Here is a 55,327-nt window from a genome sequence, read left to right on the forward strand (position 1 = left end):
TCTCTTCTTCTCCTCTTCAACCCTCGCCGGGGTTTCCCCCCCCTTATCGGGGGGGGGGGGGGGGGGGGTCTCCCCCCCCCCCCCACCCCGGCGGTTCTTGTTGCGCCACGTGGGACGCCGGAGGGCCCGCAGCAGGCGTGCTGCGGGCCCTCCGGCGTCTTGTCCTGCCGGTTTACGCCTCGTCCCGGCGCAGGCCGGGCTTGAGCTCCTTGAAGCGGCCGAGGAGGCCGTTCACGAAGGCCGGCGACTCGTCCGTCGAGAACTCCTTCGCGAGCTGCACCATCTCGTCGAGGACGACCGCGTCCGGGGTCTCGTCCTCCCAGATCAGCTCGTACGCGCCGAGACGCAGCAGGTTGCGGTCGACGACCGGCATCCGGTCGAGCGTCCAGCCCACCGCGTACTGGGCGATCAGGTCGTCGATGCGGCGGGCGCGCTCGGCGTACCCCTCGACGAGCTGCATCGTGTACTCGCTCACGGGGGGCTGCCGGGTGTCGCTCCGGGAGAGCCGGACCCAGTCGGCGAGGACCGTGATGACATCGGTGCCGCGCTGGTCACCCTCGAAGAGGATCTGGAAGGCGCGCTTGCGGGCCGTGTTGCGGGCGGCCACGGTTAGCTGTTCACCCGGCCGAGGTAGTCGCTCGTGCGGGTGTCGACCTTGATCTTCTCGCCGGTGGTGATGAACAGCGGGACCTGGATCTGGTGGCCGGTCTCCAGGACGGCGGGCTTGGTGCCACCGGTGGAGCGGTCGCCCTGGACGCCCGGCTCGGTCTCCTGGATGACCAGCTCGACGGCGGCCGGCAGCTCCACGAAGAGCACCTCGCCCTCGTGCTGGGCGACGACCGCGGTGAAGCCCTCGATCAGGAAGTTCGCGGCGTCGCCGACGGCCTTCGGGTCGATGTGGAGCTGGTCGTACGTCTCCATGTCCATGAAGACGAAGTACTCGCCGTCCTTGTACGAGTACTGCATGTCGCGCTTGTCGACGGTGGCCGTCTCGACCTTGACACCGGCGTTGAAGGTCTTGTCGACCACCTTGCCGGAGAGGACGTTCTTGAGCTTGGTGCGCACGAAGGCCGGGCCCTTGCCGGGCTTGACGTGCTGGAACTCGACGACGGACCAAAGCTGGCCCCCGTCGAGCTTGAGCACCATGCCGTTCTTGAGGTCGTTCGTGGAAGCCACGGTTGCGGAATCTCCTGGACTGACGTACGACCCCGGCGCCCGCACCTGCCTACAGGGCGAGCAGTTCCTTGGTCGTGATGGTGAGTAGCTCGGGTCCGCCGTCCGCCTCGGGGCGGACGACGAGCGTGTCATCGATCCGGACTCCGCCCCGGCCCGGAAGGTGGACCCCCGGCTCGACGGTGACCGGCACGCAAGCGTCAAGTTTACCCATGGCCGCGGGGGCGAGCTGCGGGTCCTCGTCGATTTCGAGCCCGACCCCGTGCCCGGTGGCCGGCTGGAGGGCCCCGCCGTGCCCGGCGGAGTCCAGCACCTGACGCGCGGCACGGTCCACGTCACGGCAGGCCGCGCCCGGCGCGAGGGCCTCACGGCCGGCCCGCTGGGCGGCGAAGACCAGGTCGTACAGCTCGACCTGCCAGTCGGCCGGCGAGGTGCCGATGACGAAGGTCCGGCCGATCTCGCACCGGTAGCCCCGGTAGGCGGCACCCAGGCAGACGGAGAGGAAGTCGCCCTCCTCCACCCGCCGGTCGGTGGGACGGTGGCCCGCGCGGCCGGAGTTGGGGCCGGTGGCGACCGAGGTCGGGAAGGCCGGGCCCTCGGCGCCGTGGTCGACCAGCCGGCGCTCCAGCTCCAGCGCGAGATGCCGCTCGGTGCGGCCGACCAGGATCGACTCCAGCAGCTCACCGAGGGCCTGGTCGGCGATCTCGGCACCTATGCGCAGACAGGAGATCTCCTCCTCGTCCTTGATCAGCCTGAGCTGCTCCACGGCCGTGCCGAGCCCGGCGAGCCGCAGCCCGGGCGCGGCGGCGTCCAGGGCGCGGTACCGGGCCACGGTGAGGTGGTGCTCCTCCACGGCGAGGGCCTCGGCGCCCCGGCTCCCGGCCAGGTCGGCCGCGGTCACCGCCGGGTCCCGGCCGGGCGTGGACAGGATGTGCAGGACCAGGGACTCGTCGGGGCGCCCGTCCGCCGGCCGGTCCTCCGGCGGAACGGGGCACACCAGGCGGTCCTGGTCCGGGCCGAGCAGCAGGACGGCACCCTGGGGGGCCGCGCCCGCCAGGTAGCGCACGTTGGCGGGGCGGGAGATGAGCGCTGCCGCGGTACCGGCCGCGTTGCAGCGTTCCCTCAGCCGGGATCGACGGGTCGCGTACACCTCTGACATGAGACGAGCGTAGAAGTTGCGCCCGGTTTGTGCCGGTCGGCGAGGGCCGAGTGGGGTGCGGCCGGTGTCCCTACCAGTTCGGCGGGCTCGCGATCGCCCGCGCCAGCACCTCGTCCAGCACCCGTGCGGTGCCGGGCACGTCCAACTGGGAGTTGTCGATGATGGGCAGCCCGGAGCCGTACCAGCCGGCCATGCGGCCGTGGATGCGGGCCACCTCCTCGTCGGTGAGGCGGCGGTTGCCCGAGCGCTCGGCGTTGCGCTCCAGGACGACGTCCAGACCCGGCAGCAGCACCACCGGGAGCAGGCCGGGACCGACATGGCGCTTCCAGCCGCCGAGCCCCACGACCGGGCGGTCCGGGAAGACGGCGTCGTCGAGGATGCAGGAGATCCCGTTGGCCAGGAAGTTGCGGGCGGAGAAGCCGCAGGTGCGGCGGGCCAGGCGGTACTGGGCCTCGGAGTGGTCGTTCCATCCGGTCTGCGGGTCGGCGAAGCCGGAGCGGACCCACTCGCGGACGTCGTCCAGGCTGATGTGGGCGGTGGGCACCCGGCGGTGGTCGGCCCAGTACCTGGCCACGCTCGTCTTGCCGGCGCCCGCCGGACCGATCAGCAGCACCGCGAGCGTGGTGGACGAGGAGTCGGGCGCGGTCATGGGGGGCGGCGCGGCGGGAACGCCCACGGGACCGCCGGGCGGCAGCCTCACGTGCCCGGAGGCGTCGGGCGCGGGCGGCGCGGCCACCGGAGGCTGGGCAGCGGGGCGCTGCGGGGCCGGGGCCTGCGCGGGCGGGGCCGGAGGCGTCGGGGGCGCGGGGGGCACGGCACCCGAGAAGCCCGGTGGTGGCACGCCCGGACCCTGTGGCGCTCCCGCGGCCCAGGTGGTGTGCGGCCCGTGCCCCGGCTGGTGGGGCGGCGGCAGCGGAGATCCCACTGCGTGCTGCATCCGTTGCCACTCCATCTCGTACACGCGCTCGGCGCCGGAAGGTGGGGTACGGAGCCCGCACCCCACCGAACGGTACCGCCCCCGGCCGTCATTCGGTGAAACGGCCGGGGGCGGTGCGAAGTGCCCGCCCCTGAGTGGGAATCGGGGCACACCGGGCGGTACGCGACCTACTGGCCGACCTCGCCGTAGGCGGCGAGCAGCACGGCCGGGTCGGGGCCCTCCAGCACGGTCGGCCGGGCGAGGCCGTCCAGCACGATGAAGCGGAGCAGGTCGCCGCGCGACTTCTTGTCCACCTTCATCGCCTCCACCAGCTTGGGCCACTGGTCGTAGCGGTAGTGCAGCGGCAGACCGACGGACTCCAGGACGGCGCGGTGCCGGTCGGCGGTCGCGTCGTCCAGCCGGCCCGCCAGGCGGCCGAGTTCGGCGGCGAAGTGCATGCCGACGGCGACGGCCGCGCCGTGCCGCCACTTGTACCGCTCGTTCTTCTCGATGGCGTGGCCGAGCGTGTGGCCGTAGTTGAGGATCTCCCGGCGGCCGGTCTCCTTGAGGTCGGAGGAGACCACGTCGGCCTTGACCCGGATCGACCGCTCGATCAGCTCGGCGGTGTGCGGTCCGGCCGGGGTGCGGGCGGCCTCCGGGTCGGACTCGATCAGGTCGAGGATCACCGGGTCGGCGATGAAGCCGGCCTTGATGACCTCCGCGAGCCCGGAGACGTAGTCGTGCACCGGGAGGGAGTCCAGCGCGGCCAGGTCGCACAGGACGCCGGCCGGGGGGTGGAAGGCCCCGACGAGGTTCTTGCCCTCGGCGGTGTTGATGCCGGTCTTCCCGCCGACCGCCGCGTCCACCATGGCCAGCACGGTGGTGGGGACGGCGATCCAGCGCACGCCGCGCAGCCAGGTCGCCGCGACGAACCCGGCGAGGTCGGTGGTGGCGCCGCCGCCGACGCCCACGACCACGTCGGTGCGGGTGAAGCCGGACTGGCCGAGCGCCTTCCAGCAGTAGGCGGCGACCTCCGCGGTCTTCGCCTCCTCGGCGTTGGGCACCTGGATGGCGACCGCCTCGTACCCCTGGCCCGCCAGATCGGCGCGGAGCGCGTCGCCGGTCTCGGCGAGCGCCTCGGGGTGGATGACGGCGACCCGCTTGGCCTTCTGGCCGATCAGTCCGGCCAGCTCGCCCAGCAACTGGCGGCCCACCAGGACCTCGTAGGGGTCGGTACCCGCCGTCCCGGCGATCTGGATGCGGGTGACTGCCTCGCTCATGCTTCCTTCAACTCCAGTGCGTCCAGGACGGCTCGGGCGACGTCCTCGGGACCGCGTCCGTCCGTCGGCACGACGGCGGTGGCGACCTCTTCGTACAGATGGCGGCGGGCCTCCATCAGCGCGCGCCACTGCTGGCGCGGGTTGACGGCGAGCAGCGGCCGGGCCGCGTTCAGCCCGGTGCGGCGCACGGCCTCCTCGACGTCCATCGAGAGGTAGACCACCCGCTGCCCGCTCAGCAGCGCACGGGTGTCCGCGTCGAGGACGGCGCCGCCGCCCAGCGCGAGGACGCCCGTGTGCCCGGCGACCGCCTCGGCCACCGCGCGCTTCTCCAGCGCGCGGAAGGCGTCCTCGCCGTCGTCCACGAAGATCTCGGCGACGGTGCGGCCCTCGGCGGCCACGATGTCGTCGTCGGTGTCGCGGAACGCGGCGCCCAGCCGGTCGGCGAGCAGCCGTCCGACGGTGGACTTGCCCACGCCCATCGGCCCGACCAGCACGACCATGGGCACGGCGCTCATCCGAACGCCAGGTTGTCGAGGTAGGAGCGGACGTTGCGGCGGGTCTCGGCCACGCTGTCGCCGCCGAACTTCTCCGCGACCGCGTCCGCGAGGACCAGGGCCACCATCGCCTCGGCCACGATGCCGGCGGCCGGAACCGCGCACACGTCGGAGCGCTGGTGGTGGGCCTGCGCGGCCTCGCCGGTGGCGACGTCGACCGTGGCCAGCGCGCGCGGCACGGTGGCGATCGGCTTCATCGCCGCCCGCACCCGCAGCAGCTCACCGGTGGTCAGACCGCCCTCGGTGCCACCGGAGCGGCCGGTGGCGCGCCTGATGCCCTCGGGGGTGGTGAGGATCTCGTCGTGCGCCTTGGAGCCGGGCACGCGGGCCAGGTCGAAGCCGTCGCCGACCTCGACGCCCTTGATCGCCTGGATGCCCATGAGGGCGGCCGCGAGCCGGGCGTCCAGCCGGCGGTCCCAGTGCACGTGCGAGCCGAGGCCGACCGGGACTCCGTACGCCAGCACCTCGACCACGCCGCCGAGGGTGTCGCCGTCCTTGTGGGCCTGGTCGATCTCCGCGACCATCGCCTTGGAGGCGTCCGCGTCCAGGCAGCGCACCGGGTCCTCGTCCAGCCGTTCGACGTCGGCCGGGGTCGGGTACACCCCGTAGGGCGCCTTCGCGGCGGCCAGCTCCACGACGTGGCTGACGATCTCGATCCCGGCGGTCTCCTTCAGGTACGACCGCGCCACCGCGCCCAGCGCGACCCGGGCCGCCGTCTCCCGCGCGGAGGCCCGCTCCAGGATCGGCCGGGCCTCGTCGAAGCCGTACTTCTGCATGCCCGCGAGGTCCGCGTGGCCGGGGCGCGGGCGGGTCAGCGGGGCGTTGCGCGCGAGGCCGGCCAGCACCTCCTCGTCCACCGGGTCGGCCGCCATGACCTGCTCCCACTTCGGCCACTCGGTGTTGCCCACCATGACCGCGACCGGGGAGCCGAGGGTGAGCCCGTGCCGCACACCGCCGAGGAACGTGACCTCGTCGCGCTCGAACTTCATCCGTGCGCCGCGCCCGTAGCCGAGCCGCCGCCGCGCGAGATGATCCGCCACCATCTCCGTGGTGATCGGCACGCCGGCGGGAAGTCCCTCCAGCGTCGCGACGAGTGCGGGACCGTGGGACTCCCCCGCGGTCAGCCAACGCAGCCTGCTCAACGGTGCTCCTCAGTTTTCGCGCCCGGTACTGCCCCGCTTACGCGTGTCCGCGCGTACGGCGGCGGCCCGACCGGGTGCGCGATCCCGGCCCGCCACCTCCGATCCTCCCACGCCGGGCCCGTTATCCGGGCCTCGGTCCGGATTTCGGGACCCCGGTGCGAAGCGGGAAGCGGCGGGTCAGCGGGCGGCGAGGCCCCGTTCGCCCGCCCGGCGCATGGCCTCCAGCGGGGCCGGGGTGCGGCCGGTCATCCGCTCCACCTGGAGCACGGCCTGGTGGACCAGCAGGTCCAGGCCGCCGACGACGGCTCCGCCGAACATGGACCAGCGGGCCGCCAGCTCGGTGGGCCAGGGGTCGTAGAGCACGTCGAAGAGGGTGGCGGGGCGCTCGGGTACGGCGGTGGCCAGGGCGTCGGCGGTGCCGGCGGGGGTGGTGGCGATCACCAGGGGGGCGTGCAGGGCCTCGGCCGCGTCCGCCCAGTCGGCGGTGCGGACCTCGACGTCGAGCCGCTCGCCCCACTCCCGCATCTCCGCGGCGCGGGCGGCGCTGCGGACGTACACCACGACCTCGCCGGGGCAGATCCGGGCGAGCGCGGCGAGCGCGGAGGATGCGGTGGCGCCGGCTCCGAGGACGGCGGCGGACTCCACCTCCTCGATCCCGTGCTCGCGCAGTGCGGCCACCATGCCGGGGATGTCGGTGTTGTCCCCGACCTTGCGGCCGTCCTCCGTGAACACCACGGTGTTGACCGCGTCCACGGAGGCCGCCGTCTCGCTGACCTCGTCCAGCAGCGGCATCACGGCCCGCTTGAGCGGCATGGTCAGCGACAGCCCGGCCCACTCCGGCCCCAGCCCCGCGAGGAACCCCGCCAGCCCCGCCTCGTCCACCTCGAACCGGTCGTAGGACCAGTCGCCGAGTCCGAGTTCGGCGTACGCGGCGCGGTGCAGCACCGGCGAGAGCGAATGCCCGATGGGCTTGCCGAGCACGGCGGCCCGGCGGGTGCCGACGGCTCCCGGAGTCATCAGTTGCCCGCCTGCTTCCGGGCCTCCTGGTACTTCTCCACGTTGCGGTTGTGCTCCTCGTTGGTGACGGCGAACACCGTCTCGTTCTCGTTGATCGAGACGAAGTAGTACCAAGGACCGGGAGTGGGCTTCAGCGCGGACTCGATCGCCTCGCTGCCGGGGTTGCTGATGGGGCCCGGCGGAAGTCCCTTGATGCCATAGGTGTTGTACGGATCGGCGATCTTCCGCAGACCGGCGACCGAACCGACGTCCAGGGTGCTCTGGCCCTTCAGGTAGTTGACCGTGGAGTCGAACTCCAGCCGGCCCGCCGTCTCGACGTTGTCCGGCTTGAGGCGGTTGTACACGACGCGGGCGACCTTGCCGAAGTCGTGCTTGTACTTGCCCTCGACCTGCACGAGGCTCGCCACCGTGAGCACCTGGAGCGGGCTGTTCAGCCCCAGTTCCTGCGCCTTGCCCGCGAGGTCGTACTGCTTGTACTGCTCGTTGGAGCGCTCGACCATGCTCTTCAGGACGTCCTTGGGCTTCATGCCCTTGGCCACCGCGTAGCTGGACGGGTAGAGGAAGCCCTCCAGGGGGTCCTTGACGTCCTTGTTGCTGTTCGCCCAGGAGGGCAGCCCGAGGTCCTTCCAGTCCTTCTTGGCGACCTTCGCCGTGGTGCCCTTGGCGAGCTTCAGGCGGGTGTCGATCGCCTCGTACACCCAGATGTTGCGCTTCCCCTCGGGAATGACGAGGTTGTCACGGCTCTTCGGGCTCAGCATCAGCTCCACCGCGCTGGCGGCGGACATGTGCTTCTGGAGGGTGTAGACGCCGTCCTGGAGGGACTTGCCGTTGGGGTTGGCGAGCTGTGCCGAGACGAAGGCGTCGACGCTCTCGACGACGCCGGCCTCCTTCAGCTTGCGGCCGATGGCGGCACCGACCGCACCCTTGGGGATCTCGACCGTCACCGTCTCGCCGTTGCCGCTGCCCGCGTAGTCCGGGGCGGGGGCGAAACGATTTTTGTAGAACTGGTAGCCGAAGTAGGCGACGCCGCCGAGGCCGCCGCCGAAGACGAGGACGACGACCATCAGGGCGCAGCCGGTGCGGCCCTTCTTGCTCTTGACGGGCTTGCGGCCCTTGCCGCGCCGCTCGGCGGGCTCCGCCGGGGTGTCGTCGTCCCCGGGGGGCGTGGGGTGCTCGTCCTCGCCCCGGGGATCCCAGCCGGGCTCGTGGTCCGGCTCCGGGTCCCGGTGACCGGGCGGCTGGGGCGGCGGGTAGGCGTCCTCGGTGCCGTAGAGGTCGGGCTGCTCGGCGCCGTAGGCAACGGGGTGCTGCCCGTAGGGGTCGCCCGGGTCCGCGGCGTAGGGGACATGGCCGTGCGTGCCCGTGGCGTCCCAGCCGCCCTGGTGCTGCTGGGGATGCGGGTACTGCCCGGTGTGCTGGGGATCGAAGTGGTGCTGGCCGTGACCGTCGTACTGCGGGTACTGCTGACCGCCGTAGTGCGGCTGCTGGTCCTGGGACCAGCCGTCGTACTGCGGGTGCTGCGGCTGGCCGCCGTAGGGGTACTGCTGTCCCGCGTGGGCCGTGTGCGCTCCCCACCCGGCGTCCCCGTACAGCGGGTCATCCGGATGCCACGGTTCGGTGCCTGGGCCCCGGCCATACTCAGTCATCGATCCCCTAGAGCCGCGAGGCCGAGGGTCGCCCGGCTCCAGGACCGGCTTCCGTTCCGCCTCTTGCTGTGCGGTGGCTGTTCGAACACCGCCGCATCGCGCGGAACGTTACCGCACCGCGATCAGATGACCACTTCGACGCCCTCACCGGGTGGCGCACCTGACACCCGTTCGGATTCCAGTGCCTGCTGGAGGATGATCACCGCGGCCGCCTGGTCGATCACGGAGCGTCCCTTCTTGGACTTCACGCCCGAGGCGCGCAGTCCCTGACTGGCCGTCACCGTGGTCATCCGCTCGTCCACCAGCCTGACCGGCACCGGCGCGATGCCCCGTGCCAGCTCCTCGGTGAACGCGCGCACCTTGACCGCCGCCGGGCCCTCGCCGCCCTTGAGGGAGCGAGGGAGCCCGACGACGACCTCGATCGGCTCGTACTCCTCGACCAGTTGCCGCAGCCTGCGGTGCGCGGCCGGGATGTCCCGGCCGGGAACCGTCTCCACCGGTGTGGCGAGGATCCCGTCGGGGTCGCACGAGGCGACCCCGATCCGGGCGTCCCCGACGTCGATGGCGAGCCGGCGTCCTCTGCGCATGACGGCCCGGCCTACTTCGCGGTGTCGGCGACGAGGCGCTCGACGGCGTCGACGGCCTCGCCGACGGCGGCGGGGTTCTGGCCGCCGCCCTGGGCGACGTCCGGCTTGCCGCCACCGCCGCCGCCGAGCGTCTTGGCGGCGGTACGGACCAGGTCACCGGCCTTGAGCCCGCGTTCGCGGGCCGCGTCGTTGGTGGCGATCACGGTGAGCGGCTTGCCGTTGTTCACCGTGAACAGGGCGACCACGGCGGCCCGGCCGCCCTGGATGCGCCCGCGCACGTCCAGCACCAGCTTGCGCAGGTCGTCCGGGGTGGTGCCGTCGGGGACCTGCCCGGCGACCAGGGCGACACCGCGCACGTCCTTGGCGGACCCGGCGAGACCGGCGGCGGCCTGGAGGACCTTCTCGGCACGGAACTTCTCGATCTCCTTCTCGGCGTCCTTCAGCTTGCCGAGCATCGCCGAGACCTTCTCCGGCAGCTCCTCCGGGCGTCCCTTGATCAGCTCGCTGAGCTGGTTGACGACCGTGTGCTCGCGGGCGAGGAAGTTGTAGGCGTCCATGCCGACCAGCGCCTCGATCCGGCGTACACCGGAGCCGATGGAGGACTCGCCGAGCAGCTTCACCAGGCCGAGCTGGGCGGTGTTGTGCACGTGCGTGCCGCCGCACAGCTCCTTGGAGAAGTCGCCGATGGTGACCACGCGGACCCGCTCGCCGTACTTCTCGCCGAACTCGGCGATGGCGCCCTGCTTCTTGGCCTCGTCGATGCCCATGACCTCGGCGTGCACGTCCAGGTCGCGGGAGAGCACCTCGTTGATCTTCTGCTCGACGTCGGTCATCACGGCCGTCGGGACGGCGGCCGGCGAGCCGAAGTCGAAGCGGAAGCGGCCGGGCTGGTTCTCCGAACCGGCCTGGGCGGCCGTCGGGCCGAGGGCGTCGCGCAGCGCCTGGTGGGTCAGGTGGGTGGCCGAGTGGGCGCGGGCGATGGCCTTGCGGCGGCGGGCGTCGATGGACGCCTGGGCCTTGGCGCCGACCGTGACCTCGCCGACCTGGACGACGCCCTTGTGGACGTAGACGCCGGGCACGGGCTTCTGGGTGTCGCGGACCTCGATGACGGCGCCGGTGTCGACCCTGATGCGGCCGGTGTCACCGATCTGGCCGCCGCCCTCGGCGTAGAACGGGGTGCGGTCGAGCACGATCTCGACCTCGTCGCCCTCGGTGGCGGCCGGCGAGGAGACGCCGTCGACGAGGATGCCGACGATCGTGGTCTCGCTCTCGGTGTCGCTGTAGCCGATGAAGTCGGTGGCGCCGGAGGCGTCCGCGATCTCCCGGTAGGCGCCGAGGTCGGCGTGGCCGGTCTTCTTGGCGCGGGCGTCGGCCTTGGCGCGCTCCCGCTGCTCCGTCATCAGGCGGCGGAAGCCGGTCTCGTCCACGGAGAGGCCCTGCTCGGCGGCCATCTCCAGGGTGAGGTCGATCGGGAAGCCCCAGGTGTCGTGGAGCAGGAACGCCTTGTCGCCGGAGAGCACGCTGCCACCGGACTGCTTGGTCTCGCTGACGGCGGTGTCGAGGATGTTGGTGCCGGCCTTGAGCGTCTTGAGGAAGGCGTTCTCCTCGGCGACGGCGACCTTCTCGATGCGCTCGCGGTCGGTGATCAGCTCGGGGTACTGCTGGCCCATCATGCCGATCACGACGTCGATCAGCGGCTTGACCACCGGGCCCTCGGCTCCCAGCAGGCGCATGTTGCGGATGGCGCGGCGCATGATGCGGCGCAGCACGTAGCCGCGGCCCTCGTTGCCGGGGGTGACGCCGTCGCCGACGAGCATGACGGCGGTGCGCATGTGGTCCGTGACCACGCGCAGCGAGACGTCCGACGCGTGGGCGTCGCCGTAGGCCACACCGGTCAGCTCGGTGGCCTTCTCGATGACGGCCATCGAGGTGTCGATCTCGTACATGTTCTGCACGCCCTGCAGAATCATGGCGAGTCGCTCCAGGCCGAGGCCCGTGTCGATGTTCTGGCTCGGCAGGTCCCCGAGGATCTCGAAGTCGTCCTTACCGATGCCCTCGCCCCGCTCGTACTGCATGAAGACGAGGTTCCAGATCTCGACGTACCGCTCGTCGTTGACGGCGGGGCCGCCCTCGACGCCGAACTCGGGGCCGCGGTCGTAGTTGATCTCGGAGCAGGGGCCGCAGGGGCCGGGGACGCCCATGGACCAGTAGTTGTCCTTCATGCCAAGGCGCTGGATGCGCTCCTTGGGCACGCCGACGACCTCGTGCCAGATGCGCTCGGCCTCGTCGTCGTCCTTGTAGACGGTGATCCAAAGACGCTCGGGGTCGAGGCCGTAACCGCCCTTGTCCTGGGGGCTGGTGAGCAGCTCCCAGGCGAACTGGACGGCGCCTTCCTTGAAGTAGTCGCCGAAGGAGAAGTTGCCGCACATCTGGAAGAACGTGCCGTGGCGGGTGGTCTTGCCGACCTCTTCGATGTCGGGCGTGCGCACGCACTTCTGCACGCTGGTGGCGCGCTGGAAGGGCGGCTTGACCTCACCCAGGAAGTAGGGCTTGAAGGGCACCATGCCGGCCGGGACGAGGAGCAGAGTCGGGTCGTCCGCGATGAGCGACGCCGAAGGGACGACGGTGTGCCCGCGCTCCTCGAAGAAGCTCAGCCAGCGGCGGCGAATCTCGGCCGACTCCATCAGTGGTCCTCATTCCGGTTGTACGAGTACGTCGTGTTCTCGATGTACTTCAGTGTGCTGCTGTCGTTCTCGATGGCGGTGATCCGCCGGGGTTCCGGCAGGGCGGGGCTCTCGTGGATGCCGAGTGCCTCCTCCAGCTCCGCCTCGCGCTGGACCATGTTGTCGCGGACGTCGAGCGCGAAGCCGACCGCCGCGTCCTTGAGCCGGTGCCCGGTCTCCAGCGCCTTGTTGGCCGCGGTGACGGCGAGGCTCTCGGGGGTGAGCTGCCTCAGCTTGCGGTTGACCTTGGTGGTGGCCCACACACCGGCGGCGACGCCGGTGCCGAACCAGAACGTACGGCGGAACATCGCGGTCCTCAGTCCTTCTTTCGCTTGCCCCGCCGTGCGGCCGGGACCGTCCGGCCCACGATCACCGTACGGCGCGGCGTCTTCGCGGGCTTGGCCTCGTCGCGGCCGCCGAGGGCACGGCGGACGCCGTAGCCGAAGGCGGCGACCTTGACCAGGGGGCCGCCGAAGGTGGAGGCGACGGTGGAGGAGAGCGCGGAGGCGTTCGACGTCACCTCCTGCACGTCGGAGGCGATGGCGTCGACCCGCTCGATCTGGGTCTGCGCCGAGCGCACCGCCGTCGAGGCGTCCGCCAGCAGCGGGACGGCCTGGTCGGTCACGTCCGCCACGAGCTTGGTGGTCGCCTTGAGCGTCTGGGCCAGCCTCGCCAGCGCTACGGCGAGGAAGGAGACCAGGATCGCCCAGAAGACGGCCACCAGGATCCCGGCAACCTCTCCACCGGACACTGTGCGCACCAGCTCCCTGAAACGTGCTTGAGCATCGAAAAAGTCGTGGACCGAGCCTATCGCGCCACCGGCGGGGCTCCGTACCGGATTACCGGGCGCCGGCGGGGGTGCCGGGAACGCGCGAGCCCGCCGTCCCGTCCGCCGGAGGGCGGGGGGACGACGGGCCGTGGTGCTGCGCCGGGGCTGGGATCAGCGGGCGTAGTACTCGACGACGAGCTGCTCGTCGCAGATCACCGGGATCTCCTTGCGGTTCGGCTCGCGGTCCAGGCGGAACGCCAGGGCCTTGAGGTTCACCTGGAGGTAACGCGGGGTCTCACCGTCGGCGGCGAAGCCACCCTCACGCGCGACCTGGAAGAGCGTCTTGTCCTTGGAGCGGTCGCGGACCTGCACGACGTCGTCCGGGCGGACACGGAAGGACGGCTTGTCGACCTTCTGGCCGTTGACCTGGATGTGGCCGTGGACGACCATCTGGCGGGCCTGGTAGATCGTGCGGGCGATGCCCGAACGCAGGACCAGCGCGTCGAGGCGGCGCTCGAGCTCGATGATCAGGGCCTCACCGGTCTTGCCCTGGACCTTGGAGGCACGCTCGTAGGCGCGGACGAGCTGGCGCTCGGACACGTCGTACTGCGCGCGCAGACGCTGCTTCTCGAGCAGACGGACCTTGTAGTCCGAGTTCTGCTTGCGGCCGCGGCCGTGCTCGCCCGGCGGGTAGGGGCGGGCCTCGAAGTACTTGACGGCCTTCGGGGTCAGCGCGATGCCGAGGGCACGCGACTTCTTGACCTTGGGGCGGGACTGGTTCGCCATGGAACCGACACCTCGTGTTTCTTATGCGAATACGGCTTCACCAGGGTTAGGGGAGGTCGCATCCGCAGCCGGGGAGACCCTGCCTGTCCTTGCGGACGGGCCGGGCAGCCGTTCCCCGAACTGGGCACATACGTGCAGCACGCGAGTGGCCCACCGACCGGTTCCGGCCGCTGCCGGAGGGTGGTGGGCTGCCCGCGACACCTTCGACGGTGCGCGACGCTCCTGGAGAGCCCCGCCCGGGGGCCTGGCTCTCCGGCTGGGTGTCCCGCTCTGGTGAGCCGTTCCCCCTTTTCGGGGGCCCGGACACGGGACTCAGCACTTCGGGGCAGTCTACAGGGCGCTCAGGACCGCTTACGACCCAGGTGCTTCCTGGTCCATTCCACCGCGTCCGCGTACCGCGCCTCGGCGCCGTGCCGGCTCGGGGTGTAGTACTCGCGGTCCTTGAGAGTGTCCGGGGCGTACTGCTGGGCGGCGATGCCGTCGGGCTGGTCGTGCGGGTAGACGTAGCCCGTGGCGTGGCCCAGTTTTCTGGCGCCCTGGTAGTGGCCGTCCCGCAGGTGGGCGGGGACCGGGCCCGCGTGGCCCTTGCGCACGTCGGCCATGGCCTCGCCGATCGCGGTGGTCGCGGAGTTGGACTTGGGGGCCAGCGCGAGCGCGATGGTGGCGTGGCTGAGGGTGAGCGCGGCCTCGGGGAAGCCGATCATGGCGACGGCCTGCGCGGCCGCGACGGCTATGGGCAGCGCGCCCGGATCGGCGACGCCGATGTCCTCGCTGGCGGAGATCATCAGGCGCCGGGCGATGAAGCGGGGGTCCTCGCCGGCCTCGATCATCCGGGCCAGGTAGTGCAGGGCGGCGTCCACGTCGGAGCCCCGGATGGACTTGATCAGGGCGCTGGCCACGTCGTAGTGCTGGTCGCCGTCGCGGTCGTACTTCACCGCCGCGCGGTCGACGGTCTCCTCCAGCGTGGTCAGGGTGAGCTCGCCGTCGCCCTTGTCGAGGGAGGCGCCCGCTGCGGCCTCCAGCACGGTGAGGGCGCGGCGGGCGTCGCCGCCGGCCACCCGCACGATGTGCTCCTCGGACTCCTCGGGGAGGGTCAGCGCCCCGCCGAGGCCCCGCTCGTCGGCGAGGGCGCGGCGCACGAGGTCGCGTACGTCGTCGTCGGTGAGCGGTTCGAGGGTCAGGAGCAGGGAGCGGGAGAGCAGCGGGGAGTTGACCGAGAAGTGCGGGTTCTCGGTGGTGGCCGCGATCAGGGTGACCCAGCGGTTCTCCACGGCCGGGAGCAGGGAGTCCTGCTGGGCCTTGCTGAAGCGGTGGATCTCGTCGAGGAAGAGGACGGTCTCCTTGCCGAAGCCACCGGTGGCGCGGCGGGCGCCGTCGATGACCGCGCGGACCTCCTTGACGCCTGCGCTGATGGCGCTCAGCTCCACGAAACGCTGGTCGGTGGCGCGGGAGACGACATGGGCGAGGGTGGTCTTGCCGGTGCCGGGCGGGCCCCAGAGGATCACCGACGAGGGTCCGGCGGGACCTTTGCCGCCCTCTCCGACCAGTCTGCGCAGCGGCGAGCCGGGCTTGAGCAGATGGCGCTGGCCCACCACCTCGTCCAGGGTGCGCGGGCGCATGCGTGCCGCCAGGGGACTGCTCGCGGGCTCCTTCTCCTGGCGTTCTTCGGCTGCGGCGGTGAACAGGTCGGCTTCCACACCGGAAACCCTAAATCACGCCGCCGACAACGCCGCGGGACGCCGGCGCGGACCGTCAGCTCGTCCAGAAGCTCCACCAGCGGGTCAGGATCAGCATGCCGATGCTCCCGATGTGCAGCACGGGCAGGACCCAGGTGAACTCGCCGAAGAAGGAGCGCAGCGGGCGCGGGGCGGGGAGGAAACCCTGGCGCACGTTGAAGGAGGTGACGTACCAGAACATGATGATCGTGGCGACCCAGGCCAGCGAGCACCACAGGCACAGGGCGTTGATCCGGTACAGGGACTGGAACTGGAGCCAGGTGCAGAAGCCGACGCCGAACAGCGTGCCGGCGTTGAAGGTCAGCCAGTACCAGCGGGGGAAGCGGGCGCGGACGAGGAGGCTCACCCCGACGCAGATCACGATGCCGTAGGCGACCAGGCCCAGCATGGGGTTGGGGAAGCCGAAGGCGGCGGCCTGCTTGCTCTCCATGACGCTGCCGCAGGAGACCACGGGGTTGAGGCTGCAGCCGGGGACGAAGGTCTTGCCCTCGACCTTGGCCTGAAGCAGCTTGAACTTGTCGAGCGTGATGACCCAGGCGGCGAGGAGTCCGGCCGCGCCGGTGATCACCAGCATCAGGGCGAGGGCCCGGCTGCCGCCCTCGACGCGGGCCGTGCCACGAGCACGCTCGGGCCCGGACTGGGTGGAGACGTCGTTGACTGTCGTCTTGCTCATCACGCCGATTCCGTCACTCGCTAGATCGGGCCTGCTTCGGGCATCGGTCATTGTGCCGCACAGCCGCCCTCGCGCACCGTTCGCTGTGCATAAGTTCGAGGCGGGCCGGGCACGGTCCCTCCATTTTCGGCCGGTTCGGGCCGGACGGCAGCACAGGCGATCGAACGGTGACGGGCCGGACGGTTGTCCGTCCGGCCCGTCGTCCTGCTTCGGACGGTCAGAGCCGGGACTCCAGCTCCGCGACGACCTCGTTCAGGCCGACCGCGGTCTGCTCGCCGGACTCCATGTCCTTGACCTGGACCAGGCCCTCGGCGAGGTCGCGTTCGCCGAGCACCAGCGCGTAGCGGGCGCCGGAGCGGTTGGCGGCCTTCATCGCGGCCTTCAGCCCCTTGCCGCCGTAGGAGAAGTCGGCCGCGACGCCGACCTTGCGCAACTCGGTGACCTTGGCGAAGAGCACCCGCCGGGCCTCCTCGCCGAGCGGGACGGCGAAGACGCTGGTGGTGGACGGCAGGTCCAGCTCCACGCCCTCCGCCTCCAGGGCGAGGACGGTGCGGTCCACGCCGAGTGCCCAGCCGACCGAGGGCAGCGCGGGGCCGCCGATCATCTCGGACAGGCCGTCGTAGCGGCCGCCGCCGCCGACGGCGGACTGGGAGCCGAGACCGTCGTGGACGAACTCGAAGGTGGTGCGGGTGTAGTAGTCCAGGCCGCGGACCAGCTTGGGGTCGTCCTCGAAGGCGACGCCGGCCGCGGTGATCAGCTCGCGGACCTCCTCGTGGTACGCCTTGCAGGCGTCGCACAGGTGGTCGCGCAGCAGGGGGGCGCCGGTGAGCTGCTTCTGCACCGACTCGCGCTTGTCGTCCAGGACGCGCAGCGGGTTGATCTCGGCGCGGCGCAGGGTGTCCTCGTCGAGGTCGAGTCCGCGCAGGAAGTCCTGGAGCGCGGCCCGGTACACCGGACGGCACTCGGAGTCGCCCAGGCTGTTGAGCAGGATGCGGAACTGGCGCAGGCCCAGCGAGCGGTACGCCTGGTCGGCCAGGATGATCAGCTCGGCGTCCAGCGCGGGGTCCTCGGCACCGATCGCCTCGGCGCCGACCTGGGAGAAGTGGCGGTAACGGCCCTTCTGCGGGCGCTCGTAGCGGTAGTAGGAGCCGGAGTACCAGAGTTTGACCGGGAGGTTGCCCGTCTTGTGCAGGTTGGCCTCCAGGGCGGCGCGGAGCACGGAGGCGGTGCCTTCGGGGCGCAGGGCGAGCCGGTCGCCGCCCTTGGTCTCGAAGGCGTACATCTCCTTGGTGACGATGTCGGTGGACTCGCCGACACCGCGCGCGAACAGCTCGACGTTCTCGAAGCCCGGCGTCTCGATGTAGCCGTACCCGGAGTTGCGCAGGGGGGCGGCGATGGCCTCGCGCACGGCGAGGTACCGGGCGGACTGCGGCGGGATCAGGTCGTACGTGCCCTTGGGGGCCTTGAAGGTGCTCACGGAAGCTCTCTCGTCACATTCCTCGTCGGGGAGCCGGGTCGGTTCCCTGGCCGGCGGCCACCTGCCGCAGATACGGGTTGGTGGCGCGTTCCTGGCCGATGGTGGTCTGGGGGCCGTGGCCGGACAGGACCACGGTGGAGTCGTCGAGGGGCAGGCACACGCGTGCCAGCGACCCGAGCATCTCCTCCATCGATCCGCCGGGCAGATCGGTGCGTCCCACGGAGCCGGCGAACAGCAGATCCCCGGAGAAGAAGACCGACGGGACGTCGGCGCTCTCGGGCATCCGGAAGGTCACCGACCCCTTGGTATGGCCCGGCGCGTGGGCGACGGAGAACTCCATCCCGGCGAGGTCCAGCTTCGCCCCGTCGGTCAGCTCCCGGACGTCGTCCGGCTCCCCCACGGTCAGTTCGCCCATGAGCGGCATCCCGATGGACCGGCCGAGCGCCTTCTCGGGATCGCTCAGCATGTAGCGGTCGTCGGGGTGGATCCACGCGGGCACGTCGTGCGCGCCGCACACGGGGACGACGGAGGCGACGTGGTCGATGTGGCCGTGGGTGAGGACGACGGCGGTCGGCTTGAGGCGATGCTTCCTCAGCGCTTCCTCGACGCCGGGGGCGGCCTGATGGCCGGGGTCGATGATCACGCACTCCTCACCGGCGGCGGGGGCGACGAGATAACAGTTCGTCCCCCAGGCCCCGGCGGGGAACCCGGCAATGAGCACGATCGTCCTTCGTTGTGTCGGTACGGGAGGGCTCGCGCGCGGGCGGCCCGTGGTGGCAAGAAGCCCCTTGAGCCTACCGGCGCTGCCGTTTCCTCAGCGAACCCATATACGGTACGGGGCTACACGCGCCTGTCGGATCACAGGACGCACACGTACCGGTCGGCACACGACTCGCATGAGGGAGAAACCCGGTGGTCAGCCAGGAGCAGCGACGGCGTCAGCTCGCACGGGAGAAGTTCTTGCGGCAGCAGCAGCGGCGCACGGACTCGCGACGCAAGGCGCGCATGCGCAACTCGGTGATCGCGTCGGTGCTCGGCGTGATCGTGATCGGCAGTGTGGCCCTGTACACGACGGGCGTGATGAAGGACGACGGCGACAAGAAGGTGGACGCCGCCGGGTCCTCGCCGAGCGCGGCCACGAGCCCCGGCAAGGCGCCGGACCCCTGCGAGAAGCCGGCCGAGGGCTCGGTGAAGAAGCAGTCGTGGAAGAAGGAGCCGGCGATGTCGATCGACACGTCGGCCGACTACTCGATGAAGCTGGCCACCACGTGCGGCGACATCGGCATCGCGCTGAAGGCGTCGGCAGCCCCGCACACGGTGAACTCCTTCTCCTATCTCGCGGACAAGGGCTTCTTCGACCACACCAAGTGCCACCGGCTGACCACGAACGGGATCTACGTCCTGCAGTGCGGTGACCCGACGGGCACCGGCACCGGCGGGCCGGGCTACACGATCCCGGACGAGAATCTGAAGGACAAGAGCCTCAAGAAGAACACCTACCCGGCGGGCACGGTGGCGATGGCCAACACCGGTCAGCCGCACACCGGCGGCAGCCAGTTCTTCCTGGTCTACAAGGACAGCCCGCTGCCGCCGTCGTACACCCCCTTCGGCACGATCGACAAGGCCGGGCTCAAGGTGCTGGACAAGATCGCCAAGGCGGGCGAGAACACCGGCCAGGGCGACGGCGCCCCGAACGCGACGGTCGTGATCGACAAGGCGGCGGTCACGAAGTCCTGACCCCGCCGGGGTGTTCCGGTCCGCTCTCGCGGGCCGGTCGCCTGCGGAATTGGGTGCCGCCGGATGCGGACAGGCCCCCTGCCGGTCGCCTATGTTGGCGATGACGAAACTGTGGACGATGCCAGGAGGCCGGGAGGCCTTTCGCAGGCATCATGTGGAGGAGGCGCTGTGAGCAGCGACCCGTGGGGCCGCGTCGACGAGACGGGGACCGTGTACGTGCGTACGGCCGACGGTGAGCAGGTCGTGGGATCGTGGGCGGCCGGCTCCCCCGAGGAGGCGCTTGCCTACTTCGAGCGCAAGTACGAGGGCCTGGTCGTCGAGATCGGCCTCCTCGAAAAGCGCGTGCAGACCACCGATCTGTCCGCGAAGGACGCCCAGACCGCGATCGGCCACATCCGTGAGCAGGTGGACGCGCACCACGCGGTGGGCGACCTGGAGGCGCTGCGGACCCGGCTGGACAAGCTCGCCGAGAGGGTCGAGTCGCGCCGCGAGGAGCGCAAGGCACAGCGGGCCAAGCAGTCCGACGAGGCCCGCAAGGCCAAGGAGGACCTGGTCGCGGAGGCCGAGCAGCTCGCGGCGTCCGACCAGTGGCGGGTGGCCGGTGAGCGGCTGCGCGCCCTGGTGGACACGTGGAAGGGCCTGCCCCGGCTCGACCGCAAGTCGGACGACGAACTGTGGCACCGCTTCTCGCACGCCCGGTCGGCGTTCTCCAAGCGCCGCAAGGCGCACTTCGCGCAGCTCGACTCGCAGCGCGAGGATGCCCGGCGCGTGAAGGAGCGGCTGGTCGCGGAGGCGGAGGCGCTGTCGGGTTCGACGGACTGGGGTGCCACGGCGGCCCGCTACCGCGAGCTGATGGCGGACTGGAAGGCCGCGGGCCGCGCTCAGCGCGAGCACGAGGACGACCTGTGGAACCGCTTCCGGGGCGCGCAGGACGTGTTCTTCGCCGCGCGCAGTTCGGTGTTCGCCGAGCGGGACGCGGAGCAGGGCGAGAACCTGAAGCTGAAGGAGGCGCTGGCCGAGGAGGCCGAACAGATCCTGCCGGTGCGGGATCTCAAGGCCGCGCGTGCCGCGTTCCGTTCGGTCAACGAGCGGTGGGAGGCCATCGGTCATGTGCCGCGCGACGCGCGGGGCAAGGTCGAGGGCCGGATGCACGCCGTGGAGCGGGCGATCCAGGAGGCCGAGGAGGCCGAGTGGCGTCGGACCAACCCGGAGGCGCGTGCGCGTGCCGAGGGTCTGACCGGTCAGCTCCAGGCCGCCGTGGACAAGCTCCGCGGCCAGGCCGAGCAGGCGCGCGCCCAGGGCAACACCTCCCGCGCCGAGAAGCTGGAGCGTGAGCTGGAGGGCCGTCAGGCGCTTCTCGACCAGGCCCTGAAGGGCCTCGAGGAGTTCGGGGGCTGACACTTCCCCCGCCGCGTACGCCGAGGGGCTCCGTACACACCGTACGGAGCCCCTCGGCGTACGTGTCGTCAGCCGCGGTTGCGGGCCGAGGTGACGCGGTAGACGTCGTAGACGCCCTCCACGCCCCGGACCGCCTTCAGGACGTGGCCCAGGTGCTTGGGGTCGCCCATCTCGAAGGTGAAGCGGGAGGTGGCGACGCGGTCGCGGGAGGTCTGCACGGCCGCGGACAGGATGTTGACGTGCTGGTCGGACAGGACGCGGGTGACGTCCGAGAGCAGCCGGGAGCGGTCGAGCGCCTCGACCTGGATGGCGACCAGGAAGACCGAGGACTGGGTGGGCGCCCACTCGACGTCGAGGATGCGCTCGGGCTCGCGGGAGAGCGAGTCCACGTTGACGCAGTCGCTGCGGTGCACCGAGACCCCGCTGCCGCGCGTGACGAACCCGATGATCGGGTCGCCCGGGACCGGGGTGCAGCAGCGGGCCAGCTTCACCCACACGTCGTCGACGCCCTTGACGATGACGCCGGGGTCGGCGCTGGAGCGGCGCTTGCGGCTGCGCCGGGTCGGCGGGACCGGCTCCTCGATCTCCTCGGTGGCCGCCTCCTCGCCTCCGAGCGCCTGGACGAGCTTCTGCACGATGTTCTGCGCCGAGACATGGCCCTCCCCGATCGCCGCGTACAGCGCGGAGATGTCGGAGTACCGCATCTCGTGGGCCAGCGTGACCAGGGAGTCGCCGGTCAGGATGCGCTGGATCGGCAGGTTCTGCTTGCGCATCGCGCGGACGATCGCGTCCTTGCCCTGCTCGATCGCCTCGTCCCGGCGCTCCTTGGAGAACCAGGCGCGGATCTTGTTGCGGGCGCGGGGCGACTTGACGAAGCCCAGCCAGTCGCGGGAGGGCCCGGCGCCGGGCGCCTTGGAGGTGAAGACCTCCACCAGGTCGCCGTTGTCCAGGGTGGACTCCAGCGGCACGAGGCGTCCGTTGACCCGTGCCCCTATGGTCCGGTGGCCGACCTCGGTGTGCACCGCGTAGGCGAAGTCGACCGGGGTGGCCCCGGCCGGGAGCGCTATCACGTCCCCCTTGGGCGTGAACACGAAGACCTCGTTGCGGGACAGGTCGAAGCGCAGGGACTCCAGGAACTCGCCGGGGTCCTCGGTCTCCTTCTGCCAGTCCAGCAACTGGCGCAGCCACGCCATGTCGTTGAGATGGTCGTCCTTGCCCTTGCCGGACGACTTCGGCGCGTCGGTGCGCACCTTGGAGGCGCCGGCCACGGCCTCCTGCTTGTACTTCCAGTGCGCGGCGATGCCGTACTCGGCGCGCCGGTGCATGTCGAAGGTGCGGATCTGCAGCTCGACCGGCTTGCCGTTGGGTCCGATGACCGTCGTGTGCAGCGACTGGTACATGTTGAACTTGGGCATCGCGATGTAGTCCTTGAACCGGCCGGGGACCGGGTTCCATCGCGCGTGGATCGTGCCGAGCGCCGCGTAGCAGTCCCGGACGGTCTCCACCAGGACGCGGATGCCGACCAGGTCGTAGATCTCCGCGAAGTCCCGGCCGCGGACGATCATCTTCTGGTAGACGCTGTAGTAGTGCTTGGGCCGGCCGGTGACGGTCGCCTTGATACGGGCCGCGCGCAGGTCGGCCTGCACCTCGTCGGTGACTATGGCCAGGTACTCGTCGCGCTTGGGGGCGCGTTCGGCCACCAGCCGCACGATCTCGTCGTACATCTTGGGGTAGAGGATGGCGAAGGCCAGGTCCTCCAGCTCCCACTTGATGGTGTTCATGCCGAGGCGGTGGGCGAGCGGCGCGTAGATCTCCAGGGTCTCGCGCGCCTTCTTCTCCTGCTTCTCGCGCTTGAGGTAGCGCATGGTGCGCATGTTGTGCAGGCGGTCGGCGAGCTTGATGACCAGGACACGGGGGTCCTTGGCCATGGCGACGACCATCTTGCGCACGGTCTCGGCCTGCGCCGCCTCGCCGAACTTCACCTTGTCCAGCTTGGTGACGCCGTCCACCAGCAGCGCGACCACGTCGCCGAAGTCCCGGCGCAGGTCGTCCAGGCCGTACTCGGTGTCCTCGACGGTGTCGTGCAGCAGCCCGGCCATCAGGGTCGCCGGGTCCATGCCCAGCTCGGCCAGGATGGTGGTGACGGCCAGCGGGTGCGTGATGTACGGATCGCCGCTCTTGCGCTTCTGGCCCCGGTGCCAGCGCTCGGCCACCTGGTAGGCGCGCTCGATCTGGCGGAGCGTCGCGTTCTCGATCTTGGGATCGTTGCTGCGCACTATCCGCAGCAGCGGCTCCAGCACCGGGTTGTACGGGTTCGCGCGCTGCACGCCGAGGCGAGCAAGGCGGGCGCGGACGCGGTTGGAGGAGCCGGAGCGGGACGCGGTCTGACCGGCCGCGGGGCGCACGGGGGCGGGCTTGGGGCGCGCGGTGTCGGCGGTCTTCTCCACCGGCGCCGACTGGGCGTGCTCGACCGAGCCGCGCCGGTCGTTCGTCGCGTCGGACGCGTTCGGCGCGGGCTTCACCGCGGGCGCCGAGGCGGACTCCGGCTTGGCGGCGGTCAGTGGCTGGGCCTCGTCTGGCAAGAGGACTCCTAGTGCGCGATCCGGGTCCCCCGGTCAGGCTCCGGAAACCCCATGGTAGCGATCCCGCGGCCCGCCATCGCCTTCAGGCCGCGGGGAGAACGGTCCACCAGGGGAACGCGTGGGACGGGTGAGGGATTCCACGGTCGGGTCCCGGCGGGCGCGGAACGCGGAGCGGCCGCGAGCGCGGGCCGGGAAAGTCCCGGTGCGCTCGCGGCCGCTCGTGGTCCGCCCGGCTCGGTCAGACCTGGAGCAGCGCCTCCAGGGGCGCTCCGCCCAGGGCGGGCTCCAAGCGGGCGCGGCCCTGGAGGAAGCCCAACTCCATGAGGACGGCGACGCCGGAGACGCGTGCGCCGGCGCGCTCGATCAGCTTGATCGCGGCCTCGGCGGTGCCGCCGGTGGCGAGCACGTCGTCCACGATGAACACGCGGTCACCCTCGGACAGGTCCTCGGCGTGCACCTCGATCTCGGCGGAGCCGTACTCCAGGTCGTACGCCTGGCGCAGCGTCGCTCCGGGGAGCTTGCCGGCCTTGCGGACGGGGATGAAGCCGAGACCCGCGCGGACGGCGACCGGCGCGCCCAGGATGAAGCCCCGCGCCTCCAGACCGACGATCTTGGTGGCCCCGGTGGCCGTGGTGAGTTCGGCCAGCGTGTCGGTGAGGGCCGTGAACGCGGCGGGGTCGGCCAGGAGCGGGGTGATGTCCTTGAACATCACCCCCGGCTCCGGGTAGTCGGCCACGTCGCGGATACGGCTGAGCAGCAGCTCCTGGATGGAGGTCATCGGCGCTTTCCAGAGGGTCGGCCGCGGCCCCGGTTACGGGTCGCGGACTGGTCGCGCGGGCCCACCACAGCGGGCGCCGCGCCGTCGGACGGTTCTCCGGTGGCGGACCGGGAGTCCCCCTGGGCCTCCGCGGCTGCGGCCTGGGCACGCTTGGCCAGGACCCGCTTCCTGAGGGCCTGCATCGCCGGCTCGCGCTCCTTGAGGTCGGCGACGAGCGGCGTGGCGATGAAGATCGAGGAGTACGCGCCGGCCGCGAGGCCGACGAACAGCGACAGGGAGATGTCGTTGAGGGTGCCCGCTCCGAGGAAACCGCCGCCGATGAACAGCAGGCCCGCCACCGGGAGGAGGGCGACCACCGTGGTGTTGATGGAGCGCACCAGGGTGCTGTTGATCGAGTGGTTGGCGATGTCGCTGTAGGTGAACCGGGTCTGCTTGGTGATGTCCTTGGTCTGCTCCTTGAGGCTGTCGAAGACGACGACCGTGTCGTAGAGCGAGTAACCGAGGATGGTCAGCAGACCGATGACCGTGCCGGGCGTGACCTCGAAGCCGACGAGGGCGTAGATGCCGACGGTGATGGTGATGTCGTGGACCAGCGCGACGAGGGCCGCGATGGCCATGCGCCACTCGAAGGCGATCGCCAGGTAGATCACCACGAGCACCATGAAGATCGCCAGGCCCTGCCACGCCTTGTTGGCGATCTGCTCGCCCCAGCTCGGGCCGACGAGGTCGGCGTTGAGCCGCTCGGGGTCGAGCTGCAGGTCCTTCGCAAGGGTCTGCTTGACCTGGTCGGACTTGGCGGTGTCGAGGCCGGCGATCTGGACGCGCAGGCTGCCGTTGCCGAGCTTCTGCACCACGGCCTCGTGGCCGGAGGCGTCGCGGGCGTACTCCTCGACCTGGGCGACCGAGGCGCTCATCTTGGTCGGGGTGGTGAAGACGGCGCCGCCCTGGAAGTCGATGCCCATGTTCAGCCCGCGCACCGCCAGGCCCAGGATGGCCGTGATGGTGATCAGGATGGAGACGCCGTACCAGATCTTGCGCTTGCCGATGAAGTCGTAGCTGACTTCGCCGCGGTGCAGCCGCGCGCCGAGGTTACCGAGTTTCGACATCGCTCACGCCCCCTTGGGGTCGACGGGGCCCGTGGCCGGACCGGAGGGACGGCGGGTACGGCGCAGCGGGGGCTTGGCGCCCAGGCTCCGCGGGTCGAGGCCGGACCACTTGTGGCCGTCGGCGAAGAACCTGCGGCGGGCCAGCAGCGTCATCAGCGGCTTGGTGAAGAAGAAGACCACCACGACGTCGAGGACGGTGGTCAGGCCGAGCGTGAACGCGAAGCCCTGGACCTTGCCGACGGTGACGATGAACAGCACGGCGGCGGCGAGGAACGACACGAAGTCGGAGACCAGGATGGTGCGCCGGGCACGCGGCCAGGCTCGCTCCACGGCGGGGCGCAGCGTGCGGCCCTCGCGGATCTCGTCCCGGATGCGCTCGAAGTACACGATGAACGAGTCCGCCGTGATGCCGATCGCGACGATGGCGCCGCAGACCGCGGGCAGGTTCAGCGCGAAGCCGATGGCCGGGCCGAGCAGCGACATGATCACGTAGGTGAGGATCGCGGAGACCAGCAGGGAGGCCATGGCCACCAGCGACAGACCGCGGTAGTAGGCCACCAGGTAGATCACGACCAGCACGAGGCCGATGGCGCCCGCGAGGAGGCCGGCCTTGAGCTGCTCGCCGCCGAGGGCCGCGGTGACCGTCGTGACGGTCTCCTCCTGGAAGGACAGCGGGAGCGCGCCGTAGGACAGCATGTTGGCGAGGCTCTGGGCCTCCTCCTGCGTGAACCGGCCGGAGATCTCGGCCTGGCCGCCGGTGATGGCCTGCTGCACGTAGGGGCTGGAGACCACGTCGCCGTCGAGGACGATGCCGAACTCGTTCTGCGGCTGCTGGTTCTTGGCCAGCTCACCGGTGATGTCGGCGAACTTCTTGGCGCCGGAGCCGGTGAAGTTCATCTGCACCTGCCACCCGGACGCGCCCTGGGTGTCGAAGACCGCCTTCGCGTTCTTCACCTCGGTGCCGTCGACGGCGGCAGGGCCGAGGACGTACTTGTACCAGACCTTGTTGATCTCACCGCAGGCCACGGTGGGCTCACCGGGCTTGCCTGCCTGGCCGACCTTGGCCCGCTCGGCGGGCTTGGTGCAGTCCAGGGCCGCGTACTGGGCCTGGAGCTTCGTGGCGTCCGCGTTGGCGCTGGGCTTCGGCGAGGGGCTCGCCGGGGCGCCGGAGGACTTGGCGCTCGCGGAACCTGTGGGCGACGGGGTGGCGTCGGCCTTCAGGGCGTCACTGACGGCACGGCCCTGCGAGGTGGCCGTGGCGTTCGGCGAGGGGGCGTTGGAGGGCGAGCTCGCCTTCTGGTCGCCGGAGGGGCTGGCGGCCGGGCTCGGGGAGCCGCTGGCGCCGGAGGAGGTGCTCGGCGACGGCTTGGGGGTCGCGCCGCCGCTGGGCTCGCTGGCCAGGACCGGGCGGAAGTACAGCTTGGCGGTGGTGCCGACCTGCTGCTGGGCCTCCTTGGAGTTGGTGCCCTTGGGGATGTTGACGATGATGTGATCGTCGCCCTGGGTTTGCACCTCGGCCTCGGAGACACCAAGGCCGTTGACACGGCGGTTCATGATGTCGACCGCGGTGTCCATGTTGGCCTTGTTGATCGCCGACCCCTGGTCGGCCTTCGCCTTGAGCGTGATGCTCGTACCGCCGGCAAGGTCGATGCCGAGACGCGGAGTGGTGTGCCCGGAGAGGAACATTCCCCCGGTCATCGCCACGATGGCGATCAGGATGAGGACCAGCGAGCGCCCTGGCTTGCTCTGGGTGCTCGCGCCCCGGCCCTTCTTAGGTGCTGCCACCTTCTCGTACTCCCTCTCGGGCCGCCCGGTGCGCCGTGGGCGCCGGTGGCCATGACATGGTGTCGGGATTCCGTGCGGGAAACCGAGCCGTCCGGGGCGGACCGCGCGCCCGGTGCGGGGCGCCGGGACACCCCGGGGACGTCGCTACTTCGCGTCGGTGTCGCCGTCGGTCTTCTTCGGCGCCTCGGCCGGCTCGGCGGCTTCCGCCTTGTTCACGACGGTGTCGTCCTTGGCGGCGGGCTCGACGGTCCCGGCCTTGTCGGCGAGCGTCCTGTCCTCGGCCACGGCGGTCTCCTCGGCGGCGTCCTTCTTGCCGAAGTCGACGGCCTTGTGCTCGGCGTCGGCCGCGGTGAGGGAGGAGGCGTCGTCCGGGACGACCTCGGTGTCCGACTTCAGGTCGTGCTCGATGCCGTGGACGATGCGGTTGTACTCGTCGTCGGAGAGGACGGCGCCGATCGCGTTCTTCGCGAAGATCAGCTCGACGCCAGGCCCGGCGTCGAGGAGGACGGTGTCCTCCGTGACCTCCTTGACCGTCGCGTACATTCCCCCGATCGTGCGCACGCCCGAACCGGGCTGCATCTCGTTCCGCATGTTGGCGGCCTGCTGCTGCTTCTTCTTGGCCGAGCGCGTCATCACGAACATGAGCCCGATGAGCACGATGAAGGGGAGAAGGGTATAGACATTCACGAGACGGGGTTTCCTTCGCGTGACCGCGCGGTGAGCGGCCTGTTGGAGGGGGCTGGTCGCCGTCGCCCGCAAGGGCGGCATCGGCGGAGTCTAAGCGAGTCCGCGTGCATGGAACAACGCTCAGCATGGCACCTGGGTTCCTCCTGGTGCCAATACGCCGCTCTCATGTCCCGAACAGGTCCTGTTGCCCGTTCCCCGTGGCGGGTCGCTGCGGCGGGGTGAGACCCAGGTGCGCCCAGGCGGCCGGGGTGGCCACGCGCCCGCGCGGGGTGCGGGCGAGCAGGCCCTCGCGCACCAGGAACGGCTCGGCGACCTCCTCCACCGTCTCCCGTTCCTCCCCCACCGCGACGGCCAGGGTGGACAGGCCCACCGGGCCGCCGCCGAACAGTTTCAGCAGCGCCTCCAGCACGCCCCGGTCGAGCCGGTCGAGGCCGCGCTCGTCCACCTCGTAGACGGCGAGGGCGGCGGCGGCGATGTCCTCGGTGATCAGGCCGTCCGCCTTGACCTGGGCGTAGTCCCGCACCCGGCGCAGCAGCCGGTTGGCGATCCGGGGCGTGCCGCGCGAGCGGCCGGCGATCTCGGCGGCGCCGGACGGGTCGATCTCCACGTCCAGCAGGGCGGCCGAGCGGTGCACGACCCGCTGGAGTTCGCGCGGCTCGTAGAACTCCATGTGCGCGGTGAAGCCGAAGCGGTCGCGCAGCGGGGGTGGCAGCAGGCCCGCGCGGGTGGTGGCGCCGACCAGGGTGAACGGGGGCAGCTCCAGCGGGATGGCGGTGGCGCCGGGGCCCTTGCCGACGATGACGTCGACCCGGAAGTCCTCCATCGCCATGTACAGCATCTCCTCGGCGGGCCGGGACATGCGGTGGATCTCGTCCAGGAAGAGGACCTCGCCCTCCTGGAGGGAGGAGAGGATCGCGGCGAGGTCGCCGGCGTGCTGGATGGCGGGGCCGGAGGTGATGCGGATCGGGGCGCCCATCTCGGCGGCGATGATCATCGACAGGGTGGTCTTGCCGAGGCCGGGGGCGCCGGAGAGCAGCACGTGGTCGGCGGTGGCGCCGCGCGCGCGGGCGGCGCGCAGTACGAGGTCGAGCTGCTCGCGCACCTTCTCCTGGCCGATGAACTCGCCGAGGTCCTTGGGGCGCAGGGCGGCTTCGACGGCCTGGTCCTCCCGGTCGGCGGCGGTGTCCACCAGCCGTTCCGCGGCGGCCCCGTCCGTCGTGTCGTCCCAGTTCACTTCAGGTGCTCCTAGCGGGATGCGCGCGCGTCAGCGGGCGCGGTTCAGGGTCTGGAGGGCGGCCTTGAGCAACTGGCCGACCTGGGGAGTACCGCCCGCCGCCTCGGCCTGGGGGGTCACGGCGGTGACGGCCTCGTCGGCCTCGCGGGTGGCATAGCCCAGGCCGATGAGGGCCGCGTGCAGCTGGTCGCGCCAGCCCTGGCCGGCGGGCGCGCCGACCGCAGGGGCGCCGGTGGGGGCGCCGAGGCGGTCCTTCAGCTCCAGCAGCAGTTTCTGCGCACCCTTCTTGCCGATGCCGGGCACGGCGGTGAGGGCCTTCTCGTCGGCGGTGGCGACGGCGCGGCGCAGCGCGTCGGGGCGGTGGGTGGCGAGCATGGCCTGGGCGAGGCGGGGGCCGACGCCGCTGGCGGTCTGGAGCAGTTCGAAGACCTGGCGCTCGTCGTCGTCGGCGAAGCCGTACAGGGTGAGCGAGTCCTCGCGGACGACGAGGGAGGTGTGCAGCCGGGCGTCCTGGCCGACGCGGAGCTTCGCGAGGGTGTCGGGGGTGCACTGGACGGCCATGCCGACCCCGCCGACCTCGACGACCGCCGAGTCGGGGGCGAGGGCGGCGACGGTGCCGCTGACGAAGGCGATCATGCCGTTCGGCCTTTCGTTGCGTGGGCGGTGCGCCGGGCCGTGTGCTGGTCGACCGCCTGCTGGAGCCGGTTCTGGGCGGGGGCGCGCCAGATGTGGCAGATGGCGAGCGCGAGGGCGTCGGCGGCGTCGGCGGGCCTGGGCGGCGCGCTGAGCCGGAGCAGCCGGGTGACCATGGCGCCGACCTGGGCCTTGTCGGCGCGGCCGGTGCCGGTGACGGCGGCCTTGACCTCGCTGGGGGTGTGCAGGGCGACCGGGATGCCGCGCCGGGCCGCGCACAGCATGGCGACGGCGCTGGCCTGGGCGGTGCCCATCACGGTGCTGACGTTGTGCTGGCTGAAGACCCGCTCCACGGCGACGAACTCGGGCCGGTGCTCCTCCAGCCACTGTTCGAGGCCCTGCTCGACGGCGAGCAGCCGGCGGCTCAGGTCGGCGTCGGGGGGCGTACGGACGACACCGACGCCGACCATGGTGAGCGGCCGCCCCGCGACCCCGTCGACCACGCCCACACCGCACCGCGTCAGTCCGGGGTCCACCCCGAGTACCCGCACGCCGCCCCCAACCCTTCGATCACCTGTTTGTGCAGGCTATCGGGTGACACCGACAACGCCCCGCAACCGGGCCCCGGCAACGCGACGGGCCGACGGGAAGTCCCGTCGGCCCGAGCGCACCGCGAAGCCCGCGGCGAAGTTACGCGTCGACCTTCTCCATGACGTCGTCGCTCACGTCGAAGTTGGCGAAGACGTTCTGGACGTCGTCGCTGTCCTCGAGGGCGTCGATCAGCTTGAAGATCTTCCGGGCGCCGTCCTCGTCCAGCTCGACCTGCATGGTCGGGACGAAGTTGGAGTCGGCGGAGTCGTAGTCGATGCCGGCCTCCTGGAGGGCGGTGCGGACCGCTACCAGGTCGGTGGCCTCGCTGAGCACCTCGAAGGACTCACCGAGGTCGTTGACCTCCTCGGCACCGGCGTCCAGGACGGCGCCGAGCACGTCGTCCTCGGTCAGCTCGCCCTTGGGGACGATGATGACGCCCTTGCGGTTGAACAGGTACGACACCGAGCCGGGGTCGGCCATGTTGCCGCCGTTGCGGGTCATGGCGACACGGACGTCGGAGGCGGCACGGTTGCGGTTGTCGGTGAGGCACTCGATGAGCACGGCGACACCGTTGGGGCCGTACCCCTCGTACATGATCGTCTCGTAGTCGGCGCCGCCGGCCTCCAGGCCGCCGCCGCGCTTGACCGCGGAGTCGATGTTCTTGTTCGGGACCGACTGCTTCTTGGCCTTCTGGATGGCGTCGTAGAGCGTCGGGTTGCCCTCGATGTCGACGCCGCCCATGCGGGCCGCGACCTCGATGTTCTTGATGAGCTTCGCGAAGAGCTTGCCGCGCTTGGCGTCGATCACGGCCTTCTTGTGCTTCGTCGTAGCCCATTTAGAGTGGCCGGACATCTGCCTGTCTCCTTCGCGTAACCCGATCCGATACGGACTCCCCCGGCGCTGGGAGAGCCTGAGGGGGTACCGCCGCAGATCCTACAAGGACTCCGGTGTCCGGTTCGCGCGGACCATGTCGACGAAGAGCCCGTGCACGCGGTGGTCGCCGGTCAGTTCCGGGTGGAACGAGGTGGCGAGCACGTTGCCCTGGCGTACGGCGACGATGTGGCCGTCGTGCTCGGCGAGCACCTCGGCGGCGGCGCCCACGGACTCCACCCAGGGGGCGCGGATGAAGACGCCCTCCACGGGGGCGCCCTCGACGCCCTTGACGTCGACCGCCGCCTCGAAGGACTCGTTCTGCCGGCCGAAGGCGTTGCGGCGGACGATCATGTCGATGCCGCCGATGGTCTCCTGGCCCGAGCGCGGGTCGAGGATCTTGTCGGCGAGCAGGATCAGCCCGGCGCAGGTGCCGTAGACGGGCAGGCCCTCGCGTACGCGGGCGCGCAGGGGCTCCATCAGGCCGAAGAGGACGGCCAGCTTGGAGATCGTGGTGGACTCGCCGCCGGGCAGGACGAGGGCGTCCACCTCGGCGAGTTCCTCGGGGCGCCTGACCGGCCTGGCCACGGCGTCCGCCGCGGCCAGGGCGATGAGGTGCTCCCGTACGTCGCCCTGGAGGGCCAGGACGCCGATGACGGGGGTGTTCATGGTGTGCAGGTCCTACCAGCCGCGGTTGGCGTAGCGCTCGGTCTCGGGGAGGGTGTCGCAGTTGATGCCGACCATGGCCTCGCCGAGGTTGCGGGAGGCGTCCGCGACGATCTTCGGGTCGTCGTAGAAGGTGGTGGCCTTCACGATGGCGGCGGCGCGCTTGGCCGGGTCGCCGGACTTGAAGATGCCGGAGCCGACGAAGACGCCCTCGGCGCCGAGCTGGCGCATCAGGGCGGCGTCGGCCGGGGTGGCGACACCACCGGCGGAGAACAGCACGACCGGGAGCTTGCCCAGCTCGGCGACCTCCTTGACCAGCTCGTAGGGGGCACGCAGCTCCTTGGCGGCGGCGAACAGCTCGTTGTGGTCGCAGCCGCGCAGCTTGGCGATCTCGCCCTTGATCTGGCGCAGGTGGCGCACGGCCTCCACGACGTTGCCGGTGCCGGCCTCGCCCTTGGAGCGGATCATGGCCGCGCCCTCGGCGATGCGGCGCAGGGCCTCGCCCAGGTTGGTGGCACCGCAGACGAAGGGGGTGGTGAACGCCCACTTGTCGGAGTGGTTGACCTCGTCGGCCGGGGTGAGCACCTCGGACTCGTCGATGTAGTCGACGCCGAGGGACTGGAGCACCTGGGCCTCGACGAAGTGGCCGATGCGGGACTTGGCCATGACCGGGATCGAAACGGCGTCGATGATGCCCTCGATCATGTCCGGGTCGGACATGCGGGCCACGCCGCCGTCCTTGCGGATGTCGGCCGGGACCCGCTCCAGGGCCATGACGGCCACGGCGCCGGCGTCCTCCGCGATCTTCGCCTGCTCGGCGTTGACCACGTCCATGATGACGCCGCCCTTGAGCTGCTCGGCCATGCCGCGCTTCACACGGGCGGTGCCGGTCTCGGGACCCTGGTTGTCGATGATGGACACGCGTGACCTCACTGATGGGTAAGACGGTTTCTGCAAGCCTGAGGAAACGCGACTGACCGGGCCGCATCAAGGGCCAATGGGAAGCCGGTGGATCATTTTGTCCCGGCGTGCCCCCGCGGCGCCCCGCTCAGGCGACCCGTTCGACCAGCGCGGCGGGCGGTTCGTCGTCCATCTCGAAGGCCAGCGGGAAGGGCGCGTGGCCGGCTAGGCGGAACCAGCGGACCTTGCGGTGCTCGCGCAGCCGGCGGGCGGCGCCCACGGCGTCGTTGTGGAAGCGGCGGGCCATCGGCACCCTGCGGACCGCCTCGGCGAGCTCGTGCGCCGCGTCCTCGCCACCGGGGGCGGCCCGCACGCCCTCCACCTGGCGGGCGTCCTCGAACACCGCGCGCAGGGCCTGGCTCAGCTCGCTCTCCGTGACCTCGCGCTGCTCCTCCTCGGCCTGCCGGGCGGCGTGCGCGGCCTCGTAGAGCACCATGGAGGCGGCCGGGTCCAGGACGCCGGAGGTGGCGAGTTCCTGCGCCACGGACGCCCGGCGCAGCAGCTGCGCGTCCAGGGCGGCGCGGGCGGCGTCCATGCGGACGTGCAGCCGGTCCAGCCGTCCGGCGGTCCAGCTCAGGTAGACGCCGATCGCCAGCAGCGCGGCGAGAATCCAGATGAGGGTGGGGATCACGCGCGAAGGTTATCGGTGGAGGACGGGGCGCCGGTCTCCGCGTCCCGCTCGCGGGCCAGTCCGAACCGCGACCACAGGCCGGGCCGCTCGTCGGCGGCGACCGCCGCGGTGCCGGTGGTGACCGTCTCGTACACCGAGAGGATGTCCGCGCCGACGGTGGACCAGTCGAAGCGGCGCACGTGGGCGCTGCCCCGCTCCCGCAGCTCAGCCCGTCGCTCGGGGTCGGCGAGCAGGGCCACGGCCTTCCCGGCGAGCGCGTCGGCGTCCTCGTTGGCGAAGACCTCGCCCGCCTTGCCCTGGTCGAGGACCTGGACGAAGGCGTCCAGGTCGGAGGCGAGCACGGGGGCGCCGGCCGACATGGCCTCGACCAGGATGATGCCGAAGCTCTCGCCGCCGGTGTTGGGCGCCACGTACAGGTCGACGCTGCGCAGGAAACGGGCCTTGTCCTCGTCGCTGACCATGCCGAGGAACTCCACGCGGGAGCGCAGTTCCCCGGGCAGCTCCGCCACGGCCGCCTCCTCGTCACCCCGGCCCGCGACCAGCAGCCGGGCGCCGGGGTGCGCGGCGAGGATCTTCGGCAGGGCCCGCATCAGCACCGGCAGGCCCTTGCGGGGCTCGTCGATGCGCCCGATGAAGCCGATCGTGCCGCCCTGCCACTCCGGCTTGGGCTCGGCGTCGGCGAAGAAGTCGACGTCGACCCCGTTGGGGATCACCACCGCGTCCCCGCCCAGGTGCTCGACCAGGGTGCGCCGGGCGTACTCGCTGACCGCGATCCGGGCACTGATCTTCTCCAGCGCGGCCTGGAGGATCGCGTAGGCGGCGATCATGGCGCGGGAGCGCGGGTTGGAGGTGTGGAAGGTGGCCACGATCGGCCCCTGAGCCGCCCAGCAGGTGAGCAGGCCGAGCGAGGGCGAGGTCGGCTCGTGGATGTGCACCACGTCGAACGCGCCGTCGTGCAGCCACCGCCGCACCCGCGCCGCCGACAGGAACCCGAAGTTCAGCCGGGCCACCGAACCGTTGTACGGCACCGGCACCGCGCGGCCCGCCGAGACCACGTAGGGCGGCAGCGGGGTGTCGTCGTCGGCCGGGGCGAGCACGGAGACCTCGTGCCCGAGCCGGATGAAGTACTCGGCGAGGTCCCGGATGTGGAACTGGACGCCCCCGGGCACGTCCCAGGAGTACGGGCAGACGATCCCGATTCTCACGCGGGTCCCTTCGCCGGGTCGAGGTCGGCGAGCCACAGCCGCTGGAGCATGTGCCAGTCCTCCGGGTGCTCGGCGATCCCGGCGGCGAAGGCGTCGGCCAGTGCCTGGGTCATGGCGGCCGTCCGCTCGATCCGGGTACCCGCCTCCGGCACCTCGACCGGCGGGTGCACCCGGCCCTGCATCACGGGCGAGTCGTCGTACCAGAGGGTGACCGGGAGCAACCGGGCGCCGGTCTGCTGGGCGAGCAGGGCGGGCCCGGCGGGCATCCGGGCGCGCTCACCGAAGAAGTCGACCTCGACGCCGGCGGCCGACAGGTCCCGGTCCGCGACCAGGCAGACCAGGCCGCCGTCGCGCAGCCGCCGGGCCAGGGTGCCGAAGGCGGAGGCCCCGCTGTGCGCCAGCACCTCCATGCCCAGGCCCTCGCGGTAGGCGACGAACCGGTCGTACAGCGTCTCCGGCTTCAGGCGCTCGGCGACGGTGGTGAAGGGGATGCCGAGGGTGGTGGTGACCCATGCGCCGGCCAGGTCCCAGTTGGCCAGGTGCGGCAGCGCGAGTATCACACCCCGGCCCTCGGCCAGCCCGTCCGTCAGATGGTGGGCGCCCTTGGGGTCGAAGCCGGTGCGGACCCGCTCGGCGCTCCAGGCGGGCAGCCGGAAGGACTCCATCCAGTAGCGCAGATAGGAGCGCATGCCGGCGCGGGACAGCTCCGCGAGCCGCTCCGGGGAGGCGTCCGGCACCACGCGCGCGTAGTTGGCCTCCAGCCGCTGGACACCCTTGCCGCGCCGCTTCCAGGCGGCGTCCGCGACGGTACGGCCCAGCCTGGCGGCGACCGGTTCGGGGAGCTTTTTGACGGTGCTCCAGCCGAGCCCGTAGAGACCGTCGGTGAGGCGGTCGGCGGCGCTCACTGGGCCGCCTCGCTCCCGGCGTCGAGCCGGGCCGCCTCCTCCGCCTCTGCGGACTCCCGGCGCACCGTGACGACCCGCTGCACCAACGTGACGAGACTGCCGACCGCGACGATCCACAAGGCGACGGGCAGCAGGTACTGGATGCCGGGCACCCCGAACTTGTGCAGCCCCGCGAAACCGGCCGCGACCAGCGAGATCACCAGCCGCTCGGCCCGCTCCACCAGCCCGTTGACCGCCACCGGAAGCCCGATCGCCTCGCCCCGCGCCTTGGTGTACGACACCACCTGGCCGCTGGCCAGACAGAAGATCGAGACCGCGCACAGCGTGTTGTCGTGGCCGTTGCCCGCGTACCAGAGGGCGAAGCCGCCGAAGATCGCGCCGTCCGCGACCCGGTCCAGGGTGGAGTCCAGGAAGGCGCCCCACCGGCTGGAGCGGCCGAGCTGGCGGGCCATGTTCCCGTCGACCAGGTCGGAGAAGACGAAGAGCGTGATCACGATCGTCCCCCAGAAGAACTCCCCCCGGGGGTAGAAGACCAGCGCACCCGCGACCACCCCGGCGGTCCCGATGAGCGTCACGGTGTCGGGGCTCACCCCCCGCCGGATGAGAAACGCGGCGAACGGCGTGAGGACACGCGTGAAGAATGCACGCGCGTACTTGTTCAGCATGGCCTTCCCGACGGTCGGTGTCGCCGTGGCCCCTGGTGGGCGTCGGCTGGCCCATCGTAGCCACGCGCGCCCCCGCACGGGGGCGCGCACCCTCCGCCGCGGCACGATCCGTGACCATCCCCACGGTCCCCCGGGGCCTGGAGGGTCCGTCGTATGGACGCGGCATGACGGGAGTGGAAAGCTCGAAGGACCGCGGGCGCCGCCGGAGCCGCCGCATCCACGCGGGATCCCGCCGCGTTCGCGTCCCCGATGACCTCACCGTGCACGGGAGGCAGGACCATGGGCGACAGGACACACGCACACCCCGGAGCCGCCGGCAGAGCGGTGACGGCCGACCATCCCGCGTCCGTACGGAACGTGGTGCTGGTCGGCCCCTCCGGCTCGGGCAAGACCACCCTGGTGGAGGCCCTCGCACTCACCGCGGGGGCGGTGAACCGGGCGGGCCGGGTCGAGGACGGCGGCACCGTCTCCGACCACGACGACATCGAGCACCGCCAGCACCGCTCCGTACAGCTCTCGCTGGTCCCCCTCGAATGGGACGGCATCAAGATCAACCTGCTGGACACCCCCGGATACGCCGACTTCGTCGGGGAGCTGAGGGCCGGCCTGCGCGCGGCGGACGCGGCCCTCTTCGTCGTCTCCGCGGCCGACGGCGTGGACGGCGCGACCCGCATGGTGTGGGAGGAGTGCCAGGCCGTCGGCATGCCCCGCGCCATCGTCGTCACGCACCTGGAGTCCGCCCGCGCCGACTTCGAGGAGATGACCCGGGTGTGCGCCGAGGCGTTCGGCGCCGACGACCCCGACGCGGTCCTCCCCCTGTACCTCCCGCTGCGCGGCGCCGCCGGAGCCGACGGGCACGCCCCGGTGACCGGTCTGGTCGGCCTGCTGTCGCGGAAGCTCTTCGACTACTCCCCCGGCGAACGCAAGGAGTCCGAACCCGGCGAGGACCAGCTCCCCGCCCTGGACGGCGCCCGCGATCGGCTCATCGAGGGGATCATCGCCGAGAGCGAGGACGAGACCCTCATGGACCGCTACCTGGGCGGCGAACAGGTGGACGTCCAGACCCTGGTCGAGGACCTCGAACGCGCCGTCGCCCGCGGCACCTTCCACCCCGTCCTCGCCGCCGCGCCCGCCGCCGAGGACGCCCGGCAGGGCCTCGGCACCGTCGAACTCCTGGAACTGATCACCCGCGGGTTCCCCACCCCCTTCGAACACCCCTTGCCCGTGGTCACCGGCATCGACGGCACGCCCCGCGAGCTGGCCCCCTGCGACACCGAGGGCCCGCTGGTCGCCGAGGTCGTCAAGACCTCGTCCGACCCCTATGTCGGCCGCCTCTCCCTGGTGCGGGTCTTCTCCGGCACCCTGCGCCCCGACGACACCGTCCACGTCTCCGGACACGGCCTCGCCGACCGGGGCCACGAGGACCACGACGTCGACGAGAAGGCCGGCGCCCTCTCCATGGCCTTCGGCAGACAGCAGCGCCCGGTCACCCGGGCGGTCGCCGGCGACCTGGTCTGCGTCGCCAAACTGGGCCGCGCCGAGACCGGCGACACCCTCTCCGCCAAGGACGACCCCCTGCTCATGGAGCCGTGGCGGATGCCCGACCCGCTGCTCCCCCTCGCCATCGAGGCGCACAGCAAACCCGACGAGGACAAACTCTCCCTCGGCCTGTCCCGGCTCGTCGCCGAGGACCCCACCATGCGGCTCGAACAGAACCAGGACACCCACCAGGTCGTCCTGTGGTGTCTCGGCGAGGCCCACGCCGACGTCGCCCTGGAAAGGCTCCGCAGCCGCTACGGCGTCCAGGTCGACGTCGTCCCGCACAGGGTGGCGCTGCGCGAGACCTTCGCCGGCAAGGCCGCCGGACGCGGCCGGCACGTCAAGCAGTCCGGGGGCCACGGCCAGTTCGCCATCTGCGAGATCGAGGTCGAGCCGCTGCCCGGCGGCTCAGGCATCGAGTTCGTCGACAAGGTCGTCGGCGGCGCCGTCCCCCGCCAGTTCATCCCCTCCGTCGAGAAGGGCGTCCGCGCCCAGGCCGCCCGGGGCGTCGCCGCCGGTCACCCCCTGGTCGACGTGCGTGTCACCCTGCTCGACGGCAAGTCCCACTCCGTCGACTCCTCCGACGCCGCCTTCCAGACCGCTGGCGCGCTCGCCCTGCGCGAGGCGGCCGCCGAGGCCCGCGTCCACCTGCTCGAACCGGTCGCCGAGGTGGCGGTCCTGGTCCCCGACGACTACGTCGGCGCCGTCATGAGCGACCTCTCCACCCGGCGCGGCCGGGTCCTCGGCACCGAACAGACCGGCGCCGGGCGCACCCTGGTCCGCGCCGAGGTGCCCGAGTTCGAGATCGGCCGGTACGCCATCGACCTGCGCTCCCTGTCCCACGGCACGGCCTCCTTCAGCCGCGCCTACGCCCGCCACGAACCGATGCCGCCCCAAGTCGCCGGGAAACTCCGCGAACAGGACGGCGAGACTCCGTAACTCCCGGCCCCGGCGGGCGGCTTCGGCCGTCCGCCGACGCGCGGGGCGCGGCTGCCGATACGCTGGCGGGCGGGTCCCGGACCGGCGGAACCGGCGCCGTGGCCACGGGACATCGCAACGATGTCCGGTTCGGCAGGTGTGCGCGGCGGGGAAGCCGGGAAGGCCGCAGGAGCGACACGGCGGCGATGGGGGCGGGAATGTCGGTAGGGACGGAGTGGGACGGGCCTCAGGTGCCCGTCTCCGGGGACGAGGGCCAGGCGGCGACCCTCGCGCTGGCCTCGGCGGCCTACCGGGACAACCCCGTCGTCGAGATCAAGAAGGCCGACAACGAGTGGCACGAGTCCACCGTCAAGGTCGGCCGTGTCCCGCTGTTCCGCCCCAACCTGGGCGAAGCCTTCTCCCGGGCGGTCGCCGACCGCCTCCTCGCGCCCGGCCGCAATCCGCTGATCCAGTCGTTCGGCGCCGACCCCCAGGTCGTCGTGGAACACTGCCTGGCCGCCAACAACATCCGCCGGGAACGCGACAACAAGCTGACCCTCGTGATGGTCGTCTGCGGTCTGGTCTTCCTGCCCGGCCTCGTCGCCTGGCTCCTGGTCTTCCTGCTCCGCTCGTTCCTGGGCAGGCGCGAGGGCCGGGCCGGGGCGCTGGGCACCGCGCTGCTCGCCGGGGTCGGCGTCCTCGCCGTGCTCTTCCTGCTCAAGCTGCCCTTCCACGGCTTCTGGGGCTGGTACACCCGCGCCGCCGTGGTCGTCCCCGTCCTCGGCTGGTTCTGGGCCCGCCGCGTCTGCGAGCGCACCGCGGCCGACCTGCGCGAACGCTGGGCCGGTCTGCTCTCCGGCAGCAGCGTCGGCGCCAAGGTCCCCGAGGCCGTGCCCCGCAGCCCCGGCGAGACCGCCGCCGAACAGCTCCGCCAGTCCCTGGCCCGGCTCGGCGCCGAGCAGCGCTCCAACTCCGTCTTCTACGCGGGCCCCAAGGGCATCCTCGGCATGGGCACCCGCTGGGGCTCCTGGCAGCTCGCCGAGGAACTCGTCTCCGCCGACCCCGCGCGCGAGATCCACCCCTTCCGGAGCTGGGACGTCATACGCGCCATCCACGACCGGCTCAGCCTGCTGGAGCGCGGCCCCCTCAACACCGGCGGCTTCCCCCGCCCGTCCGTACGGCACTGGATCGTCACCCCGATCGGCGAGAAGGCCGACGCGGTCTCCCGGCCCGACGGCACCGACGTCGAGGCGTTCCAGGTCAAGCCGCACGCCATACAGGAGATCTGCAACAAGCAGCAGTTCGGCAGCGGCGACCGGCACTACCTGGGCGTCCAGTGGACCCTGTGGGACGGCCAGCTCGTCCTCACGATGATGATCACGGTGACCGTCCTCCACGAGACCCTGCGCATCGAGGTCACCGGCCACGCCCTCGGCCCGGTCAACCCGCTCTTCCACGCCAAGCCGGCCGCCCCCACCAAGGATGTCGCCAAGACCCTCAAGCCGTGGGAGAACCGCACCGTCAAGCTCCCCCTGGTCACCACCGACGAGGTGGTACGGCTCGCCGTCCGCGCCCCGCTGACCCGGTTCACGCCCACCCTGAACTGGCTCGGCGGCTCCATCGGCCTCCCCGAGCCCTTCGGCCTGCGGCACGCCTGGGCCGACCAGCCCTGGCGCCACCGCTTCATGGCCGACGACGCACTGCGCGCGGCCACACCGGTCCTCCGGGTGGTGCACTCCGCCGCCATCAAGGTGCTCAAGGAGAACGGCGTGGACACCGAGAGGTTCGGCACCCGCTCGGCCTTCCTCAGCGGCCTCGTCCAGGACCCGGCCCCGCGCCAGGCGGACCTCTACGACGCGTGAGCCGCTGGCGGACCCGCGGGAGGTGCGGGCCGTCCGCCGCTCTCGCGGGCCGGCCCGGGCCGGGCCTCGTCCTCGAAGGCGGGGACGGGTCGGGCCCCGCCCGTCAGGCGGCGGGCCAGGCGTCCGCGAGCATGTCGCGGGTGTCCCCGAGGAGCTGCGGCAGCACCTTCGTCCGGCCCACCACCGGCATGAAGTTGGTGTCGCCGCCCCAGCGCGGCACGATGTGCTGGTGCAGGTGGGCCGCGATGCCCGCACCCGCGACCGCGCCCTGGTTCATCCCGATGTTGAACCCGTGCGCTCCGGACGCCGTGCGCAGCGCCGTCATCGCCTGCTTCGTCAGCTCCGCCAGCTCGGCCGTCTCCGGACCGGTCAGATCGGTGTAGTCCGCCACGTGCCGGTACGGCACCGTCATCAGATGGCCGCCGTTGTACGGGTACAGGTTGAGCACCGCGTACACGTGTTCGCCCCGGCGCACGATCAGGCCGTCCTCGTCGGATTTCGCCGGGATGGAGCAGAACGGGCAGCCGTCGTCCGCGCCCGGGCCGCTCGGCTTGTTCTCGCCCTGGATGTAGGCCATCCGGTGGGGCGTCCACAGGCGCTGGAACGCGTCCTGCGTTCCCACTCCGATCTGCTGCTCCGGCTCACTCGTCATGCAAGGCAGCATATGGCTTCGCCCGTTCGCGGCGTGTCGCCGGGGCGGCGGGAAGGACCCCGGCGGCGAAGCTGGGTCGGTGGACCACGACCGAACCAAGACCCGGACCCGCTGGGAGCGCCGCGTCGAGATGCCGCTCACCGTGGCGTCCCTGACCTTTCTCGGCTCCTACGCGGCACTGGTGCTCGCGCCCCGCTTCGGCACCGCCTGGGACAGCATCTGGCTGGTGCTGCTGCTCTCCTGCTGGGCCCTGTTCGCCGTGGACTACGCGGTGCGCTGGCGGCTCAGCGGGCAGGGGGTGAGCTTCGTCCGCACCCACTGGCTGGACACCCTGGTCCTCATCCTGCCGCTGCTGCGCCCGCTGCGGATCGTGCGGCTCTACGAGGCCCTGGAGCACCGGCGCGGCCTGCCCCGGCTCCCGCTGTACGCGCGGGTCATCGCCTACTCGGGGATCGCCACGCTGCTGATGGGCTTCACCGGTGCGCTCGCCGTCTACCAGCAGGAGAAGGGCGCGCCGTCCTCGAACATGCGGACCTTCGGCGACGCGGTCTGGTGGGCGTGCTCCACGCTGTCCACGGTGGGCTACGGGGATGTCGTTCCGGTCACCGCGGGCGGCCGGATCATCGCGGTGGCGATGATGGCGGGCGGCCTGGCCCTGCTGGGCGCGGTGACGGGCTCGTTCTCGTCATGGCTGCTGCAGGTGTTCGCGCGGGAGGAGGACGACGAACCCCCGAGGCGGTAGTGATGCCCCGGGGGTTCGTGCGGTTTCCTCGGGGTCAGACCTGGACCCGCTCCGCCACGACCTTCTCGATCTTGGCGAGGGCGTCCTCGAACGGGATGCCGTTCTCCTGCGAGCCGTCGCGGTAGCGGAAGGAGACGGTGCCGGCGTTCATGTCCTCGTCACCGACGATGATCATGAACGGCACCTTCTGGCGCTGGGCGTTCCTGATCTTCTTCTGCATCCGGTCCGAGGAGGAGTCCACCTCGACCCGCAGGCCCTTGCGCTTGGCCTCGGCCGCGAACTTCTCCAGGTACTCCACGTGCGCGTCGCCGATCGGGATGCCGATCGCCTGCACCGGGGCCAGCCACGCCGGGAACGCGCCCGCGTAGTGCTCCAGCAGGACCGCGAAGAAGCGCTCGATGGAGCCGAACAGGGCACGGTGGATCATGACGGGCCGCTGCTTGGAACCGTCGGGGCCGGTGTACTCCAGGTCGAACCGCTCGGGCAGGTTGAAGTCGAGCTGGATGGTCGACATCTGCCAGGTACGGCCGATCGCGTCCTTGGCCTGGACGGAGATCTTCGGGCCGTAGAACGCGGCGCCGCCGGGGTCGGGCACGAGCGGCAGCCCCTGCTTCTCGGCGACCTGGCGCAGGGTCTCGGTCGCCTCGTCCCACGCCTCGTCGGAGCCGACGAACTTCTCCGGGTCCTTGGTGGACAGTTCCAGGTAGAAGTCGGTCAGACCGTAGTCGCGGAGCAGGCCGAGGACGAAGGTGAGCGTCTTGTCCAGCTCCTCGGACATCTGCTCACGGGTGCAGTAGATGTGGGCGTCGTCCTGGGTGAAGCCGCGGGCCCGGGTGAGGCCGTGCACGACGCCCGACTTCTCGTACCGGTACACGGTCCCGAACTCGAAGAGGCGCAGCGGCAGTTCACGGTACGAGCGGCCGCGCGCGTCGAAGATCAGGTTGTGCATCGGGCAGTTCATGGGCTTGAGGTAGTAGTCCACGCCCTCGTCGAGCTGCATGGGCGGGTACATGCCGTCGGCGTACCAGTCCAGGTGGCCCGAGGTCTCGAAGAGCTTCCCCTTCGTCGCGTGCGGGGTGTAGACGAACTCGTAGCCCTCCTCCTCGTGGCGGCGCCGCGAGTAGTCCTCCATGACCCGGCGGATGATGCCGCCCCTGGGGTGGAAGACGGCGAGGCCGGAGCCGATCTGCTCGGGGATGGAGAAGAGGTCCAGCTCGTTGCCGAGCTTGCGGTGGTCGCGCTTCTCCGCCTCGGCGAGGAACTCCAGGTGCGCCTTCAGCTCGTCCTTGGACGGCCAGGCGGTGCCGTAGATGCGCTGGAGCATCGGGTTCTTCTCGCTGCCGCGCCAGTAGGCGGCCGCGTTGCGCATCAGCTTGAACGCCGGGATGTTCCGGGTGGAGGGCAGGTGGGGACCGCGGCAGAGGTCCTTCCAGCACAGTTCGCCGGTCTTGGCGTCCAGGTTGTCGTAGATGGTCAGCTCGCCGGCGCCGACCTCGACGTCCGCGCCGTCGTCGGAGGATGCGGAGCCCTTGAGGCCGATCAGCTCCAGCTTGTACGGCTCGTCGGCCAGCTCGGCACGGGCGTCCTCGTCGGAGACCACGCGGCGGGAGAACTTCTGGCCCCGCTTCTGGATCTCCTGCATCTTCTTCTCGATGGCCTTGAGGTCATCGGGGTGGAAGGGCTTCTCGACGTCGAAGTCGTAGTAGAAGCCGTCCTTGACCGGCGGGCCGATGCCCAGCTTGGCCTCGGGGAACAGCTCCTGCACGGCCTGGGCCATGACGTGCGCGGTGGAGTGGCGCAGGATGGCGAGGCCGTCCTCGGAGGAGATCTCGACGGCCTCGACCACGTCGCCGTCGGACAGCGTGCAGGTGAGGTCCTTCAGCTCGCCCGCCACGCGCGCGGCGATGACGGAGCGCTCGCCCGCGAAGAGGTCGGCGGCGGTAGTGCCCGTCGTCACCACGCGCTCTTCCCGCTCGGAATCGCGTTGGATGATCACACGGACGTCTGACACCGGTCTCTCCTGACTGAAGGCTCGAGTGCGGCGCCGTACCAGGAGCGCGCGCAGAAGGGATCGTACCGACCCGCCCCCGCCCACCGCGAAACGGTTACTTTCCGTCGCCCTCCCCGTACGCCTCTGCGCACGCTTCCTCGAAGAAGCCGGGGTTCTCGCGGAGGGACTTCAGCAGCCGGTCCCGTGCGGTCTCGTCCACCTGTACCGGGACGAGTCCGGTGGCGCCGGTGAGCCTGCGGAAGCCGCTCCGGCGCTCCAGCCGGCCGCGCACGCTGACCGGGAGCCCGACGAGGTGGGCGTGGCCGGCCGTCCGGTAGTCCTCCTCGCCCAGGGTGAGCCGCAGATGCGGGACCTCGGCGCCCGCGAGGACCCGCAGCCGTACGGTGCCCGGGCCGCGCGGACCGGAGCGGCGCAGCCGGACGACGACGCCGGTGACGGTGACGGTGACGGAGGGTTCGGCGCTCAGGTAGCGGGCGCCGGCGGCGCGGAGGGCGGGGAGGTCGCCGGGCGAGAACTCGACGGGTCCGGCGGAGGCGGCGCAGCCGTCGGGGACGCCGGCGGCCGGGGCCCAGGCGATGGCGACGCGGGCGCCCTCGGTCCCCCGGACGAGTGCGGTGAGGGCCTCGGTGAGTTCGCGGCTGACGCCGGCTTCGACCGCGCCGTCGAAGGCGTCCATGCAGCCGGTGGCCCGCTGGTAGTCGATCGCCTCGCGGGTGGCGTGCAGTGCGTGGTGGAGGCGGACGGTGAGGGGGCGGCCGGCCGGGGCGGGGGCGAAGGCGGTGAGGGTGCGGCCCTCGGCGGCGGGGCCGAGGAGGACCTCGCCGAGGAGTGCGGCGGCGGGGCCGCGGTGCCGGGCGCCGTGGTAGCCGGTGCGGGCGCGGGCGGCGAGCGCGGCGGCGAGGAGGGTCTGGCGGGCGGCGGTGCGCAGGCGCTCGTCGAGCGTCCAGGGGGTGGCGCCGTCGACGGGTCCGGCGGGGGTGTCGCGGTGCCAGCGGATCTCGTCACTGGGGACGGCGAGGGCGATGAGGATCTCGCGGGCGAAGGGGGCGGCGCTGCGGTGGAGGGCGTACAGGGCCTCGCCGAGGAGGTCGTCGGCGTCGGGGAAGGCGCGGTTCTCCGGGACGAGCAGGCTGACGGGGCCTTCGGCGGGCGTGGGCGGGGTCCAGCGGCCGTACCGTCCGGGGATGCCGCCGCGTCTGAGCCAGCCGTGCCGGCGGAGCAGGGCGGTGAGGTCGGCGGGATCGACGCGGGCCGGGTCGGGAGGCCGGTGCCAGGCGGGGTCCTCGGGGTGGGGACGGAGCATGCGCAGGGGTTCGTCGGAGCTTTTCACGGCCTGCCTCCGGTGCCGACGCGGGTCATGATCTCGCAGAGGGCGCGGTCGTCGAAGATGCGCGCGGTGGGAACGCGGACGGTGGTGCGGGTGCGTCCGGTGACGGGGTGTCCGGCGAGGTTGACCCAGTAGCAGCAGTGCCTCAGGTCGAGCCGGTCGTGTCCGGCGCGCAGCCAGTCGTCCTGGGAGCGCGGGACGATCATGACGACCAGGATCTTGTGCACCGAGACGGGGGTCCGGGCGAGTTTGCGCAGGTGGTCGTTGTCCAGCGTGAACGAGAAGGTGGGGCCGGGCGGCCGGGGGGCGAGCTGGTAGGTGCATTTGAGCTGCACCTTGATGGTGACCTCGTCGTCCACGGTGTGTCCGGGGGCGCTGTGGCTGACGTGCCAGTCGATGCCGTTGTCGGGGAACGGCTGGGACAGCGAGCAGCCTGCCGCGGCGGCGACCGCGTGCAGATAGCCGACCTGCAGGGTCTCCATGCAGGCGGTGGTGGCGAGCGTGCCGCGAAGGTGACCCGCGCGGTCGGGCAGCAGCCCGCCCCGCTCGGGCTGCGCCATGGCCATGGGACAACAGCCTTCCGAACCGGGGGTTTCCCCATTGCGGGCCGCTGAACTGCAAAGACCCGTGCTCCTGTTGTCTCCTCCCGGCGTACGGCGCAAACGGGCCGGGTATCACCAAACGGGCAGAAGACGGAACGTCAGGTGCCAAGCGTGAAAGAGGAGTTGGGTTGGGATGACGTGCTGGTACGAAGGGGCGCTGGCCGCCTTCGACACGGAGACGACGGGCGTGGACGTCGAGACCGACCGGATCGTGTCGGCCGCCGTCGTCGTCCAGGACGCGCCGGGGACGCGGCCGCGGGTGAGCCGCTGGCTGGTCAGTCCGGGGGTGCCGGTGCCCGAGGGGGCGACGGCGGTGCACGGACTGACGGAGGAGCACCTGCAGCGCAACGGCCGGTGGCCGGCGCCGGTGGTGCACGAGATAGCCCAGCAGCTGGCGGAGCACACGGCGATGGGCCGGCCGCTGGTGGTGATGAACGCGCCCTTCGATCTGACGCTGCTGGACCGGGAGTTGCGCCGGCACCGGGCGTCGTCGCTGGACCGGTGGTTCGAGTCGGCGCCGCTCAGGGTGCTGGACCCGAGGGTCATGGACAAGCAGCTGGACCGCTACCGCAAGGGCCGCCGCACGCTGGGCGATCTGTGCGAGCAGTACGGGGTGGAGTTGCGGGGCGCGCACGACGCGGCGGCGGACGCGATGGCCGCGCTGGACGTGGTGCGGGCGATGGGGCGCCGGTTCGCGGCGCGACTGGAGCGGCTGTCCCCCGCGGAGCTGCACGCGCTTCAGGTGGGTTGGCACGCGGCGCAGGCGCGAGGTCTCCAGGCGTGGTTCGCGCGCAGCGGTTCGCCGGAGCTGGTGAGTACGGAGTGGCCGCTGCGGCAGGAGTTGTCGGCGGCGGCGTGACCGGGGCGGCGTGCACGGCTCCGGGCAGCGAAAGAGCCGGCCCGCTGTGTGCGGACCGGCTCCTCGTGCCGGTGGGCGATACTGGGTTCGAACCAGTGACCTCTTCGGTGTGAACGAAGCGCTCTCCCACTGAGCTAATCGCCCGGCAACGCACTGAACCATACAGGTCCGGGCGGGGCGAGTCCAAACCGCCACCTTCCCTGCCGGGGAACCGAGCGCCGTGCGGGCGGTGCCGGAGGGACGTGACCGGCAATCAGAAGAGCGGTCGTGAAGGGGACTTGGCGGCCTGATGAATTCACATGTTGTCGCACTTGCGGGAAATCCGGACTTTCTCCATCGGAATATCGCCCGCATTTCCCTGCCCGCCCCTTTACGTGCACACGCCGAAGACCCGCCTGCTGTTCGCAGACGGGCCTTCGGTCCGGGGTGGGCGATACTGGGTTCGAACCAGTGACCTCTTCGGTGTGAACGAAGCGCTCTCCCACTGAGCTAATCGCCCCGGGCGCAGGAAGAACATTACCCCATGTCAGCGGGTGCCTGTGACCACCTGCGGTACCGGCTCACTGATCCTTGATGCTCCAGGGCGCGACGGCACCGAACTTCCAGAGGTAGATCCCGCCCAGCGCACCGATGATCACCAGCCCGATCACGGTCAGGGTGATGTTGCGGCGCCGCACCTTGGGATCGAGGGCCTTCTGCGCGGCCTCGGTGACCTTGCGCTTGGTCCAGCGCAGCACGAGCTGGGCCCAGACGAACTCGGTCGCCCAGATCGCCATGCCGCCGAAGATCACGACCCAGCCGGGTCCGGGCAGCGGAAGCATGACGATGCCCGCCACGACCACGGCGAGACCGATCACGAAGACACCGACCTGCCAGCTCAGGTGCAGGGCCCTGCGCTGCTTGACGAACTCCGGCGCCCGCGACCCCAGACCCTCCTCGGCCGGACCCTCACTCGGCTTCACCTCGTCCTGCACCACGGCGACCTCACCCGGCTCGTCACTCCCCGTATTCATACGGTCAAACCCTACCGGAGTGAATGAGTCACTGGAATGGTGGCAGGTCTCGTATCACTTCTCCGCCGGAAGAGGTACCTAAAGCCACGCAAAACCCTCGAAGGGGTTTACAACGGCACCGTAGGTGGCATGTCGATTTCGCCGACGTGCGAATCCCCGAGCGCACACTGAGCGAAAGGCCCTGGCGCTTATGAACACCACGGTCAGCTGCGAGCTGCACCTGCGCCTCGTTGTGTCGAGCGAGTCCTCCCTGCCTGTCCCCGCAGGCCTGCGGTACGACACGGCCGACCCCTACGCCGTGCACGCCACCTTCCACACCGGAGCCGAGGAGACCGTCGAGTGGGTGTTCGCCCGCGACCTCCTCGCCGAGGGGCTGCACCGCCCCACCGGCACCGGCGACGTCCGCGTCTGGCCATCGCGCAGCCATGGTCAGGGAGTCGTCTGCATCGCCCTCAGCTCTCCGGAGGGCGAAGCACTGCTGGAGGCCCCCGCACGAGCCCTGGAGTCCTTCCTGAAGCGAACCGACGCCGCCGTGCCGCCCGGCACGGAACACCGGCACTTCGATCTCGACCAGGAGCTGTCGCACATCCTGGCGGAGAACTAGGCCACGACACCCCACCGAGCCGCCCGGCGCCGTCCACTCGGGGAGACGGCCCGGGCCGAGACAACCGCATAGGGCACCCAGCGGCGCCGCCACCGTGAGCGTTCACGGAGGCGGCGCCGCTGTGCCCGTGTGCGGCGCTCACCGGCTCCGGGAACCCCGGCGGCGGTGCGGGCGTTCCCCGGGCAGGGGCCGCCGCCGGGCGGCGCCCGGTGGGGCGGGCGCGGTAGTCGCTACCATCTGCCCCCATCGGCGGGCGCCCGCCCGACCCTCAGGCCAGGGAGCGAAACGTGCTGATCACCCACGACACCCGGTGCGCGCTCGACACCGTGGTGGATCTGGTGAACACCGCGCCGGAGGACGACACGGCGGCGGACGGGCTGCCGGACGTGGCGGCGCTGGCGGAGTTCACCCGCGGCCACGCCGTCAGCGACATCGGCAGGCTGTCCGAGCCGGACCTGGCGGCGGTGCGGGAGATCCGGAGCCGGTTCGCGGGAATCTTCGCCGCGCCGGACGCCCGTACGGCGGCCGGGATGATCAACGAGCTGGTCGCGGCCGCGGGCACCACCCCACGGCTGACGGACCACGACGGCTACGACTGGCATGTCCACTACTTCGCGCCCGGCGCCTCACTGGCCGACCATCTCGCGGCGGACTGCGGGATGGCACTGGCCTTCTTCGTGGTGGCCGGCGAGGAGGAGCGGCTGCGGCGCTGCGAGGCACCGGACTGCCGCCGCGCCTTCGTGGACCTCTCGCGCAACCGCTCGCGCCGCTACTGCGACAGCCGCACCTGCGGGAACCGGCTGCACGTGGCGGCCTACCGGGCACGCCGCAAGGAGGCGGCCGGCTGAACCGGGCCGGGGCGCGGGGCGGACGCGGGGCGGTTCGACGCCGGCCCCGGCGGGTGACGCCGGGACGGGCGCGTACGGCTCACAGCAACAGCAGATCGTGCAGCGCGGCCATGAGGATCAGGCTCCCGATCACCGCCAGGAAGATCATCAGCGGTGGCTGGGAAAGGGCGAAGAGGCATCCGCGCCGCTGGTCCTTCTGCGGCGCGGCCTCGCTCTGTGTCGTCTCGACCATCTCGCGGTGATGATGACCCAGGTCAGGCCCTGTACGCGATCAACACACACGTAAAGTGCGGGACTGCGCCGAATTCGTACCGTAGCTTTCGCGTCGCTCCGCGTGGTGAACGGTTTCGTGCGTCGGGTGACGGTATGTGGTGAGCGGCCCGTCATGCACGGGACATGACGTCCGGCATATGCCAGGGGCTCATATGCCGTGCTTCTTGAGGATGGCCTCGATGTCGCTGAAGTCGTCGGAGGAGGACGGGGAGGGAGTGGGCGCGGCGGGCCGGGAGCCCTGTCCCGCCTTCCGTCCCAGGGCGGGCGCCGAGGCGGACGGGCTCACCGGGGCCGCCGGACCGCCGGCGTCGGTCGGCAGCGCGGTGCGGGCGCCCCGGCGGCGCTCCACGGCGCGGACGAGGGCGAAGAGCGCCCAGGACGCGCCGAGCACCCCGAAGCCGGCCCAGGCGAGCGGGCTGAGGGCGGTGCCGGCCAGCCAGCCGACGGCGCCCGTCATCACCAGGCCGAGCGGGATCAGTGAGTAGGCGGCTGTGCGCAGGGCGGTCAGGAAGCGCTTGCGGTAGGCGGTGACCGCGGCGATGCCCAGGCCCGCCGCGGACACGGCGGAGCAGATGGTCTCGGCGAGCATCCGGTCCTCCTGGCGGGGTCGGTGGAGCCTCCGGTCCGGTGTTCCGGGCCGGGGCGGCGAGGGCACCGGCGGTGCGCTTCGTCCCTTCCATCCTGCACCGTCCGCCCCCGCGCGGGCCATGGTCCGGACCGGAGATCAGGGACTTCTCAGGGATGCCCCGGCCCTCCCTCGCAGGTGCCCGCCGGGGAGGGTGTCCGCCACCGGGATTGGGCCGGGCCGGACCCGCCTGGAAGACTGGGCCGCATGAGCGACACCTCCCCCGCGCACCCCGAGCCCGTCGTGCTCGACGTCTGGTGCGAACTCCAGTGCCCCGACTGCCGCAGCGCCCTGGACGACGTACGCGCCCTGCGTGCCCGTTACGGCGACCGGCTGGAGATCCGGCTGCGGCACTTCCCGCTGGAGAAGCACAAGCACGCCTTCGCAGCCGCCCAGGCAGCCGAGGAGGCGGTGGAGCAGGGGCAGGGCTGGCCGTACGTCGAGGCGGTGCTGGCACGTACCGGGGAGCTGGCCGGCCGGGGCGAGGCCGTGCTGGTGGACACGGCCCGTGAGCTCGGCCTGGACGCCGGGGAGTTCGAGGTCGCCCTGATCGACGGGCGGCACACCCTGATCGTGGACGCCGACCAGGCCGAGGGCAAGGCGATCGGCGTCACCGGCACCCCGACCTACGTCATCGGCGGCGAGCGCCTGGACGGCGGCAAGAGCCAGGACGGGCTGCGCGAGCGGATCGAGGAGATCGCCGACCGCCTGCTGGCCGGCACGGGGGCCTGATCCGCTACGGCAGCGCCTTGGTCAGCGTGCGGTACGTCGTCCGGTAGCCGAGCGACTCGTACAGCCGCTCGGCCGGGGTGTTGCCCGCGAAGACGTTGAGGCCGATGGCGCGGCCGCCCTCGGCGATCGTGCGGGCCTCCGCGAGGAGCATCAGGGCGCGGCCGTGGCCCCGGCCCCGGCGGGCCTCGTCGGTCCGGACGTCGAAGATCCAGCGCTCGCCCTCGCGGTGGCCGAGCCAGACGTGGCCCACCGGCGTTCCCCGGTGCTCCAGCACGCCGAACCAGACCCCGTCGGTGGCGAGCCCGTCCGGGAGGAGGTCTGCGTGGTCGCGCCGGGCCTTGGCGTGGGCGTCGGCCTCGGGGACGCCCCGCTCGATCCACTCCCCCGCGTACCTCACCCGCTCCGCCTCCTGCCAGGCGGTGAACTCGGCCTCGGTCATCGGGCGGGCCGTGCTGCCGGGCGGGAGCCGCGGAGGCTCGTCCCCGAGCGGCTTGCGCATGCCCCGGTTGCGCAGGACGTAGCCGAGGGCGTCCACGAGGCGGGACGCGGCCTCGTTCTCCGCGGGGAGGGTCAGGTCGATCCGGCGGCAGCCCCAGTTCCGCGCCACCTCCTCCGCGGCGAGCATGGCCACCGTGCCCCGGCCGCGGCGCCGGTCCGGCTCGTCGATCCGCAGCCCGGTGACCCGGGCCGCCGAAGGGCCGAGGGGCGAGGTGTCCAGGTGGACCTCACCCACCGGACGGCTGTTCACGCACACCTGGAAGCGGCGCGAACGGGTGCCGTCCGCGTGCTGCTGAAGCGGCTCGGTCGGCCGCAGTGTCGTCGTCATCACGGGAGTTGTACCCGCTCGGCGGCCCCGGTTCAGCCCAATTGCCGGCGCCTGCCGAGCGGATGGGGGTTCACGGGTTCAGGTCGGCGCGCGAGCGCTCCTCGAAGATCCGCATCGCCTTGGCGGTCACCGGGCCCGGCGCGCCCGGCAGTTCACGGCCGTCGACCCGGTGCACGGCCTGGACGTCGCGCAGCGAGGAGGTCAGGAAGATCTCGTCGGCGCGCTCCAGCACGTCCAGCGGCAGGTCGGTCTCCCTGGCCCCGGTCCACTCGACGACGAGCTCGCGGGTGATACCGGCCAGGCAGCCGGAGGAGACCGGCGGGGTGTGGATCTCACCGTCGAGGACGACGAACACGTTGGACCCGGTGCCCTCGCAGAGCTGTCCGACGGAGTTGGCGAACAGCGCCTCGGACGCGCCCTGTTCGTGCGCGCGGGCCAGCGCCACCACGTTCTCGGCGTAGGAGGTCGTCTTCAGGCCGGTGAGCACGCCGCGTTCGTTGCGGATCCAGGGGACGGTGACGACCGCCGCGGAGTCGGGGCGGCGGGTGGCCTCGCTCGCGGCGACGACCAGGGTGGGGCCGTGCTCGCCGCGTTCGGAGCCGAGGGGGGCCGGGCCGCCCGTGTAGGTGATCCGGAGCCGCCCGTACGGCATGGGGCCGGCCGCCAGTACGGCCGCGCAGGCGCGGGCGACCTCGTCGTGGTCGGGGTCGGGCAGGCCGAGGCCGCGGGCGGAGCGGGTCAGCCGGTCGAGGTGCCGGGTGAGCGCGAACGGCTCGCCGTCGACGGCCTTCAGCGTCTCGAACACGCCGTCGCCCACGGTCAGCCCGTGGTCGAAGGCGGAGACGCTCGCGGTGGTGGCGTCCCGCAGGGCGCCGTCCAGCCAGATGCTCATGTGCGGGCCTTTCCACTGTCCTGGTACTGCCCCGACGCTACCGCGAGCAGCCGGGCCCTCTTCAGTTCGGTCTCGCGCCACTCCGCGAGGGGGTCGGAGCCCCAGGTGATCCCGGCCCCGGTGCCGAAGCGGAGCGCTGCCGGGCCGTCGCAGGACCGGTCGATCCAGAACGTACGGATGCCCACGGCCAGCTCGGCCGTGCCCCGGTCGGCGTCGACCCAGCCGATGCCGCCGCAGTAGGGGCCGCGCGGGGCGGTCTCCAGGGCGGCGATGATCCCGAGGGCGCTCGGTTTGGGGGCGCCGGTGACCGAGCCGGGCGGGAAGGTGGCCGCGAGCAGTTCGGGCCAGCCGGTCCCTTCGGCCGGTTCGCCGCGCACGGTGGAGACGAGGTGGACGAGCCCGGGGTGCTTCTCGGTGACGCACAACTCGGGGACGGTGACGCTGCCGGTGGCGCAGACGCGGCCGAGGTCGTTGCGGACCAGGTCCACGATCATCACGTTCTCGGCGCGGTCCTTCTCCAGCAGGTCCGCCTCGGTGCGCCCGGTCCCCTTTATGGGCCCGGACTCGATGGTGCGGCCGGTCCGGCGCAGGTAGAGCTCGGGTGAGGCGGTGGCGATCTCCACCCCGTGCTCCGGCAGCCGTACGGTGCCCGCGTAGGGGGCCGGGTTGCCGCGGGCCAGCAGGGCGGTGAGGGCGTCGACATCGGCGTCGGGGCCGACCGGCGCGCTCAGTACCCGGCAGAGGTTGGCCTGGTAGACGTCGCCGGCCGCGATGTGCTCCCGGATGCGCCGGACGGCGGCCGTGTATGCGGCACGGTCCAGGGAGGTGGTCCAGTCCTCGGGGGCCGGGCCGCGCCAGGCGCCCGGCACCGGGGCGGGGACGGGCGCGTGCCGTACGTCGGCGAAGCGTGCGCAGGTCAGTGTGCCCTCGAAGTCGGCCACGACAGCCCAGAAGCCGGTGGAGTCGAGGGCGGCGGGGTCGCTGGTGACGTCGAGGAGGCCGGTGGCGAGGCGGTCGCCGAAGCGGGCCAGAGGGGTCCGGGAGGAGGCGGCGGCTGAGAGGTGGAGCACGCGGCCGAGTCTAGGCCGGGTGTCCGAAAGCCGGGCCGGACGGGCGGCCGGTGGGGCCTTCGACCGGGGCGGCCGCGGGTGCACCGCAGCACGCTGCGCAAACGCGTTTTTGTGCTGGCTCAGGAATCCGCTAGAGTTCAACACGTCGCCGGGACGCGCAAGCCGACCGAAACGACAAGCGGACGTAGCTCAGTTGGTAGAGCGCAACCTTGCCAAGGTTGAGGTCGCGAGTTCGAGCCTCGTCGTCCGCTCGCAGGAAGTAGGGTGTCTTCCCGATCCCTACGCTCCTGGTGGAGTGGCCGAGAGGCGAGGCAACGGCCTGCAAAGCCGTCTACACGGGTTCAAATCCCGTCTCCACCTCCAAGGACGATTAGCTCAGCGGGAGAGCGCTTCCCTGACACGGAAGAGGTCACTGGTTCAATCCCAGTATCGTCCACTGGATCTTCTCGAAGGTCCCAGCCCGCGCGATTAGCTCAGCGGGAGAGCGCTTCCCTGACACGGAAGAGGTCACTGGTTCAATCCCAGTATCGCGCACGCAGTGCCCATGATCCGCTCCATGGAGTGACACGATCGTGGTCCCGAGGACGATTAGCTCAGCGGGAGAGCGCTTCCCTGACACGGAAGAGGTCACTGGTTCAATCCCAGTATCGTCCACACACCGGAAGAAGCCCCCGGCCGCCTCGCGCGGCCGGGGGCTTCTTCGCGTCTCAGCTCGAGAAGAGCATGTGGCCGAAGCTCTTGTGGCGGTGGTGACCGCCGTAGTGGCCGCCGCCGTGCTGCGGGGCGCCCCAGGCGGGCGCGGGCGCGGCCGGGTAGCCCTGGGGGGCGGGCGGAGGAGCGGGCTGGGACCACTGCGCCTCCATGCGGGTCAGCGCCTCCAGCTCGCCGTAGTCGAGGAAGATGCCTCGGCAGCCGTCGCACTGCTCTATCTGGATGCCGTTGCGGTTGTAGGTGCGCATCGGCGCATGGCACTTCGGGCACTGCATCGTTCGGCTCAACTCCTCGCCGTCGGGTCCTGCTCGGTGTTTCCCCAGGACAGACTCCGTCCTGCCCCGGCCGGTTGCAGCCTATTTGAGGAAATCGCGGGCCAACTGGGCGGGGGCGCCGGTCATTCGGGCGCAGGCGTCCACGACGGCCCGCTCCACCTCGTCCAGCGGGCGCCCGGCGGTGAGCGCCTTGGTGAGGGCGAGCGCGGCGGTCTGCACGGTGAGCGCGCGGGCCGGGACGTCCAGTACGGACCAGGGATCGGCCCCTCGGGGCGCGGCCGGGCCGTCCGCCTCCTGGTAGGCGGTCAGGAAGCGGAGCCATTCCTCGGGCGGGAGGAGGCCGCAGGCGTACCAGGCGGCGGGGCGGGCGAGGTCCCAGGCGGGGTCGCCCACTCCGAGGTCGTCGATGTCGATGAGGTGCCAGGGGCCGTCGGGCGCGGGGTGACGGACGAGCTGGCCGAGGTGCAGGTCGCCGTGGCAGAGGGACGGGGTGCCGGGGGCCGGGGCTTCGGCGCGGGCCCAGCGCGGGAGGGCGGCCCAGGCGGCCAGGACGGGCGGGGCTTCGGTCGAGGGGTGGTCGCTCAGGGTGCGGCGCAGGCAGGCCATGGCCAGGGCCGCTTTCGCCGGTCCGCGCATCGGGGGCAGTCCCGCGGGTGGCGGGGTGCGGTGGAGAAGGGCGAGAAGGGTCGCCGTGGCTTCCCAGGGGGCGGCGTCGGGGTCGTCCCGGTCGACCGGGGCGCCGTAGGGCCAGTGGGTGACGAGGCGGCCGTCCAGGCGGTCCGGAGCGGTGGTGAGCGGGGGCAGCAGGACGCCGGGAAGGCGGGCGGCGACGCCGAGGCGGTGGGCCAGCTCGTACGGGTCGGTGTCAGGGGCGT

At 71.7% G+C, this 55,327-nt stretch carries 54 protein-coding genes and 7 tRNA genes (1 of these 61 cut by a window edge); 14 read left to right on the forward strand and 47 right to left on the reverse strand.

All coding sequences use genetic code 11. The annotated features are described in order from the left end of the window. Positions 1-172: 172 nt before the first annotated feature. From nusB to ACWCV3_RS20855, 18 genes are all read right to left on the reverse strand, one after another. Positions 173-607 (reverse strand): transcription antitermination factor NusB, encoded by a 435-nt coding sequence (nusB, locus tag ACWCV3_RS20770; protein ID WP_031180173.1) that lies wholly within the window; start codon positions 605-607, stop codon positions 173-175. A 2-nt stretch (positions 608-609) separates the two neighbouring features. Continuing rightward, the gene (gene efp / locus ACWCV3_RS20775) at positions 610-1,176 is read right to left on the reverse strand and encodes an elongation factor P (protein ID WP_381270709.1); all 567 of its coding nucleotides are present in this window, start codon (positions 1,174-1,176) and stop codon (positions 610-612) included. A 49-nt stretch (positions 1,177-1,225) separates the two neighbouring features. Then, positions 1,226-2,332: an aminopeptidase P family protein gene (locus tag ACWCV3_RS20780; RefSeq protein ID WP_451226061.1), complete on the reverse strand. Its 1,107-nt coding sequence runs from the start codon at positions 2,330-2,332 to the stop codon at positions 1,226-1,228. Positions 2,333-2,402: 70 nt separating this feature from the next. Continuing rightward, positions 2,403-3,269 (reverse strand): Pro-rich N-terminal domain-containing protein, encoded by an 867-nt coding sequence (locus ACWCV3_RS20785; RefSeq protein WP_451226064.1) that lies wholly within the window; start codon positions 3,267-3,269, stop codon positions 2,403-2,405. A 167-nt stretch (positions 3,270-3,436) separates the two neighbouring features. Continuing rightward, positions 3,437-4,528: a 3-dehydroquinate synthase gene (gene aroB / locus ACWCV3_RS20790; RefSeq protein WP_451226067.1), complete on the reverse strand. Its 1,092-nt coding sequence runs from the start codon at positions 4,526-4,528 to the stop codon at positions 3,437-3,439. Next, positions 4,525-5,043: a shikimate kinase gene (locus ACWCV3_RS20795; RefSeq protein WP_451226070.1), complete on the reverse strand. Its 519-nt coding sequence runs from the start codon at positions 5,041-5,043 to the stop codon at positions 4,525-4,527. Before ACWCV3_RS20795 ends, aroB begins: the two co-directional genes overlap by 4 nt. Continuing rightward, the gene (gene aroC, locus ACWCV3_RS20800) at positions 5,040-6,224 is read right to left on the reverse strand and encodes a chorismate synthase (RefSeq protein ID WP_451226072.1); all 1,185 of its coding nucleotides are present in this window, start codon (positions 6,222-6,224) and stop codon (positions 5,040-5,042) included. Before aroC ends, ACWCV3_RS20795 begins: the two co-directional genes overlap by 4 nt. 177 nt (positions 6,225-6,401) lie before the next feature. Continuing rightward, on the reverse strand, positions 6,402-7,241 hold the full coding sequence (locus tag ACWCV3_RS20805; protein WP_451226075.1) for a shikimate dehydrogenase: 840 nt from the start codon (positions 7,239-7,241) through the stop codon (positions 6,402-6,404). Then, positions 7,241-8,887: an endolytic transglycosylase MltG gene (gene mltG / locus ACWCV3_RS20810; RefSeq protein WP_451226077.1), complete on the reverse strand. Its 1,647-nt coding sequence runs from the start codon at positions 8,885-8,887 to the stop codon at positions 7,241-7,243. The genes ACWCV3_RS20805 and mltG overlap by 1 nt, the downstream gene beginning before the upstream one ends. Before the next feature lie 122 nt (positions 8,888-9,009). Continuing rightward, entirely contained in the window at positions 9,010-9,474 is a 465-nt protein-coding gene (gene ruvX, locus ACWCV3_RS20815; protein WP_451226080.1) for a Holliday junction resolvase RuvX, read from the reverse strand. Between the two features lie 11 nt (positions 9,475-9,485). Next, a complete protein-coding gene (gene alaS / locus ACWCV3_RS20820) occupies positions 9,486-12,158 on the reverse strand; it encodes an alanine--tRNA ligase (protein WP_451226083.1) in 2,673 nt (890 codons plus the stop codon). Next, entirely contained in the window at positions 12,158-12,505 is a 348-nt protein-coding gene (locus ACWCV3_RS20825; protein ID WP_451226086.1) for a hypothetical protein, read from the reverse strand. The genes alaS and ACWCV3_RS20825 overlap by 1 nt, the downstream gene beginning before the upstream one ends. An 8-nt stretch (positions 12,506-12,513) precedes the next feature. Further along, complete coding sequence (locus ACWCV3_RS20830; protein ID WP_031180163.1) at positions 12,514-12,957, reverse strand: DUF948 domain-containing protein; 444 nt, start codon at positions 12,955-12,957, stop codon at positions 12,514-12,516. 180 nt (positions 12,958-13,137) lie between these two features. Then, positions 13,138-13,752 (reverse strand): 30S ribosomal protein S4, encoded by a 615-nt coding sequence (gene rpsD / locus ACWCV3_RS20835; protein ID WP_135788065.1) that lies wholly within the window; start codon positions 13,750-13,752, stop codon positions 13,138-13,140. Between the two features lie 341 nt (positions 13,753-14,093). Then, a complete protein-coding gene (locus ACWCV3_RS20840; protein ID WP_451226090.1) occupies positions 14,094-15,449 on the reverse strand; it encodes a replication-associated recombination protein A in 1,356 nt (451 codons plus the stop codon). Between the two features lie 55 nt (positions 15,450-15,504). Further along, positions 15,505-16,161: a vitamin K epoxide reductase family protein gene (locus ACWCV3_RS20845; protein WP_451226093.1), complete on the reverse strand. Its 657-nt coding sequence runs from the start codon at positions 16,159-16,161 to the stop codon at positions 15,505-15,507. A 217-nt stretch (positions 16,162-16,378) separates the two neighbouring features. Continuing rightward, positions 16,379-17,638: a histidine--tRNA ligase gene (gene hisS / locus ACWCV3_RS20850; RefSeq protein WP_451226096.1), complete on the reverse strand. Its 1,260-nt coding sequence runs from the start codon at positions 17,636-17,638 to the stop codon at positions 16,379-16,381. Positions 17,639-17,651: 13 nt separating this feature from the next. After that, the gene (locus ACWCV3_RS20855) at positions 17,652-18,359 is read right to left on the reverse strand and encodes an MBL fold metallo-hydrolase (RefSeq protein ID WP_451226099.1); all 708 of its coding nucleotides are present in this window, start codon (positions 18,357-18,359) and stop codon (positions 17,652-17,654) included. 191 nt (positions 18,360-18,550) lie between these two features. On the opposite strand from ACWCV3_RS20855, the gene ACWCV3_RS20860 reads away from it, so the two are divergent. Continuing rightward, positions 18,551-19,375, forward strand: coding sequence for a peptidylprolyl isomerase (locus ACWCV3_RS20860; RefSeq protein WP_451226101.1), 825 nt, complete (start codon positions 18,551-18,553; stop codon positions 19,373-19,375). Positions 19,376-19,543: 168 nt separating this feature from the next. Continuing rightward, positions 19,544-20,773, forward strand: coding sequence for a DUF349 domain-containing protein (locus tag ACWCV3_RS20865; RefSeq protein ID WP_451226104.1), 1,230 nt, complete (start codon positions 19,544-19,546; stop codon positions 20,771-20,773). A gap of 68 nt (positions 20,774-20,841) precedes the next feature. Here ACWCV3_RS20865 and ACWCV3_RS20870 read toward each other — a convergent pair whose 3' ends face one another. From ACWCV3_RS20870 to pgsA, 15 genes are all read right to left on the reverse strand, one after another. Beyond that, complete coding sequence (locus tag ACWCV3_RS20870) at positions 20,842-23,355, reverse strand: RelA/SpoT family protein (protein WP_451226107.1); 2,514 nt, start codon at positions 23,353-23,355, stop codon at positions 20,842-20,844. A 238-nt stretch (positions 23,356-23,593) separates the two neighbouring features. Beyond that, positions 23,594-24,133: an adenine phosphoribosyltransferase gene (locus ACWCV3_RS20875; RefSeq protein ID WP_451226110.1), complete on the reverse strand. Its 540-nt coding sequence runs from the start codon at positions 24,131-24,133 to the stop codon at positions 23,594-23,596. Further along, complete coding sequence (gene secF / locus ACWCV3_RS20880) at positions 24,130-25,239, reverse strand: protein translocase subunit SecF (protein WP_451226112.1); 1,110 nt, start codon at positions 25,237-25,239, stop codon at positions 24,130-24,132. Before secF ends, ACWCV3_RS20875 begins: the two co-directional genes overlap by 4 nt. 3 nt (positions 25,240-25,242) lie before the next feature. Next, positions 25,243-27,024, reverse strand: coding sequence for a protein translocase subunit SecD (secD, locus tag ACWCV3_RS20885; RefSeq protein WP_451226115.1), 1,782 nt, complete (start codon positions 27,022-27,024; stop codon positions 25,243-25,245). Between the two features lie 144 nt (positions 27,025-27,168). Further along, complete coding sequence (yajC, locus tag ACWCV3_RS20890) at positions 27,169-27,711, reverse strand: preprotein translocase subunit YajC (RefSeq protein WP_451226118.1); 543 nt, start codon at positions 27,709-27,711, stop codon at positions 27,169-27,171. A 163-nt stretch (positions 27,712-27,874) separates the two neighbouring features. Continuing rightward, entirely contained in the window at positions 27,875-28,945 is a 1,071-nt protein-coding gene (gene ruvB, locus ACWCV3_RS20895; RefSeq protein ID WP_451226120.1) for a Holliday junction branch migration DNA helicase RuvB, read from the reverse strand. Between the two features lie 30 nt (positions 28,946-28,975). Beyond that, positions 28,976-29,581, reverse strand: coding sequence for a Holliday junction branch migration protein RuvA (gene ruvA, locus ACWCV3_RS20900; protein ID WP_451226123.1), 606 nt, complete (start codon positions 29,579-29,581; stop codon positions 28,976-28,978). After that, a complete protein-coding gene (gene ruvC / locus ACWCV3_RS20905; RefSeq protein ID WP_451226126.1) occupies positions 29,578-30,129 on the reverse strand; it encodes a crossover junction endodeoxyribonuclease RuvC in 552 nt (183 codons plus the stop codon). Before ruvC ends, ruvA begins: the two co-directional genes overlap by 4 nt. Before the next feature lie 139 nt (positions 30,130-30,268). Beyond that, positions 30,269-31,021 (reverse strand): YebC/PmpR family DNA-binding transcriptional regulator, encoded by a 753-nt coding sequence (locus ACWCV3_RS20910; RefSeq protein ID WP_031180147.1) that lies wholly within the window; start codon positions 31,019-31,021, stop codon positions 30,269-30,271. Between the two features lie 81 nt (positions 31,022-31,102). Then, positions 31,103-31,708: a pyridoxal 5'-phosphate synthase glutaminase subunit PdxT gene (gene pdxT, locus ACWCV3_RS20915; protein ID WP_451226129.1), complete on the reverse strand. Its 606-nt coding sequence runs from the start codon at positions 31,706-31,708 to the stop codon at positions 31,103-31,105. Between the two features lie 12 nt (positions 31,709-31,720). Continuing rightward, complete coding sequence (gene pdxS / locus ACWCV3_RS20920) at positions 31,721-32,626, reverse strand: pyridoxal 5'-phosphate synthase lyase subunit PdxS (protein WP_030810697.1); 906 nt, start codon at positions 32,624-32,626, stop codon at positions 31,721-31,723. 127 nt (positions 32,627-32,753) lie between these two features. Continuing rightward, a complete protein-coding gene (locus tag ACWCV3_RS20925) occupies positions 32,754-33,296 on the reverse strand; it encodes a hypothetical protein (RefSeq protein ID WP_451226132.1) in 543 nt (180 codons plus the stop codon). Continuing rightward, positions 33,293-34,501 (reverse strand): glycosyltransferase family 4 protein, encoded by a 1,209-nt coding sequence (locus tag ACWCV3_RS20930; RefSeq protein ID WP_451226135.1) that lies wholly within the window; start codon positions 34,499-34,501, stop codon positions 33,293-33,295. The genes ACWCV3_RS20925 and ACWCV3_RS20930 overlap by 4 nt, the downstream gene beginning before the upstream one ends. Continuing rightward, positions 34,498-35,406: a phosphatidylinositol mannoside acyltransferase gene (locus ACWCV3_RS20935; RefSeq protein WP_451226138.1), complete on the reverse strand. Its 909-nt coding sequence runs from the start codon at positions 35,404-35,406 to the stop codon at positions 34,498-34,500. Before ACWCV3_RS20935 ends, ACWCV3_RS20930 begins: the two co-directional genes overlap by 4 nt. Then, positions 35,403-36,071 (reverse strand): phosphatidylinositol phosphate synthase, encoded by a 669-nt coding sequence (gene pgsA / locus ACWCV3_RS20940; RefSeq protein WP_451226140.1) that lies wholly within the window; start codon positions 36,069-36,071, stop codon positions 35,403-35,405. Before pgsA ends, ACWCV3_RS20935 begins: the two co-directional genes overlap by 4 nt. Before the next feature lie 279 nt (positions 36,072-36,350). On the opposite strand from pgsA, the gene ACWCV3_RS20945 reads away from it, so the two are divergent. Both ACWCV3_RS20945 and ACWCV3_RS20950 read left to right on the forward strand, forming a co-directional pair. Beyond that, positions 36,351-38,549, forward strand: a complete 2,199-nt coding sequence (locus tag ACWCV3_RS20945; RefSeq protein WP_451226143.1) for an elongation factor G-like protein EF-G2 — start codon at positions 36,351-36,353, stop codon at positions 38,547-38,549. A 197-nt stretch (positions 38,550-38,746) separates the two neighbouring features. Then, a complete protein-coding gene (locus ACWCV3_RS20950; RefSeq protein WP_451226146.1) occupies positions 38,747-40,390 on the forward strand; it encodes a hypothetical protein in 1,644 nt (547 codons plus the stop codon). 103 nt (positions 40,391-40,493) lie between these two features. On the opposite strand, the gene ACWCV3_RS20955 is transcribed toward ACWCV3_RS20950, so the two are convergent. After that, a complete protein-coding gene (locus tag ACWCV3_RS20955; protein ID WP_451226148.1) occupies positions 40,494-41,054 on the reverse strand; it encodes an HIT family protein in 561 nt (186 codons plus the stop codon). Positions 41,055-41,121: 67 nt separating this feature from the next. Between ACWCV3_RS20955 and ACWCV3_RS20960 the strand changes: the two genes are divergently transcribed. After that, positions 41,122-41,784, forward strand: a complete 663-nt coding sequence (locus tag ACWCV3_RS20960) for a potassium channel family protein (RefSeq protein ID WP_451226151.1) — start codon at positions 41,122-41,124, stop codon at positions 41,782-41,784. 34 nt (positions 41,785-41,818) lie between these two features. Here ACWCV3_RS20960 and thrS read toward each other — a convergent pair whose 3' ends face one another. From thrS to ACWCV3_RS20975, 3 genes are all read right to left on the reverse strand, one after another. After that, positions 41,819-43,795, reverse strand: a complete 1,977-nt coding sequence (gene thrS / locus ACWCV3_RS20965) for a threonine--tRNA ligase (RefSeq protein ID WP_451226154.1) — start codon at positions 43,793-43,795, stop codon at positions 41,819-41,821. A gap of 94 nt (positions 43,796-43,889) precedes the next feature. Further along, positions 43,890-45,098, reverse strand: a complete 1,209-nt coding sequence (locus tag ACWCV3_RS20970; protein ID WP_451226303.1) for a hypothetical protein — start codon at positions 45,096-45,098, stop codon at positions 43,890-43,892. A 23-nt stretch (positions 45,099-45,121) separates the two neighbouring features. After that, complete coding sequence (locus tag ACWCV3_RS20975; protein WP_451226157.1) at positions 45,122-45,688, reverse strand: DUF4365 domain-containing protein; 567 nt, start codon at positions 45,686-45,688, stop codon at positions 45,122-45,124. A 169-nt stretch (positions 45,689-45,857) separates the two neighbouring features. Between ACWCV3_RS20975 and ACWCV3_RS20980 the strand changes: the two genes are divergently transcribed. Continuing rightward, a complete protein-coding gene (locus ACWCV3_RS20980) occupies positions 45,858-46,583 on the forward strand; it encodes an exonuclease domain-containing protein (protein ID WP_451226160.1) in 726 nt (241 codons plus the stop codon). Positions 46,584-46,655: 72 nt separating this feature from the next. On the opposite strand, the gene ACWCV3_RS20985 is transcribed toward ACWCV3_RS20980, so the two are convergent. From ACWCV3_RS20985 to ACWCV3_RS20995, 3 genes are all read right to left on the reverse strand, one after another. Continuing rightward, positions 46,656-46,727, reverse strand: a tRNA-Val gene (locus ACWCV3_RS20985). Positions 46,728-47,010: 283 nt separating this feature from the next. Beyond that, positions 47,011-47,082, reverse strand: a tRNA-Val gene (locus ACWCV3_RS20990). A 61-nt stretch (positions 47,083-47,143) separates the two neighbouring features. Beyond that, positions 47,144-47,596 (reverse strand): TIGR02611 family protein, encoded by a 453-nt coding sequence (locus ACWCV3_RS20995; RefSeq protein WP_451226163.1) that lies wholly within the window; start codon positions 47,594-47,596, stop codon positions 47,144-47,146. 190 nt (positions 47,597-47,786) lie between these two features. On the opposite strand from ACWCV3_RS20995, the gene ACWCV3_RS21000 reads away from it, so the two are divergent. Together ACWCV3_RS21000 and ACWCV3_RS21005 are read left to right on the forward strand one after the other, a co-directional pair. After that, on the forward strand, positions 47,787-48,200 hold the full coding sequence (locus ACWCV3_RS21000) for an SsgA family sporulation/cell division regulator (RefSeq protein ID WP_010351314.1): 414 nt from the start codon (positions 47,787-47,789) through the stop codon (positions 48,198-48,200). A gap of 287 nt (positions 48,201-48,487) precedes the next feature. Next, entirely contained in the window at positions 48,488-49,048 is a 561-nt protein-coding gene (locus tag ACWCV3_RS21005; RefSeq protein WP_451226167.1) for a CGNR zinc finger domain-containing protein, read from the forward strand. A 79-nt stretch (positions 49,049-49,127) separates the two neighbouring features. Here ACWCV3_RS21005 and ACWCV3_RS21010 read toward each other — a convergent pair whose 3' ends face one another. Together ACWCV3_RS21010 and ACWCV3_RS21015 are read right to left on the reverse strand one after the other, a co-directional pair. Continuing rightward, positions 49,128-49,280 (reverse strand): hypothetical protein, encoded by a 153-nt coding sequence (locus ACWCV3_RS21010; RefSeq protein ID WP_451226170.1) that lies wholly within the window; start codon positions 49,278-49,280, stop codon positions 49,128-49,130. Between the two features lie 189 nt (positions 49,281-49,469). Continuing rightward, on the reverse strand, positions 49,470-49,910 hold the full coding sequence (locus ACWCV3_RS21015) for a hypothetical protein (RefSeq protein WP_451226173.1): 441 nt from the start codon (positions 49,908-49,910) through the stop codon (positions 49,470-49,472). A gap of 243 nt (positions 49,911-50,153) precedes the next feature. On the opposite strand from ACWCV3_RS21015, the gene ACWCV3_RS21020 reads away from it, so the two are divergent. Then, positions 50,154-50,678 carry a DsbA family protein gene (locus tag ACWCV3_RS21020; RefSeq protein WP_451226175.1) on the forward strand — a complete coding sequence of 175 codons (525 nt, stop codon included), beginning with the start codon at positions 50,154-50,156 and terminating at the stop codon, positions 50,676-50,678. 4 nt (positions 50,679-50,682) lie between these two features. Here the strand turns inward: ACWCV3_RS21020 and ACWCV3_RS21025 are convergent, their stop codons facing one another. The 3 genes from ACWCV3_RS21025 to ACWCV3_RS21035 all read right to left on the reverse strand — a co-directional run bounded on the left by ACWCV3_RS21025 (position 50,683) and on the right by ACWCV3_RS21035 (position 53,466). Further along, on the reverse strand, positions 50,683-51,504 hold the full coding sequence (locus ACWCV3_RS21025) for a GNAT family N-acetyltransferase (RefSeq protein WP_451226178.1): 822 nt from the start codon (positions 51,502-51,504) through the stop codon (positions 50,683-50,685). 70 nt (positions 51,505-51,574) lie between these two features. Further along, the gene (locus tag ACWCV3_RS21030; RefSeq protein WP_451226181.1) at positions 51,575-52,396 is read right to left on the reverse strand and encodes an aminotransferase class IV; all 822 of its coding nucleotides are present in this window, start codon (positions 52,394-52,396) and stop codon (positions 51,575-51,577) included. After that, positions 52,393-53,466, reverse strand: coding sequence for a chorismate-binding protein (locus ACWCV3_RS21035; RefSeq protein WP_451226184.1), 1,074 nt, complete (start codon positions 53,464-53,466; stop codon positions 52,393-52,395). The genes ACWCV3_RS21030 and ACWCV3_RS21035 overlap by 4 nt, the downstream gene beginning before the upstream one ends. Positions 53,467-53,644: 178 nt before the next feature. Here ACWCV3_RS21035 and ACWCV3_RS21040 point away from each other — a divergent pair. The 5 genes from ACWCV3_RS21040 to ACWCV3_RS21060 all read left to right on the forward strand — a co-directional run bounded on the left by ACWCV3_RS21040 (position 53,645) and on the right by ACWCV3_RS21060 (position 54,120). Continuing rightward, positions 53,645-53,717 (forward strand) — tRNA-Gly (locus tag ACWCV3_RS21040). A 38-nt stretch (positions 53,718-53,755) separates the two neighbouring features. Then, positions 53,756-53,829 (forward strand) — tRNA-Cys (locus tag ACWCV3_RS21045). Position 53,830: 1 nt separating this feature from the next. Further along, positions 53,831-53,902 (forward strand) — tRNA-Val (locus ACWCV3_RS21050). A gap of 26 nt (positions 53,903-53,928) precedes the next feature. After that, positions 53,929-54,000: transfer RNA gene (locus ACWCV3_RS21055), tRNA-Val, on the forward strand. Positions 54,001-54,048: 48 nt separating this feature from the next. Then, positions 54,049-54,120, forward strand: a tRNA-Val gene (locus ACWCV3_RS21060). 53 nt (positions 54,121-54,173) lie between these two features. On the opposite strand, the gene ACWCV3_RS21065 is transcribed toward ACWCV3_RS21060, so the two are convergent. Both ACWCV3_RS21065 and ACWCV3_RS21070 read right to left on the reverse strand, forming a co-directional pair. Further along, on the reverse strand, positions 54,174-54,452 hold the full coding sequence (locus ACWCV3_RS21065) for a TFIIB-type zinc ribbon-containing protein (protein WP_451226187.1): 279 nt from the start codon (positions 54,450-54,452) through the stop codon (positions 54,174-54,176). Between the two features lie 81 nt (positions 54,453-54,533). Continuing rightward, positions 54,534-55,327: the 3' portion of a phosphotransferase family protein gene (locus ACWCV3_RS21070; protein ID WP_451226190.1), read on the reverse strand. It continues 148 nt past the right edge of the window; 794 of the gene's 942 nt are visible here — the last part of the coding sequence; the start codon falls outside the window, past its right edge; its stop codon occupies positions 54,534-54,536.

The organism is Streptomyces sp. NPDC001781 (assembly GCF_053596035.1).

Bases quoted from the DNA above. Each gene is read 5' to 3' on its own strand.
- ACWCV3_RS21065 (WP_451226187.1), bottom strand. From the start codon at position 54,452: ATGCAGTGCCCGAAGTGCCATGCGCCGATGCGCACCTACAACCGCAAC.
- aroB (WP_451226067.1), bottom strand. From the start codon at position 4,528: ATGAGCGAGGCAGTCACCCGCATCCAGATCGCCGGGACGGCGGGTACC.
- ACWCV3_RS21020 (WP_451226175.1), top strand. From the start codon at position 50,154: ATGAGCGACACCTCCCCCGCGCACCCCGAGCCCGTCGTGCTCGACGTC.
- ACWCV3_RS21010 (WP_451226170.1), bottom strand. From the start codon at position 49,280: ATGGTCGAGACGACACAGAGCGAGGCCGCGCCGCAGAAGGACCAGCGG.
- ACWCV3_RS20795 (WP_451226070.1), bottom strand. From the start codon at position 5,043: ATGAGCGCCGTGCCCATGGTCGTGCTGGTCGGGCCGATGGGCGTGGGC.
- ACWCV3_RS20995 (WP_451226163.1), bottom strand. From the start codon at position 47,596: ATGAATACGGGGAGTGACGAGCCGGGTGAGGTCGCCGTGGTGCAGGAC.
- ACWCV3_RS20970 (WP_451226303.1), bottom strand. From the start codon at position 45,098: ATGCTCCGTCCCCACCCCGAGGACCCCGCCTGGCACCGGCCTCCCGAC.
- ruvA (WP_451226123.1), bottom strand. From the start codon at position 29,581: ATGATCGCCTTCGTCAGCGGCACCGTCGCCGCCCTCGCCCCCGACTCG.
- ACWCV3_RS20955 (WP_451226148.1), bottom strand. From the start codon at position 41,054: ATGCTGCCTTGCATGACGAGTGAGCCGGAGCAGCAGATCGGAGTGGGA.
- ACWCV3_RS20945 (WP_451226143.1), top strand. From the start codon at position 36,351: ATGGGCGACAGGACACACGCACACCCCGGAGCCGCCGGCAGAGCGGTG.
- ACWCV3_RS21000 (WP_010351314.1), top strand. From the start codon at position 47,787: ATGAACACCACGGTCAGCTGCGAGCTGCACCTGCGCCTCGTTGTGTCG.
- ACWCV3_RS20875 (WP_451226110.1), bottom strand. From the start codon at position 24,133: ATGACCTCCATCCAGGAGCTGCTGCTCAGCCGTATCCGCGACGTGGCC.
- pgsA (WP_451226140.1), bottom strand. From the start codon at position 36,071: ATGCTGAACAAGTACGCGCGTGCATTCTTCACGCGTGTCCTCACGCCG.
- ACWCV3_RS20785 (WP_451226064.1), bottom strand. From the start codon at position 3,269: ATGCAGCACGCAGTGGGATCTCCGCTGCCGCCGCCCCACCAGCCGGGG.
- ACWCV3_RS21025 (WP_451226178.1), bottom strand. From the start codon at position 51,504: ATGACGACGACACTGCGGCCGACCGAGCCGCTTCAGCAGCACGCGGAC.
- ACWCV3_RS20845 (WP_451226093.1), bottom strand. From the start codon at position 16,161: ATGAGCAAGACGACAGTCAACGACGTCTCCACCCAGTCCGGGCCCGAG.
- pdxT (WP_451226129.1), bottom strand. From the start codon at position 31,708: ATGAACACCCCCGTCATCGGCGTCCTGGCCCTCCAGGGCGACGTACGG.
- ACWCV3_RS20950 (WP_451226146.1), top strand. From the start codon at position 38,747: ATGTCGGTAGGGACGGAGTGGGACGGGCCTCAGGTGCCCGTCTCCGGG.
- ACWCV3_RS20910 (WP_031180147.1), bottom strand. From the start codon at position 31,021: ATGTCCGGCCACTCTAAATGGGCTACGACGAAGCACAAGAAGGCCGTG.
- ACWCV3_RS20975 (WP_451226157.1), bottom strand. From the start codon at position 45,688: ATGGCCATGGCGCAGCCCGAGCGGGGCGGGCTGCTGCCCGACCGCGCG.
- secF (WP_451226112.1), bottom strand. From the start codon at position 25,239: ATGTCGAAACTCGGTAACCTCGGCGCGCGGCTGCACCGCGGCGAAGTC.
- ACWCV3_RS20805 (WP_451226075.1), bottom strand. From the start codon at position 7,241: ATGACTCCGGGAGCCGTCGGCACCCGCCGGGCCGCCGTGCTCGGCAAG.
- ACWCV3_RS20780 (WP_451226061.1), bottom strand. From the start codon at position 2,332: ATGTCAGAGGTGTACGCGACCCGTCGATCCCGGCTGAGGGAACGCTGC.
- ruvX (WP_451226080.1), bottom strand. From the start codon at position 9,474: ATGCGCAGAGGACGCCGGCTCGCCATCGACGTCGGGGACGCCCGGATC.
- rpsD (WP_135788065.1), bottom strand. From the start codon at position 13,752: ATGGCGAACCAGTCCCGCCCCAAGGTCAAGAAGTCGCGTGCCCTCGGC.
- mltG (WP_451226077.1), bottom strand. From the start codon at position 8,887: ATGACTGAGTATGGCCGGGGCCCAGGCACCGAACCGTGGCATCCGGAT.
- ACWCV3_RS21030 (WP_451226181.1), bottom strand. From the start codon at position 52,396: ATGAGCATCTGGCTGGACGGCGCCCTGCGGGACGCCACCACCGCGAGC.
- alaS (WP_451226083.1), bottom strand. From the start codon at position 12,158: ATGGAGTCGGCCGAGATTCGCCGCCGCTGGCTGAGCTTCTTCGAGGAG.
- ACWCV3_RS21015 (WP_451226173.1), bottom strand. From the start codon at position 49,910: ATGCTCGCCGAGACCATCTGCTCCGCCGTGTCCGCGGCGGGCCTGGGC.
- ACWCV3_RS20980 (WP_451226160.1), top strand. From the start codon at position 45,858: ATGACGTGCTGGTACGAAGGGGCGCTGGCCGCCTTCGACACGGAGACG.
- ACWCV3_RS20825 (WP_451226086.1), bottom strand. From the start codon at position 12,505: ATGTTCCGCCGTACGTTCTGGTTCGGCACCGGCGTCGCCGCCGGTGTG.